Raw genomic sequence first — 57671 nt, forward strand, 5'->3', positions numbered from 1 at the left:
CAGCGGAACCCGAACCAGCGGAACCCGAACCAGCGGAACCCGAACCAGCGGAACCTGATCCTAAACCAATACTAGAACCTAAATCTGAAAATCCGGTTGAAGAACCTATTGAACCAGTTATACCATCTACTAATAATCAAAATGATGAACAAGAAAAACAAAATTCAGGTTCAGAAGAAAAAGATGTTGATGAAAAAGAAGAAGAAACAAAAGTATTTACTGATGTTCCAAAACAGATTGAAAATACTGAACCTCCTAAAGATATAGTAGATGAACCAATTATAGTTGTTAAACCTGAACCTGTTCCAGAACCAGAACCAATTCCTCGACCTGAACCTGAGCCTGATCCGGAGCCTATTCCAGAACCCGGACCTCAGCCAATGCCCAAACCAGAACCTGAACCTAAAAAATCAACAATAGAAGATATGTTGCCCCAAGCTTCAGAAGGTATTGTTAATATAAATAAATTACCTGATTTAGATTTTAGTACACTCAAACCTGTGGAAACTCCTAAAGGTCAATTAAGTGAAATAGACAAAAAAACTATTAGAACAGCAATAAATAATTTAGTAACAATTTCTCAAAATATTCCAGCAAAATTCACACCAGAACAAATTAATGAAATTAATAAATCAATTAATGATATAAGAAAATTAAATGCTTATACAAAAAATGAAGGAGATAATGATTGAAGTTCTTTATTAAATGGTTTAATTGTAAGTGATGGTAGAACTACTGAAGAAAAAGCAAATGCTATCGGCTGACCATATAAAGACAATCGGCACAATTATTCTTTATCATTTAAATTAATGTGAGAAAACTATCAAAAAGATCTTGAAAGTATGTTAGCTAAAGGTATGGTTCCTAGTTTACACTGAGGTTCATTCGGTAATGTTTGAGGTTTTGCTGATCATAGTGATAACGTAGTAAGAAATAAATTAATTGCAGATAATAAAAAAAGATATTTCCCATATGATACTGAATATAAACGTACTTCAGGTACTATTAGAAATTTAGATTATGAAGGTTTTAGTAAACGTGATGTTACTAATACTTTTAGATTTTTAGGAGCAAGTAGTAATAAAGGAATTACTGTTTTAGAATATAATCCTACTTCAGCTTTTGCTAAAAGTAATGTTAATGAAAAAAGAACTATTGCTGTTTTAGATGCAACAAATAAAGAGGGATACAATAGTTTTCTTAATTTCTTATTAGATGCTGAAAAAGCTAGAAAAAAAATTGATGGTATTGTTATAAAAAACATGGGATTATTTGATGAAAATCAAGATTTTAGTGAAATTCTTTCTAAAATGCCAAATAGTATTCAAAAATTAACGCTATTTTTCGAAGGCAAGAACACTTCATCATTAATTGGTTTGAAAGACAAAAAAATTCAAGAAATTGATTTATATAATTCAAACAATACTATAGCTGATGATTGAGCTATAAATCCTTATGCACTTAAAGGAGTAAACAATATTACTTTTGATTATAACTATGATATTGGCTTACCAGGCATTCCTGGAAATAATCGCGATATGCCTGGATCAATAGTATTTAATACTTTAAAATTTGATAAAGATATGTCATTAAGTCAAATTAACGAAGGATTAAAAATTGCTTTAAAAGATAGATCTAACGAAAGAATTTTTCAAGGTTCATTTGGTGATGGTTCATGACCAACTTACTTAGATTTTTCAAATATACCAAAAATAAGAAGTTTACAAGGAATGAATTTTTATAATCGTGTTTTTAAGAAATTAACTTTATTTAATAAGACTAATGTTTTCACTGTTGATGCAAAAACGCTTCATTTACAACAATGATCAGCTTTATTAATTAAAGGACCTGATCGTCCTAAGTTAATGTTTGCTTCTCCTAGAAAAGTTGATACACTTTATATACAAGGCAATGCTGTGGATTTAGGCGATAATTGAGGTCCAGAACTTTATGGATTAATTGAATCAGGCAAGGAAGTTTTCAATACTGTATATGTGGATAATCAAGTAATGGCAAATACATTAAATGATTCTCAAGCTTTTACTACTTTTGGTAAAACAGCAATTGTAAAACCAAGCAACTTTGATACTAATGGAGGAAATAGTGAAACCATCTCGTTTGATTAATCCAAAAGTTTTAAGATTCAATTGAGAAAAAGAAAATATTTTAAGAGTTATAGCTTTATCTACTCTCTTTATCTTTGTTGTTATTTTTGGCTTCTTATTTGAATTTGCTATGATGCATTTAAGTGTTAATTTACTTTCTTATGAAGATTTGTTTAACACTTCTTATACTTTACATAAAGGATCAAATTTCTATGTATTTTATACTGTAATTCTCTTTGGTCTTTTAATAATAATAAGTACTATGAAAAGTTATTTTTTAGTTAATAAAAATAACTTAAAATTTTCTAAATATATTACATGGTATGTTCTTTATAATCTTTATGCTTTAGCTTTATTAGTTTTATTTGCTTTTAGTTTAAATGTTAATTCTAATACACAAGCTAATACTTTATTAAAAAATTCTTTTGTAATTATTCCACTATTGATTATTGATTTAAGTTATGATTTCTTTAGTTTAAGTATGCAAAATAAATACTTTACTTTAGATTTAAGAAAGATTATTTTAGAAATAAGTTATTTATTAATTAAAATTGTTTTAATTGCAATAGGTTTTTATGTTTTACAAGTTTTTTTAGCTGATAAAAAAATTACCGCAATATTTATTAATAATTCTTTTATTAATCGTTTACAAAGGATTTTTGTTGTTACACCAATTTATAAAAATTTAATTATATTTGCTTTAATTTTTGTTTTTGCTTTAATGATTGCGCATAAATTTTTTGCTAATAAAAATAAAATCTTTAATTCAGTTATAAGAAATAAAATATTAAAACACTTAGTTAAAAACTTTTTAATGTTATTTTTAGCATCGATAATTTTTGCTTTTTATGCTTTATTCAAAACCAAAACAAAAGAATTAATTTTTCAAATTGAAAATAACAATGAATTAATTATTTTTGTTTTAGTAATTTCTTTAATTATTTTATTATCTTTAAGTTTTATCTTTTTAACTATTTTTTCACAAAAATGATTTAATAATTTCGACCAAAAAAAATATTTTATTTTAAATTTATTAATTAATTCTTTTTTACTATTAATTGCAAATTTATTATTAAATTTTCAAAATCGCTTAATAATTAATATTACTTGTTTAACTTTAGTATTTATTAATTATTTAACTCTACTTTTAAAAAATAAATATAAATTAAATTATTTTGAAAATTTACTTCTTAGTTTTTATCTTATAGCGGGTAGTGCAATTTTGATTTTTAGTAATTTATTATATTTAACTACGAATGAAAATAATTATTATTTATTAGTTTGAACACATATTTTTGATATAGCAATCGTATTTGTTTTAGCTTCTTTAGTTATAAGTTTATTAATGGTAATTTCACCAATTATTTATGCTATTTTAACTAAAATAATTAATAATATCATAAGTAAAGAAAACATTAAGAAAGGCAAAGAACATGTTCAAAAAGTCTCAAAAAAATCTAACTAAAAGTAAAAAAATAAGCAATAATCAAAAAATTATTCTTGAATTTAATAAAAAAGCTCAAGAATATAAAAACAAAATTTTACAAGAATTTAATAATGTAAAAAATACTAATAATTTTATTGACTATGATCAATTTTGAAATTCTTTTTCTTTAAAATTCAATTATTCTGAAGAAGAATTAAAAAATCATTTATTTACATTATTAAAAAATTTCTTTTTGTCAAAAAAGAATTTAGTTTTGGACCAATTTGTTTTAACTTTTAGTCGCGATCCAAGATTTAATTTGAATGCTTTTGTACCTAAAATAGATTTTAAAGCTAACTCAAATGTTGCTGACATTGATTTAACTTCAAATAATGATGCAATAAAAGCAAATTTAAATACTTTTTTAAACAATTTATTAGATAACAATTTTAAAATTGAGTTTTTAAGAGATTGTATTATCTTTAAAAGTCAATTAGGCTATAAATTATTTATTGGGGAAAAATTTATCGATGAATAAAAAATCTATTGAAACTAGATATAATTCCTTGAAAAAAATTTATAAAATTGTTGAATCTAACAAAAATATTACTCTAGTTAATTTATTAAAACTTTCTAGATCAATTAGTTTTTATTTAGATCGTATGAATTATTCTAAATACATAATTGAAGAAGTTTTAAAAAAATTTAGTGCTGATCAATCTACTTTAAATAAAAAAAATAATTTAATTTCTTTTACTAAATTAAAAACTTTATGAGTTTATATTAGTGAAGAGGAAAAATATAGTACTAATTCATATCAAAAACATGAAAAACATTTAGTTAATGTTATTGATAAAAATAATGATCAAATTATTGTAATTGGCGAAAGAGCAATTAGATTTGCACAAAAACATAATTATCACATATTATTCAGTTACAAACAAAATGAAATTACTTATTTAAGTCAAATTCTACCTAAAATTATTATTAATAGTTTTCAAACTCAAGATTTTGTTAATTTAAATGTTATAATTAATTCTTCAAAAATCAAACAAAAACATATTCAATTATTACCTATTTACGAAAATAATTTTGTCTTAGAGCATCATCAATCTTCATCTTTATTTAAATCAAATTTATCTTCTCATAAAATAGGACAGAATTTAGATGAATTTATTAATTCTGAATTAGAATCATATTTAATTTTTGCTTTATATACTTTATTAACTGAATCAGCATTAATTTACGAAAAATATAAATTGGTTGCACAAAATAGTACTTTAAATGACCTTGAAGAAAAAATTAAATTTCAAAAAAGAACTTTATTGAAAGCTAAAAGAGAAAAAGAAATTGAAGAAATTTCTATTCTATCTAAGAAAAAAGATTTATTACATGAAAAAGGCGGAAAAAAATAATGATTCAATTAAATCTTTTATCTGCTAAAAATATTCAAACAACAGTAAAAGCAACTGATTTTAAAGTTAATTTTAATTTAAATGATAAATGAAATAAAATTGAAAATAATGCTTTATTAAGTTTTCAAAATGTTTTATGTTCTTTAACTTATAATAAAAAAGAATATTTTATCTTCTTTGATTCATTATTAATTCAAAGTAATAAAGGTCAAATAAATTTATATTACAATCAAGAATATTTTGTTTATGAACAAAATGATAAAAATAAAAATGAATTAAAAAAACTTAATCAAGAATATAGTAAATTGAAAAAAGACATTCTTTTAAAAACATTTCAAATTAATGATAGTAATAACGCAAGCAATATTGCTAATTTACTAATTTTAAAACAAAAAGCTTATCGTTTAAAAGCTCAAATTTATTTCTCTCTTTTCGCATGTGAGGAACCATGAAAATAAAAAAACTTTTATCTTTTGCTCCTATTATTAGTACTATTCCAATTGTTTTTGCTTTATCAGCACAAACAGATAATAATTCTGAAAATAATACTAATAATGAAAATGCTCCTAAAGAAAAAACTGATTTTGCAGCAGCAAAAGAAAAACAAAAACAAATAATATCAGAAAGATTGCCTGAAATATTAAATAATGCTATTAAAAATATTGATTTAGAAATAGCAGAATTAGAGAGAAAAAACGAAACAGAACCCAATGTTGAAAATTTAGTAAAAATAGCTTATCAAAAGAAAGTCATTCAATATTTGAATAATAATAAAGACAAAATGGTTGCTGATCCTTTGAAAAATGGATTAAATTTTATTTTTGATGATCTTTTATTTAGCCCTTCTTATTATTTTGCTAATGTTGAATATTTAGAAAATCCCTATGATAATGTAATGATTGGTCAAAACAATCCTTTAGATTATGCTAAAACTAAGGATATAGATAAAAACAGTAAAATTGATTATGGAGAAGAAAAAAAACTTACTGAAAATAATTTAACTCAAGAAGAAATTTTATTGCAACATGGAACTTATTTAACTAATTTTGCAAATGAATGAAAAACTATTTTTGTAAATGAAAATGATTTTCCTAATTATGAAAATAATCAAAAAAGATTCGTAGTTAAAGAAGATGGGTCAATAGAACTATTACCTCCAGAAGGTTATGACAATTTTGATAGTTTTATTGCAAATAATATTAACAAAAGATCATTAGAGTTTGACTTAAAACAAAATAAAGAATTCAATGAACCAGAAGAAATGCCGCAACCTCCAATTCCCCCTATTTTACCAATAGATCCAGAACCTGTTGAAGGTATTGAAATTGATGTGGCTCAAGAAAATGTACCGCGGCTAAGTCCTATTTTAAGAGCTGATTATTTATTAGATAGTAATGAAAATCTAATTAATTTATTAAAAACTAATAGTAATATTTTTAATCAAGATGCAATTTTCTTTTTTAATCCTATTTTACAAAGTATTAGTTATCGTGTTATTGAATTAAGAGAAGATCAAAATGGTAATTTACTCGCAACAATTCAACTAACAAATAATGCCAATAACACACAAACTACTTATGAAAAAACAGTAACTAAATATAATGATAGTAAATATGTACAATCATTAGAAGTTGCTTCTAATGCAATAAATCAAATGATGCAATATTATTATAATGCTTTGAATATTAAAGCCGATTTAGATTTAAGCGTTTTAGGGAATCGTAATTTATCAATAGCAGTTTTTAATCAAATTTTTCTAGCTATACAAACAATTAATTCATCTCAATTTAAAATTTTACAAGATGCATTAATTCAAGATCAAAAAAACAATACAACTATTAAAGCTAATAATGAAACTTTTACTAATGAATTAACAAATGAAAATTTAATTAGTTTAATGGCAGATTTATTTACTAATTCTATTCATAATCAAACTATTTCTCGTTTATCATACTTTAGTTATTTAACAAGTACTTATCGAGAAATTTATAACAATTACTTAAAACAATTAAAAGATGTTCAATTAAATGAACTTATTACTAAAAATTTTGCCTTATTAAATTTAAATATTGAAAATTTAAATAAAGCAATTAATTCTTTACCACTTTTAATTCTTGATTTAGATCGCATTAATAGTGAAAATAATTTTGATCAAGAACAATTTAAAACTTTTACTACTAAATTAGCATTATTACAACAACAATTTTTAAATTTAGCAGTTTTAACACAAAATAAAACTTTAGATCAAGATAATTTAGAACAAGAAAGTACGCAATATTTAAAAGCTTATAATGATTTAATCATCAAACAAAATTTAACATCAAATGCTACAAGCACTACTACTTTAATTACTTTAGGTGTTGTTATTGCCGTTTTAATTGTTAGTGTGATTACATTAAGCATTATGAATTCAACTACTAAAAAACAAAAAAAATAAAGGAATTAAATAATGGAAAATAAATTATATATTTCAGCTGTTTATGATTATGTTGTTGAAATAAGCGGCAAAAGTTCTTTTAAACAAAATGAACTTTATCATTTAGCTAATAATAAAGATGCTATTTTAATGGTTATTTGTGCTAGTGAAAATAAAGCTTTTTGTTTAATTAAATTAAATCAAGAAAATTATAAAATTGGTTCTGAAGTTGTTAAAGCAACTAATAGTAATCAAACTATTGAAACTACTAATGATTATTTTGGCAAAATTATTGATATTTATGGCAAAATATTACACCCGCAAGAATTTATTAATTTAAATTTGGTTAATTTTCTTCCTCAAAAAAGTCATATTTTTAATGTAAATAATCATTTAATGACTTATTTACCTTTAGAAGAACAATTAAATACTGGTTATTCATTAATTGATTTACTTATACCTATTGGTAAAGGACAAAGAGAATTAATTATTGGTGATAGAAAAACAGGTAAATCATTTATAGCTTTAAATACTATTATTAATCAAAAAGATAAAAACGTAAAATGTATTTATGTAGCAATTGGTCAAAATCAAAATGAAATTGCTAATGTTTATGCTTTATTAAAAAAACATGATGCACATAAATATACCATTGTAATCAATGCTCCAAGTGAAAAACCATATGAACAATATTTAGCTCCATACATAGCAATGGCTCATGCTGAAAATTTATCTTATGAAAATGATGTTTTAATTGTCTTTGATGATTTAACTAAACATGCAAATATTTATAGAGAAATTGCTTTATTAATTAATAAACCAGTTGGTAAAGAAGCTTTTCCTGGTGATATGTTCTATGCTCATGCGAGATTATTAGAAAGAAGTGGTAAATTTAAAAATCGTAAATCAATTACTGCTTTACCAATATTACAAACAGTAGATAATGATATTACTTCTTTAATTGCTTCAAACGTTATTTCTATAACTGATGGACAAATTGTAACTAATAGTGAATTATTTGCTTTAAATAAATATCCTGCTATTGATGTGAATTTATCTGTTTCTCGTATTGGTGGAGCTGTACAAAATAAATTAATGAACAGTACTGCTAAAACTATTGGTAAGCTTTATAGAGCTTTTAAAAAACAAGCTAAATTAGTAGCAGTTAAGTATGACTTAAATGATGATATTAATGCTTTAATGTTAAGTGGTGAACAAATAGAAAAAATGTTTAATCAAAAAGGTGTTACGTCATATAACGAAAAACATATGTTCTTAGTAGCTAAATTAATTGAATGAAACATTTTAAATACTCTAAATGATCAAGATATTTGGATGGCAATTAATTTCTTAGTAGAATATGAAAAAATTAATGCAGAATGTGCTAAGGTAGTTAATGAATTAATTAATGATCAAGTCAAGGATCAAAACTTAGTAAAAGAATATTTTGCTTATTTATTAAGTAAATATGCTCTTAAATACAAACTTAATTGAAAAATTAATACTAAAAAAGTCTTTGCAATAGTTAATGAAAAAAGCTTTGATGCAATACATGCTAAATTAGTAGGAGAAAAATAATGAGTGCTAAAATTTCGAAAATTTGATCAGATGTTATTGAAGTAACATTTAAAAATCAAGAACTACCAGCTATTAACACTTTATTAAAATCTGCTAATGGTTCATATTTATTAGTTAAAAAAGTTATTGATAATAACACTTTATTAGCTGTTATAGTTGACTTAAAAGATAATTTAGCTATTAATGAAGAAATAACTGCTTTAAATCATTCATTCCTAGTGTCAGTAGGTAGTAAATCTAAAGGTTACATTTATGATATTTTAGGTAATAATTTAAGTCAACCTGAAAAACAAGATGTAACTAAAGTAGAAATGAATTCTACTATCAAAACTAATACTAACTATACTAAAAAACAACAACTTTTAGTTACTGGTATTAAAGCTATTGACTTTTTTGTACCTATTTTTGATGGTGATAAAATTGGTATTTTTGGTGGAGCTGGTGTTGGTAAAACTGTTTTAATGAAAGAAATTATTTTTAATCTTTCAAAACAAAAAGAAAATACTTCAGCTATTTTCATAGGTTCTGGTGAACGTTCAAGAGAAGCTATTGAACTATACAATGATTTAACTGAATCAAATTTAATGCATAATTCAACTATGTATATTTCAAGAATGAACGAAAATCCAGGTGCACGTATGAGCATTGTACCGGTTGGTATTACTGCAGCTGAATATTTAAGAGATAACAATAAAGAAAACGTATTATTATTTATTGACAATATTTTTCGTTTCTTACAAGCTGGTAATGAAGTTGCTGCTTCTTTAGATAAAAAACCATCAATTGGTGGTTACCAAGCTACTTTAAATACAGAAATTTCACAAGCAGAACAAAGACTTTTTAGCAATGAAAATGGTTCTATTACTTCATTTCAAACTGTTTTTTTACCAATGGATGATTTATCTGATCCTTCTGCTGTTGCTGTATTTAATCACCTTAATTCATCACTTGTGTTATCACGTGAAATTAGTGCTAAAAATATTTTTCCAGCTTTTGATCCACTTGTTTCAACTTCGAATAATGTTAACCCAGAATTTATTGGACAACGTCACTACAACGCAATTTTAGAAACTAAGTATATTTTGCAAAAATATAAAGAAATTGAAGATGTTATGCTTATTTTAGGTTTTGATGAATTAGACGATGAGTCAAAAACTATTGTTAAAAAAGCTTTACAATTACAAAACTTTTTCTCACAAAATTTCTTTATGACTGAACACTTTACTTTAAGAAGTGGTGTGTTTGTGTCACTAGAAGATACTATTTCTTCAGTAGAGAGAATTCTTAAAGGTGAATTTTTAGAACTGAACCCTGAAAAATTTTCTTACATTGCTTCAGTAGACGAAATTAAAAAATAATTGTGCAAAAAGTTCACTTTTTGAACTTTTTTGCTTATTTAGAGACTTAATATTTTATCTTTTGTTTGCTTTAAAAACTTATAATTCTTAAAAGAATTATAATTTAGATATAAGGATAAATTAAAAGTTAGATTTTAGAAAATTGTTTTCTAAAAGGAGATCAAATGAAAAGTAAATTAAAAAAACTCTTTTTGAGTAACATTATTTTACTTAGTACACTAACTCCCTTAGCTGCAGCATGTAATGGTAATACAACTAATACACCAGTTAATCCGAATAATAATAAACCATCAGAACCAAAAGAAAATAATCCTAATACACCAAGTGATCCTAATCAACCTCCGATAGCTGATCCGGGTGAGCCAGTTACACCTGAACCAAGCTTTCCAACTTTCCGCGGTACAGGAGGAGAATCAAGTAGCACTACTCATGGTAGAATTCCTGGTAAACCTGATTTAGCAGAGCAAGATATTAATGCTTATAACAGACTTTCAGCAGAAGAAAGAAATAAAGTCGATTTAGAAGGATATGTTAAAGCTTTAGAAGATTTGCGTGGAGAATTTAATGATTTACAAAAGAGATTAAACGAACGTTATGAATTACCAATTTTAAGTGAAAGTCAAATAAAAGAATATAACAAAAAAGCAGAAGCTGCTGGACAACCTGATTATAAAAGCGCTATTTTACGTAATTTTTCAGTAGTTAATAAAGATAATTATCTTTACATTAATCCAATTAGAGACTCAACAAAAGCAGCTTACTGAAATTCAGTGCCTGGTAATAGAGGTATACCTAGATATTTACCAAATGAAATTTATAAAAAAGTAGCTTTACAAACTTTTGCTATTGAATTTAGCAATGTTAATGACGAAATGACTAAAGTTAAAGGTGGTCAAAAATATAGTTCTTTAACTCATAAAGGTACTGCTTGAATTCTTGATTATGAATTAGATGATAGTGGATATCCAACAAAATGATACTTAGCAACAAATGCTCACGTTGCAGCCGCATTAATGAAAAAAGAAAACGATGGTTCAAGATTTACTAACATTGTCGATGAAGAAGCTGAAGTACAACGTTATCAAAAAGCAAAAACAGCTTTTGATGCTGGTGAAAAAAAATGAAAAGAATTAACTAAACCATATCAAGAAAAAATTGAACATTTATATAGAGAAAAAAATAAATATCTTGGTTTAAAGCAAAAAGCTGAAACAAATGGTGAAACTACTAAAGCTAAGAAATATGAAGATTTAATTAAAAAAATTGAAGATGTTGAATTACCAGCAGCTTATCAAAAACAAAATGCAAATGCTACTATTGAATGAAATAAACTAGACTTGCAATTTAGAATTAATTATGATAAAGCAGCTAAAGATTTAAAAGCGGGCTTTTTAGGTTCAACTAAAATAGTTTCTTTATCACACTTTAACGAAGACACTCCTTTAAAGCAATGATTAAGAACTAATGCTATTGCTCCTACAGTAGAAAAAGTTCATTTATCACCTGATCAAGTGAAATTAATTTATGCCGGAGTTGATTTCTTAAAAACTAGCCCTAAAGATTATGTAGATCCTTCTTCACCAATAAGTAAAATTGAAGAATCAGCGGATTTTGCTGTTTTAGAAATTAATTTCAAAAAAACAGATGATAGTGATTATAAATATGTAAAAAATACAGGTACTGGTGATTTCTTTGAAGAAAAACCAATTGAAAATGCTCAAGCATTAGCTAAATTAATGACATCTGGTTATGCAGAATGAGACAAACAAGAACAAATAAGCTTTATTAGTAAATCGCTTAAAGCAACTTATGAGGAAGATGCAAAAGCAACAATAAGTGATGTAACTTTAACTAACGATAGAAAAATTACTTTACCTAAAAGTAATTTAAATTTAATTTCAGTAGGTTTTCCTATTTCTTCAACTGATGGTTATATAACACCTACTTATAATCAAACCGAAGATTTATTAGAAAAATCAAGTCAAAGTTTATGAATTAATAAACCAATTTATATTGGCGAAGGTAGAGAAGAAACTGGTAGAGTTTCAACTAAAGAATATGGCGGAGGATTTAATAGAACTCTAGGTATTAGAACCTTTTTAAATATGCCCGGTATTACAGACTATACTATAGCAAGTCCATTAATACGTTCTGAAAGTAATGAAGGTTATGTATATAACTACATTAAAGACACTGAATCATCATATGAAGGTAATCAATATACCAATTACGGTTTAGGATATTCACTTAATTCATGACAACCTTTAGGTGGAGCATCAGGTTCTAGTGTAAGAACTATAGATAATAAAATAGTAGGTATTAACTTTGCTACAGCAGATGGAGCTGGAGTATCATTAACAGCATATACTCAAGCTTTTAGAAGCGAAGGAGAAACTTATAATGATTTCTACGGTAAATACAAATTAGAAGCTTATGACTTAATTTACGGTGGTGGCCCAAATCAAAGAACATCATATCGTCAAGCTTTAGAATCATTAAATAAAGATATTAAAACCGCTTTATTTCCTAATGGAGTAAGTGAAGATCAAATTCCACAAGAATTTAGATTTAATAAGTAATTTTACTTATTTAAAAAATAATACAATTTAAACAAAGGAGGAAGCATGATAAAAGCCAAAAGAATTAAATTGTTTATTAACTTGGGAGCAATCTCAGCGATAACAATAGCTGGAGGTGTAACAGCTAAAATAATTAGTGATAATTCAAGCGATAAAGCTATGGATCTTAATGTTATTATTGCTTCCAGAGGTGATAACTCAGTTATCAATACTAACAATGTAGAAGTAAGCGATGAAAATTCATCTAACAAAGATAATAATTTAAAAGAAATTAAAGATGAAAAAATCGAAGAGAATACTCCTGTAGATAATCAACCTAAAGAACCCGAACCTGCTCCACCAGCTGAAGAACCTAGAGAACCTGAAGAACCTAGAGAACCTGAAGAACCTAGAGAACCTAGAGAACCTGAAGAACCAGATCCAAAACCAATGCCTGATCCAGTTGAATCAGAACCAAATGATCCAGAAGAAGACCCAAACAATAAAGTATTTACTGATGTTCCAGAACATGTAGATAATCCTTTAACACCGCCTCCTGTAATTGATCAACCAATTGTAGTGGTTCCAGAACCAGATCCAGAACCCGCTCCTGCTCCAGAAATACCAAAACCTCCTTCAATAGAGAATCAACTACCTAAAGCAAATGAAGGTTATGTAAATATTGATAGTTTACCTAATTTTGATTTTAGTACTACTAAACCAAAAGAAAACCCAAAAGGTGAATTAACAGCTAAACAAAAAGAAACTCTTAAAAAATCAGTAAGTACTTTAGTTAACATTACCCAAAATCTTCCATCTAAATTTACTAAAGAAGAAATTGAACAAATTAATGATGCAATTTATGAAATTAGAAAATTAAATGCAGCAACAAAAAATGAGAAAAAACAAGATTGAACTGTTTTACTTGAAAATCTATATGCAAATGATGGACGCCCAACTAGTGAAAAAGCTAAAGCTATTGGTTGACCATATATAAATGATGCTTATAACTTCCCGTTAGATTTTAAAAATATGTGAGCTGATATTCAAAGAAATTTAGATAGCTTCTTAGAAAAAGGAATGGTACCAAGTATTCATTGAGGTTCAGGACACTCATGAGGATTTATTGATATTTCTGATAATGTAGTAAGAAATAAAATTATCCAAGATCATGAAAGCAGATATTTCCCTTATAATACTGAATGAACCAGAACCCCAGCAAGCATTAAAGACATGAACTATGAAGGTTTTAGAAAAGATGATGTCACTAGAAATTATGTTAGATATGGTGCTAATGCATCAAATGGTATTACAGTATTAGAATATACTCCTGAGGGAGAATTTGCTAAAAGTAAAATTGGCGATAAAAAAGTAATAGCAGTTTTAGATGCATCTAATATAAAAGGTTACAATAGCTTCTTACAATTTCTTAAAAACGCTGAAACTAACGACAAAAAAATTGATGGTATTGTAATTAAAAATATGGGGTTAATTGATCAACACAAAGACTTTAGTCAAATTCTTGCTCAAATGCCTAATTCAATTCAAAAATTAACTTTATTTTTTGAAGGTAAAGATACTTCATCATTAATTGGATTAAAGGATAAAACTATTCAAGAATTAGATTTATATAACTCAAATAATACAATAGCTGATGATTGAGGTATTAACCCTTATGCTTTAAGAGGTGTTAAAAAAATTACTTTTGATTATAATCATGAGTCAATTACTAGTGGTACACATGTACCAAATAATAAAGATATGCCAGGATCAATTGTTTTTAATACTCTTAAATTTGATAAAAATATGAATTTAGAACAAATTAATGAAGGTCTAAAAATTGCTCTTAAAGATAGATATGGTGAGAGAATTTTTCAAGGTCAATTCGGAGATGGTTCATGACCTACTTATTTAGACTTTTCTAATTTACCTCAAATAAGAAGTTTAGAAGGTATGAACTTTTACACTAGAGTATTTAAAAAATTAACACTTTATAATAAAACTAATGTATTTAGCGTTGATGCTTCAAAATTACACAAACAACAATGATCGGCTATGTTAATTAAAGGTCCTGAAAGACCAAAATTATACTTTGTATCACCACAACCAGTTAACACTTTATATATTAAAGGTAACGCTGTTGACTTAGGTAATAATTGAGGTGTAGAGTTATACGGCTTAATTGAATCTGGAAAAGATGTGTTTCAAACAGTTTATGTAGATAATGACACAATAGCTCGAGTATTAAATGATTCACAAGCCTTTAGACAATTTAATAAAATAGCAAAAGTAAAACCTGCAGGCTTTAATAATAGTGCTGATAATTCTATTGTTTCTTTCGATTAATATATTTAAAAAACTGCTTATACAGCAGTTTTTTTATTATTGTTTTTCTAAAATAAAACAAAAAAAGAATAAGTTTAATACTTATTCAAAATCCATATCAATGTTTATTAATTTTAAAGTATCTTTATGCACTTTAGCCATATGAGATGTTGATGCTTCAAATCGTTTTAATTCATTATTATTAAAATTAGGTTTAACACTTAAATACTCATAACCATTTTTTCCAACAATAACTGGTATTGAGGTATAAATTCCTGCGTTTTTGTAATTAGCAGGTAATTTTACACCAATATTCATTACTTGTTTTTTATTGTTTAAAATAGCATCAGTAATTTCATATAAAGATGTTCCAATACCAAATTGAGTATTGCCTTTTCTTGAAAAAATATAGAAAGCTTCATCAATAGTTTGTTTTAATATTTGATTTAATTCGCTAGATTTAAGTTTTTTGCTTTTAAGTAAATTTTCTAAAGTAGCATCTCCTATTTTTACAGTAGATCAAAGAGGAATAGCGCTTGAACCGTGTTCTCCTAAAATACTTGCCTGTACAGAATCGGCATTAATATTAAATTTTTGAGCAATAAATTTTTTAAAACGTGCAGAATCTAACAATGTTCCTGTAGAAATAACTTTTTTAAATGGTAAATTTGACGCATAAGTAAATACTGAAGCCATAACATCACAAGGATTAGCCGCAACTATAACTACACCTTTGAATTTAGCTTCTTTTAATTGATCACCAAAAGATTTCATTAATTTTGAATTAGCCTCAGCTAGTTTTAAACGATCACTAAAATCTTTATTAGCAGGAATTGATGCGGTAACAATTACTATGTCAGCGTCTTTGGCTTCTTGTAATAATGTGCCTACTTTAAAAGTAGAATTATTACGAGGCATTAGAGCAATCATATCTTGAAAATCATGCACATGAGCTTGGCAAATTTCTTCATTTTTATCAACAAAAACAAAATTTGCTTGTAAACCTCTAGCTAAAGCTATATTGACAAATGTAGTACCTACATTTCCCATACCTATAACAATAATTTTTTTCATAAAACCTCAGTTATTTAATTATTAATAAAATATCTAAATAAAAATAAAATTCAAATTTAATTATACTAAATTTATTAATTTATTTATTGTTTAAAAATAATAAAAAAACTTCGTTTGAAACGAAGTTGTACTTTGATATGGTGGCTCCGGCAGGAATCGAACCAGCGACACACGGATCTTCAGTCCGTTGCTCTACCAACTGAGCTACAGAGCCATGGCGGTCCAGACGGGAATTGAACCCGCGATCTTCTCCGTGACAGGGAGACGTATTAAACCACTTTACCACTGGACCATAATGGTGGCGGAGGTTGGACTTGAACCAACGACCTCAGGGTTATGAGCCCTGCGAGATACCAAACTTCTCCACTCCGCGATATATAAATTTGTTTTGGTGTTTTCGTTAGAAAACGAATGGCGGGTGATGAGGGATTCGAACCCCCGCGGGCCGTGAAGCCCCTGGCAGTTTTCAAGACTGCTCCCTTCAACCAGGCTTGGGTAATCACCCATGGTGGACCCAACAGGATTCGAACCTGTAACCAACCGGTTATGAGCCGGTTGCTCTAACCGTTGAGCTATAGGTCCAATTAACAGTTAGGCATATTCCATAATTGGTAGCGTCGATGAGATTCGAACTCATGACCTTCCGGGTATGAACCGGATGCTCTAACCAACTGAGCTACAACGCCATTTTGGTGGAGGATATGGGATTCGAACCCACCACCCCTTGCGTGCAAGGCAAGTGCTCTAGCCAAATGAGCTAATCCCCCACATGGTGAAGAAGACAGGATTTGAACCTGCGACCACTTGGTCCCAAACCAAGCGCTCTACCAAGCTGAGCTACTTCTCCGCTTTTAAAATAAAAGCAAATACATTATATAACAAAAAAAATCATTTTTATTTTTTTTATATATTTTTTTAAATTTAATTTTATTAGTTAATTTTTATATATACATATTTTATATATACATATATATTATAATAATATAAATTAAAATGAATTGAAACTAATATTAATTATAAGGTGGGAATAAAAATGATTAATAAAACTAAAATTTTTGAAGAACTTATTAGTGATATTAAAAAGGAATACACTCTTTTAGCTAATACATCAGCTTTTATTTACGAAAATTTTGATAATTTAAATTGAGCAGGTTTTTATCGTGCAGAAAATAAAATTTTGTATTTAGATGCTTTTCAAGGTAAAGTAGCTTGCACAGAAATTTCATTTAATAGAGGTGTATGTGGTCATGCAGCGATAAATCAAAAAACAATTATAGTTGATGATGTGCATGAATTTGCTGATCATATAGCTTGTGATTCAGCTAGTGAAAGTGAAATAGTAATACCATTATTTGTTAAAAATAAATTATGAGGTGTTTTAGATATTGATTCACCAATTAAAAAACGTTTTGATATGGAAACAAAAAACGAATTAGAAGCAATAGCTAAAATTTTAGAAAATAAATTAAATCAATTAAAAATTTAGATAAAAATTAGTAAAGCGTTTAATTGTATTCCTAATGAAGTTTTTATTTTTGATAATAATGAAAATAATAAAAAAGGAGAAAAAAATTACAAAATAAATTTTCAATTCATGGAAACATTTATAAGGACGATACAAAAACTTTTTATTAAAAATGTTCATAAATGAATTGATAAAAAATAAAATTAACCATACAAGTTATAAAACAAAATCATTGTAAAGAAATAAATTTCTAATAATTATGATAAAATGGTAAAAAACGGTGTAGTCTTCGAACTACACCTTTTATTTTTTATAACAAAATAACGATTCATTTTATAATATATATGTATAAAAAATACATATATATGGAGCAAGAGGAAACAAAATGAAATTCAATTACAATGGTCTTTGGAAGACACTAATAGATAAAAATATGAAGAAAAAAGACTTGATTGATAAAACAGGAATTTCCCCTACTACAATTTCAAAAATGGTTAAGGGCGAAACTGTATCACTTGCAATCATCGGCAAAATTTGTGAAGAATTAAAAACAGATATTGGTGATTTGATTTGTATTGAAAAAAACAACTTGGAGGAAAAATAAATGGCAAAAAATATTTTTGAAATAGTTGAAGAAACCTTAAGGACAAATTCAAAGTATATTTCTGATGATGGCAAATTGCTTAAAGCAATCGTATATAGTGATGTAATGACAATGAATAAAGAATTGTTAAATTTGCTTTTATCAAATGAAAAAATTAAAAAAAGATTTTTCCAGGATGTAAATGGAACACTAGTTTTCGATAAACAAGGTTTTGCATGGTTTGTTGAGTCTAAGGAATTTTTACCAGATTCATATACGAGATATACAAATAAAATAGGACTAACGAATAACGGAAATTTTATTTCAACAATAAATGATGTAGTCTTAGATTTTCCATATAAAGATTGTGTTCTTGAAGGTGGACAAGATAAAGATGATCAGAAAAGAAATGAAATTTTCTACAATGAAACTATAGCAAGCGATGAGATAACAAAAATGCTTGCACCAAAAGTATTTACAAAAGCAAAGAGATATACAAAAGATAGCATAGAAGAAAATATAACTTTTAATGAAAATGACAATTTAATTATAAAAGGAAATAATTTAATTGCACTTTCAAGCCTACTAAAAAGATATGAAGGCAAAGTGAAGTGCATCTATATTGATCCTCCTTACAATACTGGAAACGATAGTTTTAATTATAATGATAAATTTAATCATTCCACCTGACTTGTATTTATGAAAAATAGACTTGAGTTAGCAAAAAGACTACTTAGAGATGATGGTGTTATTTTTGTGCAATGTGACGATAATGAGCAAGCTTATTTGAAAGTTTTGATGGATGATATTTTTGGTAGAGATAATTTTTATGGGAATATTGTTCAATTAAAAGGGACGACTCAAAATGACAGTAAAAAAATTCAAAAAAATCATGAATATATATTATGTTATTCAAAAAATAATAAAGATTTGCTAGTTCAATATACTAATTATGTAAAAAAGAAAATTTATGAAGATAGTTATTATTTAGGAAGAGACTCTGGAGCATCATCTGGAGATGATAGATTAATTGACAGAAATAATTTAGGTTATACAATCTATTATTTTGAGGGAGATGCAAATCAAATAGATATTAATGAAATATTTAAAAAAAATAATAAATCATATAATTCTTTTAATTTTTTCTTTGAAAAAGATAAAAGAATTATTAAACATGCTATAGCTATTGAGGATTATGATAAAGAAAATATTAATATTAATTCTCAGGAAAAAGACATATATTTTGATGATGAATACTTGATTAATTTGGGGTATGTACCTATAAGACCACCTAAAAGAAAAAATAATATTTTAGGTCGCTGAACTTGAAGTATTAATAATTTCAAAGAGTTATGAAATAATAATAAAGTAATAATTTTGGAAAATAAAAAAGTAATTAAAAAAGAATATATAAGCAATGAAAATATAATAGAAGAAAAAGGTGCTAAATATTGTCTAATAGGTAATGAATTACCATTTAAAAGTTATATTGATATAAGTTCCACATTAGGAACAAAAGAAATAAACAAACTCTTTGGAATGCCTGCTTTTTCTTTTCCCAAATCTGAAGAATTATTAAAAATTTTAATTGATAGTTCTACAAAGAAAAATGATTTAGTTTTAGATTTTCATCTCGGTTCAGGTACAACGGCAGCAGTTGCACACAAAATGGGGCGTAGATATATAGGTGTAGAGCAAATGGACTATATGGAAGATATAACAGTTGAAAGAATGAAAAAAGTTATTAATGGAGAGCAAGGAGGAATTTCTAAGACTATAGAATGGCAAGGCGGGGGTTCATTTGTTTACTGTGAACTTCTTGAAAATGCAAATACTTTAATTGAAAAAATACAATTAACTTCAGAAGATACTATTTCTGAAATAAAGAATGAAATCTATGCTGATGAACGTATCGTTCCATATATTACAAGAGCGGAACTAGAGAAAGTTGATGAAGAATTTGCTTCATTGAAACTTGAAGATAAGAAAAAAGTTCTCATTAGTTTAGTTGATAAAAATAAACTCTATGTAAATTATTCTGATATGGAAGATGAAATTTTTAATGTTACAGAAGAAGATAGGAACTTTACAAAGTCATTTTATAAAGAGGTATAGGAATGGAAAAATTATTTTTACATGAAGAAATTTCTGCGTATAAAAATTTTACAGATCCTATAGAAGTTCCTGAAATTATCTTAAAGGGATTATCTAACAAAATAGTATTAAGAGAATATCAAGAAGAAGCATTCAGAAATTTTATTATTAATTTTGATAAATCTAAGAATAAACAGATTCATAATTTATTTCATATGGCAACTGGTAGTGGTAAAACTATCATTATGGCAGGACTTATACTATATCTTTATACTAAAGGATATAGGAAGTTTCTTTTCTTTGTTAATCAAACGAATGTCTTAGAAAAAACCATTGAAAATTTCACGAATCCTTTATCTAATAAATATTTATTTAACGAAAAAATTGAATATTTAGGAAACAAAATAAAAATAAAACGAGTTAATAATTTTAGTGGTGGCAACTTAGATGATATTCAAATAATCTTTACCACTACACAAAAACTGCATATGGATTTGTTTGAATCTAAGGAAAATTCAATAACATATGATGATTTTGAAAATAATAAAGTTGTTTTCATCTCTGATGAAAGTCATCATATTAATTCTTTTACTAAAAAACCTACAAAAGATGAGAATGAAGTGATTAAAAGTTGGGAGTATTCAGTATTGAATGCTTTATATAGAAATAAAGACAGTATTATGCTTGAATTTACTGCTACTTGCGATTTGAAAGATGCTAATGTTTTAGCTAAGTATAAAGATAAAATTATTTTTAATTATCCCCTTATTTCGTTTAGAGAAAGTGGATATACAAAAGATTTTCAGAATTTTGCATCTGATACAGATTTATGGACTCGTAGTTTAATGGCACTTGTTATGAGTGAGTATAGACGCTTTTTGTTTGCTGATTTAAAGTTAAATATAAAACCAGTTATCATGTTAAAATCTCAAAAAATAGCAGAGTCGGAAAAGTTTTATATAGAATTTTTTGAAAAAATTAAAAAACTTACAACATATGAACTAGCTAATCTTGAATTTGTTGAAATAGAGCAAATTAAAAAAGCAATTCAGTATTTTAGAGATAAAGATTCCACATTAGAGATATTAGAACATTCTATAAAGAATGCATTTACAGAAGAAAACACAATTATTATGAATGGAATTTCTGATAATAATAAGGAAAAGCAATTATTAGTTAATTCTTTGGAAGATTTAGATAATCCAATCAGACTTATCTTTGCTGTAGATATGTTAAATGAAGGATGAGATGTGCTCAATCTATTTGATATTGTCCGTCTATATGATACTAGACAAGGAAGCGGTAAAATTGGTAAGATTGGAGCTTATACTATTAAAGAAGCACAACTTATTGGAAGAGGTGCGAGATATTGCCCATTTGTTACTGATGATGAGAAATACAAATTTAAAAGAAAGTATGATGGAGATATTTCAAATAAAAATCGTATATTAGAGACAATGTATTTTCATAGCAAAAATGACTCTAGTTATATTTATGAACTTAAACAGGCTTTAGTTGAAACCGGACTACAAGCAGCTAATCCAATAATTTTAGAATATAAACTTAAAGATGATTTTAAAAATAGTGATTTTTATAAGAAGAGCTATGTGTTTGCTAATAAAAGATTGCTAAAAAAAAGAGATGATGTGCGTTCTATTGAACCTAGTATGAGGACTAAAACATATTACTATAGAGCACTTTCTGGTAAAGGGAAAATATTAAACCTTATAGGTGATGATACTAAAAGCACAAATAGTGGTAATACAAAATTGAAAAATATTAAGTTTAAAGATATAGACTATAATATTTTAAGTGGAGCTATAGAATGCTTTGAGGAATTACGTTTTGATATACTTAAAGAGAAATATCCGCATCTAAAATCAATGAGAGAGTTTTTAACTTCAAATGAATTTCTCGGAAACTCCAATTTAGAAATAACATATTCTCAAGATGAAGTTAATGGAAAAATATTATTTTCAGCTGTAAAGCATGCCTTAGTAAAAGTTGCATCTCATGTTATGACTATCAAACCGGAATATGTAGGTTCCAAAGAATTCGAACCTAAGCAACTTAAAGTGATTTTGAAAGATAAGAAAATTAGTTTAGGATCAATTGAAGGAAATGGCGGAAAAGGAAATGGCGGAAAAGGAAATTCTCAAAATACTTGCTCCAATGAGAAATACAGATTAGACTTAACAAATGAAAGTTGATATGTATTTAATGATAATTATGGAACAAGCGAGGAAAAACTTTTTATAAAATATTTTAAAACAAATATTGAGCCAAAACTGAAAGAAAAGAATTTGGAATTTTATGTTGTAAGAAATGAAAGAATTGCTGAATTAGCTATATATTCTTTTGAAGCTGGAGAAAGATTTGAACCTGATTTTTTGCTTTTTGTAAGAAAGAAAATAAGTGAAGGGGCTTTAACTTATCAAGGATATATCGAACCTAAAGGCAATCAATTTTTAGATGATGATGCTTGGAAAGAAAAGTTTTTAATGCAAATCGAAAAAGAACATTCAGTTAAAGGACTTTTTTCAGACAATTATAAAATAATTGGATTACCATTCTTTAACAAAGATAATAAAGTAGAGGAATTTGAGAAAGCGATTGATAAGTGAATGGAGAAGATATAATCTATGGAGAAACAAAAAAATAAGTTTAATGCGCTTACTCCAGAAATTTTAAGTGAAAATAAAAAAATATATACTGAAGCACTTGATTTTGCGTTTAGTAATAATGATGTAAAAAATATCGCTATTACTGGTATATACGGTTCAGGTAAAAGTACTGTATGGAATACTTATGTTTATCACAAAGAATTAAAAAATTTAATTACCGTTTCACTAGGGAAATATAAAAATCATATAAAAGATGAAACCCTAAAAAAAGAATCTTTAATTGATAAATCAAATTTAGATTTGCATTGCGATAGTGGAAAGTACTACGTTGAACAACAAAAAACAGATGAAATAGATGAGGATAATCGTGTAGAAAGACAACTTATCAATCAAATACTATCGCAAATAGATTCGAAAAAAATACCACTAAGTAAATATAGATTTAAATCAAATAAAAGTAAACTAAAGATATGTTTACAAGTATTGGCTTTTTTATCAATTATATGTTCAATACTGCTTTGAATCGTAAGAGATACATTTATATCTTTTGTTAATAAATTTAATAAAAATTTTGATCAAATATTTCTGATGTTCTTATGCGCTATATTTTTTATTGTGCCATTGTTTTATTATCTGTATGTGTTTTATAGAGGAAATAAATTTAGAATTTCTAAAATATCATTTAAAGGAACAGAAGCAAATGTATATGATAATAATAACGACGAATCGGTATTAGATAGTGACATAAAAGAGTTGGTTTATTTATTAAGGAGTTCAAAAACAAAAATTGTTGTTTTTGAAGATTTAGATAGATATAATAATATATCTATATATATAAAATTACGAGAATTAAATTTTATTTTAAATCACTATGTACGAATAAAGGGGGATGAAACACCGGTTAGATTTGTATATATGCTTAAAGATGGACTATTTTTCTCAAAAGACAGAACCAAATTTTTTGACTTTATTTTACCTATTGTTCCTATTGTAGATTCAAAGACATCTGAAAATGAACTTGTTGAACTTTTCAAAAGTATTGAAAATGCACCAGATAATAATGTATTAGCGGATATTGCATTATATGTAGACGATATGAGACTTTTAAAAAATATAGTTAATGAATATATTGTATATTCTAATTTCATACCGTTAGGAGAAATTAAATTAGAAAAAAATAAGTTGTTTGCCTTATTAACACTAAAGAATATATTTCCAAATGAATTCGATCTTTTACAAGAAGATAAAGGATTTGTAAGAACTCTATTTGATAAATTAGATTCTAATAGGCAAGATATAACAAAGAATCTAAAAGAAAAAATAAAAAAAATTAATGAGAAGATTGAATTCATAAATATCAGAATTGAAAATGATAAGTTCGATGTAATGGCATTAATTATTCCTCTTAGTGTAAGACCAGTATGGAATATAGATGAAATAACTATGTCAAAATTTCTAAAAGAGTGAAGTAAATCAAATACACATCGCTATAAATTTTTTGATAAAAATGGATATTATTATGATTATAACTATGAGGAATTTATAGAAAAATACGTTTTAACAAACGATGAAAAGAGAGCGTATGTTGATAAATTTCCAAAAGATTTTTCTCTTGAAATGAGTAAGCTTAATTCTGATAAAGAAGATTTACAAAAACAAATAAAAAATATTGATATGTATAGTTATAAAGAACTTATATCTAATATGACCATCAAGGAAAAAGATGAATTATTTTCTATATCTGGATTTGATATTTTAGAGAATCACTATTTTTCATTAATTAGATTTTTGATTGTGGAAGGATTATTGGACGAAACTTACTGATACTATAAAGGTAATTTTAATGTAGATAGATTAAATACATTAAAGCGCAATGACATAATCTACATGAAGGGCTTAAAAGAAGGAAAAAAACTTGACATTTTTTTAGATGTAGAAACACCTATAGAAATAATAAAACGTTTAAAAATATCTGATTTCAGCCGTGCTAACATTTTGAATAAAAAAGTGTTGAAGTATTGTTTAGAGCAAAATCTAACTGAAAATTTATTAGCTATAGCAGACTCGGTTGGTGCAAATGATAAATATGAAGATTTAATAAAAATTTTGAATGAATTTGATTTGAAGTTAGTAGGAAATTATTCAAATATGTTACTTGAAAATAAGTCAGACGAACTTATTCGTGTTTTGAACTACTGCGACACCGGAAGTGTTGAAATATTTAATAATATTTTAATTAAAGTTTTGACAAACAAAACAGTAACTTTAGATAACTTAGTTAAATTTAAAGAATATATAGAACAGAATGAGAATATAGTAGATTTAATACCAGATGAAAAATTTGAAGTGTTCATTGACAACATTCAGTCTGCAAATTTCAAGTTTAAAAATTTATCAAGAACAAATTGCGATAAAAAAAGATTGAAAGATATAGAGAAAATTAAAGCATATGAATTAAACGTGAAAAATTTGATTTTTATAGCTGAAGTAATGTTAGAAAAAACAATAAATTATGGAAGTTTATTGAATGAAATTTATAAATCTTCAGAATTAAAGACAAGTAAAGAGTATATAGAAGAAAATTTTTCAGATATTGTATCAAATTATATAAATGAAAATAAGAATGAAATCAACTATAATAATGATAAAAATATACTATTTCAAATTCTTGGTTCTAATATTTCTGATGCAGATAAATTGAAATATGTAGATAAAAATGATATAGTCATTTCAAATTTATCAGAATTAGAGAATGGTTCTATAACTACAGAAATACTAGGTCGTTTATTGAATAAAAACAAAATTAAATTTTGTTTAGATAATATAGTTATATATTTGAACATGGTTAAAGAATATAGTGAAGATTTTAATAAATATTTAGATAATAATTTAAATGAAAGTAATGAGAAAGATATATTAAAAAATAATGTATCTCTTTGTAATGATCTGATAAACGATTCATCAACAAGTGATAAAATTTTTGAATATTCAATAAAGTATGCAGATACAGGAATAAGTACTATTAACAACGAATTACCACGAAATAGAATCAATATTCTAATTAAACGTAAATTAATTGAAGTTACAAAAAATAATATAGAAGTTTTATTAAATAAATCATATTATAAAGAATTAACTCTATTAGCTAATGATAATCAAGAGTCGGAAGTTGTCGTTATTGATACTTTATTGGAACATGAAATTACAGATGAATTGGTATATTCTCTAGTTAATAGTAATATTTCAGTTGAAAACTCTTTAAAATTAATAGATAAAATAAAAGATAAAGTTTTAATTGAAAGAATAAACTCAACTAAAAAATCTATTATAGAGGCTATTATAAAAAAATATTTATCTGTAAAAAATTGCTAACTATATATGTAAAAACTTCAAGAATTTTGAACTAAAAAAGAGTTTATAGAGGCATTAGATAACAAAGAAGATATATTGAAAAAATTAGAACACAAAAATATTAGTAAATTTTTTATGAAGTATATATTAAATTCATCAAATATAGGAATTAATATGAAAGTATTATTGATTAAAATAATGATAAGTAATAATATTGATACAAATGATTTAAAAGAATATATATCTTCGGTTTCAGAAATTTTCAGTTTATCAACTGTTTGGAATGATAAATGTCCTTTGTTAGATAATGAATATAAAAAAATCATAGTAGAAGCATTAATAAACTCGGATTATGTATCTAAGTATGGTGAAAGAATTAATATTCATAAAGCACAGAAAAATGATACAGTTTAGATGTAATAATTGTAGAGAATAAAAAATATGAGATCACTACTTGATTTTATTTCTAAATCTACTTAAAATTTTTCATAATGTCGTATAGTTTATTAGTTTAAGATGTTCAAAAATTTTTATAAAAATGCTTTCAAGAAAATAAATTTTATAATTTCTGACAAAATATTACTAATTTAAAGAATAAATAAGAAAGTAAATTTGGTAAAAAATGTTTCAATTTTTGTTGCTTTAAAAGATAGTATTAATATATGCTTTGATATAACTTAAGAAAGTTTAAAATATACAAAATTGCATATAGATAGATTGGATTTAGATGAGCAAAAAATTGTTAAACATTATTTAAATTTAAAAAATATTATAGACTTTGAAGTTAGGAATAAAGTAAGATTGATTAAAAAAACTAAGTGATTTAATAATGAATTAAGTTTATGTTAATTTTATATTAGTACTAATACTGCAACTAACCTATTATTTAAAAATAAATTGAAAAGAATATCTAAAAAATATAAATTAAAAAATGAGTTAATTTGATACATATAAGGAGAATAAAAAATAAATGAAAATAAATATAAATAATTCAATATTTTCTTTTGATAATTTGAATATTGATAAGAAGATCAGCTTTATATTCGGCAATAATGGCACTGGAAAAAATTCATTAACAAGAGAAATTTTTAAAAATTATAGAGAGAATACTGAGTATAAAGTTATGATATATAATGGATTTGAAAACATTGTAGGTCAAAATGATGTGTTAAATGCAGTTGTTTTAGGAGAAAAAAACAAAGAAATTGATGATAAAGTATTAATATTAGAAAACAAAAAAAATGAAATAAAAAAATCAATTAAAGATCTAGAGGATCAACTTAATGCAAATACACCAAATTCATTAGAAGCTAAGAAAAAAAATACAAATGAAATAAAAAAACTAAAGAAAAAGAAATTGAAAATTTTAAACAAACATCTGCATCTACAATTAAGAAAATGTCAAGCCCGCAAATAGCTATACCTTCATATAACAAAAGCAACTTTTCGGATGAAATAAAATATGCGACAATACTAACAGAAGAAGAAGTTAAACAAAAAAAAGAAGAAATTCTACAAAAAAAGGAAAAAACTGCCGAAAATATAAATTATACAAATATTAATTTTAATCAAATATTAAACAAAACCAATGAATTATTGGGAAAGAAATTTATAAACAATCAATATCCTAGATTTAATAACAAAGAAAAAATAGAATTTGCACAAAAAGGAATTAAATTGCATGAAAAGGGTGATATTTGTTTATTTTGTGGAAATGTTATATCTGATATAGAATACGATAAACTATCTTCATTTTTTATCGAACATGAAGTTGAAAAATTTCAAAAAGATATAAGAGAGCATGTCGAAGTTCTTAAAAGTTACAAAGAAAAAATAAATTCAATAAATATAAATAAAGATAATTTTTATGATTCTCATTTAAACGAGATCACATTTCTTAGAGAAGAAGTTGAAAAAGTTAAAGAAAATCAAATAAATTTTTTGGAATCGTTGATCAAAAAACTTAATGAAAGGAACGAAAATATTTTTGGAGATCGTTGTATTATTGATTATACAATAGATGACAAGTTAGGTAATTTAATAAATAATTATAACAATATTGTTATAGATAACAATAAGATAGAAATAGAAAAAAAACAAGAAGAAACAAAAAATAAGTTAAGATATCATAAATTAAAAAAATGATAGACAGTTTTGAACTGGAGCAAAAACAGGAAGATTTAAAAAAGATAGTTAATGAATACGATAAAATAGTAGAAGAAATCAAATCTAAAAATGAAGAAATAAATGAGTTGAAAGAAAATATAAAAAAAATAGACGAAGATATATCAAAGCTTAAAACTGAATCTAAAAATGAGGAAAAACTTGCCCTTGAAATTAATAAAATATTAGATGTATATGTTAATTTTTCTTTAAATCATGTAAAAGAGGAAGATCAAAAAGGATATTATAATATTAAAGATAAATATACTGGAGAAATTAGAAATGTAAGTAAATTATCCACTGGTGAAAAGAACATAATTGGTTTTTTATATTTTTTATTTAAACTAAAAGATATTGAGTATAACAATTTTAGTAAAATTGTTATATTTGATGATCCTATGAATTCTAATGATATGACAATGCAATATATAATAATTGAACAACTTAAGGGGTTAATAGATAATATAAATAAGGATGATAGTGTGTCTAATTTAATCATTTTAACACATAATCATCTATTCTATTTAAACTTAACTACTGGATTATCTTATAAAAAATACAATTTTTTTAGATTAATATCAGATGGCAAATATACTAAATTAAAAATTATTGAAAAAAAAGAAAATGATTTTAGTACCCTTTATGAAGGCTTATGAATGGACTTAATATTACTTTATAAAACAGAACAAGTTCATCCAGAGATTATGTGTAATATTTGCAGAAGAATAATTGAAACATATATAAAATTTAATCGTATTACAAAAAGTGATTTTTATAAAAATGTAACCGACGCTAAAAAACTTTTTGATGTAAATTCTCATGATATTGAAGATATTTATGCTAGTTCAACTGGAATAACTAAAGAAAATGTCATTGATCTTCTTCGAAAATGCTTTAATGTTAATGGTGATATAGATCATTTTAATAAGTATTGGTTGAATTAGAATTCCAGAATAATAAGTAATTAAGTAATATTTTAATTAACTAAAAAATAGGGGTATAAGACAATAGTAATATTATTATTTCTTGAGTTAGCAATAATAGCATAGAAATTCTATAAAACAATAGTAATAAATACATTATCAATCTTAACTTTTCTACCAGATATTTTTATTATATTTTTCTATGCATGCTATTATACAAACGAATGAATATCAAAACTATATATAACAGAAAAATGGGTGTATATAGTAAATGTGCTATAAGCAATAATAGTATGTATGATATATATCTCTGCTTAGTTATCATACTATTAAAAACAAACTTCCAGAATATTTATAGTAATAAATTATATTATCGTGCACTTGGAGTATCTGTAGGCATACACATGTTTTTAGAAATGGTATTAACCCCGACAATGAAATTATTTAGATATGATTGGTGAAAAATAGATATTATGCCATTTTTTAAAACGATATTAATAAATATATTGTTTCATATAATGTTATGTGTCATAATTTCACTATCAATAAGTAAGATTCGTCTAACTTCTTTAATAAAAATAATAAATAAAAAAGAGATGCAAGAGTTAACGCCCCACATCTTTTTTCATGTTGTATTTCATAATTTTTCTTTTTTGTGAGATATTTATAGTTATATTTTTACTGTAGTTTTGATAAAGCTTTTTGTTACCTTCAAACTGAGACTTATATTCATTTTTAAATAGCTTATTACCTGGATTTTTAATCATATAGCCGTGATATTTTTAAAAGTTAATATTTCATGAACAAGTCCCGTTATATCAGATTTAACTTTTATCTCACCTGCGTTTTTCACTTAGTAAACTAAAAAAAATATGATTTTATGTAAACGGTATTTGTCTTTTATAATTTTTAAATATTTAACATTTTTTAATGATTTCATAATTAGATCAATGTTCATCTATACTTGCGTTTTTTTATTTTAATACTTTTAACTAAAGTTTCTTCTGAATAATGTTCTAAAACTTTAACATTCTGAACTATTTTAACAATTTTATTTATTGTAAATTTATTTTTACCTTCTAAACCTGTTGAATAATTTATTTGGCAAACTAAAATTTCAAAAGTACTAAAACTAAAAAACATAAACAAATATAACCTTCAATATGTTTTCAAGTTTGTAAATAAATCAGTCTTAATTCAAGTATAACTTTTAATGTTCTGAAGTTTTCTGATATTTGTCATTGTCTTGCATAAAGATTAATAACATCTTTATCACTTAAATCTAATCTATTAGTTTCATAAACGTAATAACCGTCAAATTGTTGATCTTTTTCGATTTTTTCATGGTCTAATAAGTAGTAACCATTTTTATTGCTTACTTTATAAAATCTACATTTTTTGACCAGCTAAATCTGTGTAATTAACTACACCATTTGAACCTTTTTTATAGAAATTATCAATGAGAATTTTACGATCCTCAAAATCTTTTTTGGTTCTTTTGCCACTATAAGTGATAACTTGTTTTCTAGCGTGCTCGTTAAATCTAGCTTTTTTAAAGAGTGAATCAACTTCAAGCGTTTTATAACGTGATTCTTCACTTCTGTGTTTCTCACTTAGTAGACTAAAAAAACAAATATCGTTTATATAAACGGTATTTGTTTTTAATAATTATATATAATTATATTCTTTTAATTATTAACCTTGGAACTTTTAATATTAAGTTAAAAGCGATTTTTTTATTATAAGATGTTTATTATCCTTTAATAATTTTAATTTGTTTAATATAATTAAACAAACACACTAAATTTGTGAGGTTATTATGAAAAAAAAGATAAAAACATTCTTAGCTTCAATATTAATAAATTCATCTTGACTTGCTTTTATTACTAGTTGTTTAAATACAAGTAATAATAGTGATGATTTAGCAATTTTTGATAATCTTGAAGTAGAATTTGATTATTTGAATAAAGAAAATGTTGAATTAAAAGATCTAGATAAGAATCAAATCAAATTAAATTCTAAAGATAAAAGTATTTCTTTAACTAATTTAAAAATTATTAGTTTAGACACAACTTTAGGTAAAGTAATTTTTAATTATCAGCTGATTAAAAAAGACAATGCTAAAGAACTTTATAGTAAAGAATATACTTATACATTAACAGGTTTTAAAATTAATAATGATGATAAATTAAATATTGAATTACCCGAAATTGTATTTGATTATTCAAATAAAGAAAATACTTTTATTGAAAATGTCACTATAGATAATATTATCTATAATATTGCAAAAAAAGATAATTATCTTTATAAAATTGATAATTTAAGAATCAAAAATAAAGATTCTTTTAAAAATGCTATAGAAATAGAATATTTAATTCAAATATATAATCAAGAAAATAACCTTATTTACACAAGTGACATTTTAACTTATACTATTAAAGATTTTTTAACAATAAATAATTTTGACAAACAGATTAGTGAAAGAAAAAATTATTTAAATAATTTAGTAATTGAATTTGATTATCCAAATAAAAATAACGTTAAATTAAATCAAATTAATAAAGATCAAATAACTAATAATTTAATAGAAGACAATATTCAAATTACTAATTTAGAAATAATAAATAAAAATGAAAATGAAGCTCAAATTACAATAGAATATTATTTAAAAACAAGATTAAATAATCAAGAAATAATATCATCTAAAAAAATTGCTCAAATAAAAGATTTTTGAAATGAAAATAAAGCAAAAAGTAATTTAGAAAAGCAAATAAATGATCTTAGCAATTTAGTGCAAATTTCTTCAAAAAATGATCGATTATTACCATCACAAATTAAAAAAAATAATTTATTTTGAAGTAATTACCAAGATAATTATTCAGCAGAATTAATAATTGAAGAAATTAAAGCATTTAATGATTTAACAGGTGAATTAACACTTACATATAAATTAAAATCTCAATTAGATCCAAAACAAATAATTTTTTCTGATTTAAAAACCAAAACATTTAATAACTTTAATTCACTAACAAATTTAAAAAATCGAAAAGAGCAATTTTTAAATCAACTTATAGATGATTCAAAAAATAATAAATATTTTGTTACAAATAAAAATTTACTTAATACTAAAGCTTCACAAATTAGCAAAAATGATTTGTTTTTTACAATGGATTATCAAGATGATAATATAAAAACACAAATAAAAAAATTGACATTTGATGATAATTTGGGTCAATTAAATATTACTTATGAACTTGTATATCAAGATCCATTATTTAGTATTAATTCTAAAGAAACAACTTTCATTTTAAATAATTTTCTTACAAATGATCAATCAAATAAGCAAGCCATTCAAAAAGAACAAGAACGATTAAATAATCTTAATTTAGTTTTTAATTATAATAATCAAAATAATGTTTATGCTCTAGATACTCAAGTTTCAGAATTGATTTATAACAATTTAACAAGTGCTAAAGTAATAAACTTAGAAATAATTACTAAAAATAATGAATTAGGTCAAATTATTATTAAATATAGATTGCAAAGTAATAAAAAAGAATTTAGTAACTTAATAAGTAACGAAAAAACTTTTATTTTAAACAATTTTAAAAAAGGTTTATCCTTAGAACAATTAATTAAAAACAAAATTGAAGAATTAAATCAAATAAGTGTTACTTTTGATTATCCTAATAAAAATAATACAAGTGTAGAAAATGTTCAATTAGAACAAATTACTTATCAAATTAATGATAATTTTAAAATACAAAATTTACATAATTTACAAATTGATAAAGAAAATGATACTATTAGTTTTAATTATGAAATAGTAATTGATAATTTTTACAATCAAGCTATTAAAAGCCAAATTAAAGTTGGACAAATTAGTAATTTTCACAATGAAATTAAAACTCAAGTAATCAATGAATTAACTACTTACTTAGCTAATTATGATTTAAAGTTAAATCAAACTTTAATTGATAATTATAATTTAAAATTATATTCAACAACCATTAATGAAAATAATGCTTTTTTATATTTGAATTTAAAAAATGATAATGATATTGATTTAAAAATAGCTAATTTAGATATTGATCTTAATAAATTAAATACTTTAAAGTTAAATTTAGTTGCTACTAAAAATAATGTTAGCTTAAAAAAAGAATTTACTTTGGATTTTACTAATGATTTAAATGAACGTTTAAATCAAATTCAAATAAATAATGTTAATGATTTATATAATGTTGATGTGACAATGTTGAATTATTTACATGGTAAAAATTTAGCAAATAATCTTGAAATAGTTAAAAAAGCTTTTAGTAAGAAAAATAATAAAATTAATGATGTTTTTGATTTTGAAATTGATTGAAATAACGTTAAAACTAAAATAGAAAATGAGCAAGTCAAATGATATTTTAATATTAATATTTATCAAAATAATCATTTGCTGAAAAAAATTGAAAATTTAACTTTAGAAACAAGTAACAATATTTTATGAACTTATTTTGCAAAAGAGAATGATTTTACTTATAATTATCAAAGTGATTTTCAAAATTATCTTTTAAATCAAAATAAATCAACAGTAGAAAACTATTTAATTAACGCTTTTAAAACAATGCAAAATAATGATTCACAATTTGCTAATTTTACTTGAGAACATTTACAAGAAAACAATAATATTAATCAAAAGGTTTGAAAAAAGCTTTTGCATAATACTTTTAATTTTGCAACAGATTGAACGCTTGAAAATTTAATTAATTTCGATAATAATTTAATCTTTAAAAAACTTGATAATAATAATTTTTTCTTTTTAGCTAATATAAAAAATAATAAAACTAATCAAGAAAAAATTTATCCGCTTGCAATTAATGATATTTTCATTCAAAATGATAATTTGGTTTTAAGTCAATTGTTAAGTTGAATTAAGAATGATGATTATGCAAATATTTGAATTAATAGTTATTTAAAAACTGATAAATTAGGTCATGAATATTATTATGCAAAAGATATTTATGATCAATTAAATAATTTATATCAATTACCTAAAGCAAAAGAATATAGTTTAAAAATATTAGATTCACAACATACAGATAAATTGCATAATAATTCTAATTTATATAATGAAAATGATGGTACAGCGATTATTCAAATTGGCTTATTTAAAAATGATATTTACACAAATATAAAAACTAAAAAACATTTTACCTTAAGGTTTTTTAAAACTTATGATTATGAATATCATTTACCTAAAGAACGTTGATTTAATGATAGTGATTTTGAAAATAGTAATTATGTTGAACCGCATGCATATATAAAAGGTTTGGTAGATAAATTAAATAGCCGTAATTTTAATTATAATTTTGTCCAAGGTATTTATAGCCCTAAAGATGCTAGTTTACAATGAACAAGAAGAACTGTTGATGCACAATTAATAATCCAACAACAAGCTTTTAAACAATTACATGATTTATTAGTATTAACTGAAGACAATAGTAAAAAAATTAATAAAGAAGCTATTTACAATAATACTGATAGTTTAAATAATGTTAAAGTTGATGAATTAACCAAGGCTTATTTTATTTATTATTATGATGTAGAAAGCACAGAAAAAGATAGTTTGAGTTTTAAAATTGGTTTAATTAAAAAAGATGATCCTAAAGTAAGATATCATACTAAAAATAAAATTAAATTAGTTAATTTAAAAAATGATTATCAACTTGATGCTTATCCCAGTGCTTTATTAAATAGTTTAACTTTAGATGATTTAGAAATTAATCAAGAACAAGTAGCTAAAATTACTTTTGGACAATTTTTACGAATGGTAAGAGAAAATAAAGTGGATAAATCTTTATTTAAAATCAAAAGTAAAGATTATCATAATTTTACTTTTGATAATTGAGATAATGTTCAAATTGATAAAGTACAATTTGTTTTAATTAATCGTCAATATCGTTTGTTTTTTAATTTAAAATATAAAAATTTTGATCAAGCTTTAAGAACAAGCGACATTATCGGTGAAACTTGATATGAAATTGATGGTTTTAAAAATTTTTCCACTTGAGAATATAATGATGCTAATTTTAAATTAATGTTTGATAAATTAAATGTTAGCGAAGATATGAAAAAGGTCTTTTTAGCTAATGGCAAAATTTTAAGACAAAGAAAGATCAATGCTAATACCAAAGATTTAATTTTTGAAATTGATAATAATCAAGAAAAAGTTAATTGAATTTTTAAAAAAATTTATTATGAACCTTTATTAATTAATCAAAAAGTTGAAAATGCCAAATTATTATTTCATTTTTATACTAATTTACTTTATTTAGATAATAATCGCACAACCAGAATTGTATCTTTTGCTAAAGGATTAAATGTGGAATTAGATTGAAATGAATTACAAACTAATGGTTTTATTAAACAAATTCACAAAACAGATTTAGTTAATAATGAACAAGCAGAATTTGAAATTACTTTTACTTTAAAAGACGATGGTATTCATTTTGAATATCGATTAATCAACAATGAAAATAAACAATATAAAATAGTTGGTGATAATTTTGCGCAAAGAACTTTTGCTTTTGAAGCTAATAAAATAACTAATAAATTTGATAAAAATCAGGCTGTATATTTTAACACTAATTTAGGAGCTTCAATAACCATACAATACCAAAGCGATATTGCAAATGAAACTTTTAGTCAATATCAAAGTAATCTTTTTGATTATCAAAATATGAGTACAACTCTTACTAACACTCCTTTTTATTTATATAATCCAGCATATAATCATGGTGAATTATTTAAATATAATCCAAATGAAACTTTAAGTTATAAATGACATGAAGGATACAAATTAGCTTTAGATTATATGCATTTATCTTATAATGATGAACGCATTAAAAAACATAATCAAAGAGCAATAGGTTTTAGAAATGGTAGTGCGCTTTTAGTTTCTAAATTAAGTGATGATATTAATGATGCACGTTTTGTCTTTTTAACAAATAATCACGTTACACACAATAATAATACTAATGAAGACCCTACAGTTGCTAGTTACAGTGAAAATTTTAAATTTACAACAGCTAATAATTATAAAGAAATTAAATCGGGCGATTATGGAGGTGGTATTCATGTTTTCAATTCTGTTTCTAATGCCAAAGGATTAGTATTTTGAACAGGAGTAAAACAATATGATAATCAAGGAATTTTAAAAGAAACTCTTGGTGTTGATTTAACTGCTTTTACTATTGATTTAAATGATGCTATTAAAAAAGCTAAAAGTATTGGTCGTTTAAGCGCTGCGAGTGAATTTGAGCAAATGAAAAAATTAAAAGATCTCAATTTTGCTTCTAATAATAAAGATAATATTTTCTATTTTTTAAATATAATGCAAGAAGTAAATAAAAACTTCAAAGAAGATAATGCTACTAGATGAATAAATAAACCTATTATTTCTACTAATCGTTTTGCTACTGGTTTTCCACGTTTATTACAAACAGGTTATATAGTTAATCGTAATACTATTAGCGATAATAAAGAAATTTTTGGTCGTAATAGTACTTATTATGCTTATACTCCAGTTTTATTTAGAGGCGGCACTAGTGGTACGGGTATAGTTGATGAAAAAAATAATTACATTTTAAATCTTAATTCAGCTGAATTTTATAATATAGCTGTAGGATTTGTTAATTATTCAAAATTATTCAATAATCAAACAAAAGAATGACAAGAATTTAATTTCTTTGGTTTTGCCAATAGCATAGAAGAATTGAGTACTTTAAAAAATAAAAATTCTTTAGCAGCTAATTTAATTAAATTAAATACTTATGATCCTTCAATTGCTTTACCAAAATGAATGTTTAAAGAACATAAATTAAACCAGTAAAACAAAATCGAAAACTTTAAATGTTTTCGATTTTTTTATTTATTTTTTATTGTTAAATATCAAACTAAATAAGTTAAACCAAAAGTTAAAATGATACTTGTTCATAAAAGAATAAGGATCAATCAATCAATATATTTATTGCGTTCTTTATTTAAAGCATTTTTATGATTTAATAATTGATTTAAAATCTTTTGAATTTGATTAATATCTTTGTCATTTTGAATTTGTTGCTTAAATTGATTTTTTTCTTCTAAAGAATAATTTTTTAAATCATTTACTTTTTTATTTATTTCTTCTTTAAATAAAACTAAATTAACTTGTCCATCTAAATTAGTTATAGCATCTAAAATATTTTGATTAGTTTTTTTAATAAGATTTATATTTTTAACAACTTTATATTTTGTTTATTAGTTAAAGTTTGATATTCTTGATTAATTTTATTTTTTATCAATTCTTTTGTTGTATGGTCATTTAAGTTATTGATAGCATTTCTTAAATTATTAATTGCTTGATTAATTTAAATTTAAATTATTTCCTTTTATTTTATCTATTGTTTATTTTTTATCATTTAACGTTTTATATTAAACTTGTTTAAAATCTAAATCTGCTTGTAAATAATTAATATTATTAATATCAATTATTTAAATATCGTTATAGTTTTGCATTACTCTATCTAATAAAGTAATTTTATTTTTAAAAATTTATTTTTCATCATCATTAAATTTAAAGTTTTATCAATTTTGTTTTTAAAGCATTTCTTTTAGCGTCTAAATTATTTTGTGTATTTTGCAAAGCATTTAAAGTATTAGTTGTTCGTTTAATTTGATTTAAAATAATTGATGTATTTAATTAATATAAATTATATATATTATCAAGAAAAATAAGCAAATTGAACTAAAATAAAAAATTAAACTTTTAAACATTTTATAATATTGACAAAAAGTCATTTAAATAAATTATTATTGTATTATATATATATATATATATAATTTAAGTAATTAAATAAATTTGAAAATAAAAATTATTTTGCTATTATAATATATATTTTTATATTTTTTATTTTCATTAACTTAAAATTAAAATTAATTATTAAAAATTTTATTAACAAAATACAATTTTTAAACATAAAAGGAGTTTTATGAATAAAAATAAGTTTCTTAAGTTAGCTTCTATAGCTTCAAGTGCAGTATTAGCTTCTACTGCTTTATTACCATTATCATTAACATTTACAAATGAATTAGATAATGAAACTAGTGCTTTTGGTTTGCAAGAAAGCATTTATTATATGTCAGATGATAAATTTACTGATCCAGAATTAGGAAATAACGCTAATAATAAATTTTGAACCACACAATATGTAGCAGAACAAGAATTACAAGAATTTCAAACTAGATATGTTCATAATACTGTAAGTAGTACTGACAAAACAGTTTATGATAAAGTTAGATTTGTTGATCCAACTCTAGCTAGCTTTACTACCGAAAGAAATCGTAAAACGTTCGAAACTAATAATGGATGACAAAATCCTTTATATTTAAACAATGGTACTACTTGATTATCGACAAATCCTGGTCAACCTCAAAAAATGAGATTTGTATTTAATTTTGACGGCAAACATAGAGGTCAATTTTACGGTAATGGTTGACATACTGCAGCTGCTGTGTTTTTATCTAAAGATTTACAATTTACTAATCCTATTGATATAAATGTAGTAAAAATTCCTAAAGGTGGAGTAGGTCAGTCAAGATTTTTTAATGTTGCAGATAGTATTAGATGAACATTTAAATCTAAAACAAATCCAGGAGGTAACGATCCTGCAAATAATTTATTTTATCATGCTAATAGTTCTAAAAATAACGAGAGAATTTTTATTAACAATGCAGAAATTATTAATGCGTATTCTGATAATATAGAAAGTAATGCTAAAGGTAGTTCTTCTTCAATTGATTTATATAAAGCTGGAGTAGCAAATATTTTAATTCACAATTCTTATAAACCTAAAAAATGATTTGACAGTCAAGCTAGCGATCCAGTAGGAGTTTTAAATAAATACTTAGATACAAAAAGTGTTTTTTATGGACAAAGTAATGGAAGATATATTAGATCTAGAGAAACTCCTGGGTTTGCTTCTAAAAATGATGCTTATGCTGATATAAAAGCAAGTATTGGGGCTGTAGCAACTTTTAATATTCACGTTTCACATCAATTTAATAATGCTAATGACGATAATATGTATTTTGTTGTTGTTGATTTTGAGGTAAAACAAAACTTTGATAATTTAAAATCAAATAATAATGATTATTCTTCTGCTGGCCAATCATTTATAGGTGGAGCATTTTTACAACATAAAAATGGAGAAGATAATGATAATAGATGATTAGTTGCATCTAATATTTTTCACTCTCACAGAAAAGCAAGTAAAAATTTAAATCTTGTAATAACAGAAAAACTTAGCGATGCAATTAAAAGTGCCAATAGAAATGAAAAATTACCTAATTTAAAAATTGTGGCTAAAAATAATACTAATCAAACAGTATTTGAAATTCAAAAAAATAATTCTAGTTATCAAACTTGAGCCAGAACTTCTAATACTAATAGTGAATATAAAACTAAAGCTTCTATTATCACAACAGCTTCAGGTGATACCAATGTTAATAATTTAACATTTTCTATTCCAAGTAATATTAATACAGATAAAAAATTTATTATTAAAAAAACAGCCTTGCAAGGTACTACTAATATAAACAATACTAATCATAATAATCTTTATTTAGAATGAGATTATACCGATTATTACAAAATAAAATTAGAATTAGATAAAAAAGAATGATTAACTAAAGGCCAAAAAGATACATTTTTAAATGAATTCATGACTAGTGATATGGATCAAAATACCTTTATGGCTTTACAAGGTGCAAGTCTAAATGACTATATAAGAAGAATTAATTTATTAAATCAAGAACAACAAAAATTAGAACAAGCATATACTAACGTATATAGATTTTTAGAAACTAATAATAACAATCAAAGCATTAATAGTAGTTTTCCTTGAATAACATGAAAACACCATTTATTATTTTCTACAAGTAATAATAGTAGTAGAAATAATATTATTGAATTATTAACAGATAATTACGCTCTTGCATATAATCAAAGTTCATTAAATAATAATATTAATACAAATGCCATCAAAATTCGAAGAGAATCAAATATACTTAATAATATTACCAATCACACAACTTTATCAGCTAAAAGAACTCAATTAGAAACATTGTATAGTAATTTAACTAATAGAAGAGCTGGTTTAGATGGAGCTAATAATATTGCTAATTTATTAAATGAATTATTTAAATTAAATATATATAATAAAGCACAAAATTCTTATAACAATAATCAAATTCAACAAATTTTAAAAACTTATCTTGATGAATTTGTTAATAAAGTTGGTCATCCTAATTATCGTCCTTTTATTACAAGAAATGATAATACTACAACAATTAGTAATAAATTAAATGAAGCTCAAACGATTTTAACTAATTTTAAAACTAAAGCTCAAGAAAAATCAAGAAATTATGAAAGTTTTGTTAATCATTTAGAACCAACCTATAGAAATATTAAAAATAGTATTTACATAACTGGTGCAAATGATTTATCAAATGATTTATGATTAACTGCTAATAGAATCAACGATTTTAATGTTTTTGAAAAAGTTATTAGTGATTATATTAAGGCTCTTAAAGGTCAATTTACAGGTAGCGAACTTAATAGAAATGTTATTTATGATAAAAATAATTTTGAAAGATCATTACCAAATATTGATTTTTCTAATGCTCAAAGAATAAATAGTAATCGTAGTATTACAAATCTAAATGAATTAGTTGAATTAATGGTTTTTGTTGCTAATAATATTTTAGGTCAAGGTGCAGCAAATGCTAAAGAAGTACAAAATATTGATTCTAAAATTCTTTCAGAAGAAGATAAAAAAAGATATATTAGTGGATCTGCTGTATATTTACCAATCAAATGATCTATCGGTTATTTAAATGGTGTTTATATTAATGGTACAAATGTATCTACTAAAACAGAGTATAATAACTATACCTATAATAATAATAATAATAATAATATAACTGATAATACAACCAAAGTAAATACCTATTTATTCACAAGAATTTTTAAACCATTTTATAAAGAAATGGTTATAGATGTTGCTCAAAGCTATATAAATAATTCTAAAGATATTAATGATACAAATATTAAAACTAGTTATTCAAATAAATTAAATGCTTTATGAAATAAAATCGATAGATTAGATGCTTCAAAATCTGAATCATTAACTGATGGAACTGTATTTGTTACTGAATTTAATAATTTAATGAAAGAATTCTATAATTACGAAAGAATTACAAAATTAGCTAATGATACTGTAAAAACTTTTGTTGATAAATTTGATTATCAAAATAAAAATAGTGTAGCTGTTGCTAATGTTAATAATAATGGTATAACTATTAGAACAGCCACCAAAAAAGATGATGGATATCATATTGTTGTGGGTAACGATGCAAATGCTGTGGATTTCTTATTTATAATCAAAGAAATTCAAAAAACAAATGCTGCTGCAAATAATAATGGATCAATAAATATTAAATATCAATTAAGAACAGCAGGAAGTATTTTAGAACATTTTGTATATTCTACTGAAGCTACTTCAAATACTATAACTGGTTTTGCTCCTAATAGTGAAGCAGAAAGAAGAAGAATTGAGGAATTAGCTAAGAAAATTTGAGTAGGTTATAGAGATGGATTACAAGGTAATATTACTCCAGACTCAGCAAATCCTACCGATGTAACTTTTATGTATTATCCTGATTCTAATAATTTAGACAGAAGAGAAGAACTATCAGCTCACAATGTAAGAATAGAAAATATTGAAAAAGCTACAATTCAAAATGAAGATTATAGAAATGGTTGAGCACCAGTTAGTTATACAATTACTTCTACTACTGTTCCAAATATAAGTATTCGTGTTGATGCTGATGAATTAAGAAAAACAGCAACAGGAAATCAAATTTATAAATTTAGGGTGTTTAATTTTAAAACAGAAGAAACAAGATTAAATGAAGTAATTGATGCTGTACAATTAACTATTAATAATAATAAAAATACTTTAGCTTCAAGTGAAACACAAGAAGAAATTAAACAAAATATTAATAATCTAGTTGCTTCTCATAATGCAGCAGTAAATACTATTAATTTAAATGCAAATGATGATACTGGTCAATTAACAATTAATTTTACTTTAAATTCAACTAAAACTAATGCTACTAATATTGTTTCTAAAACAAGATCAATTGTTTTAAGTGGTTATTTAACAAATATTGAACAATATCAAAATAATGTTAATAATCAAATTAATGATTTAACTAATTTAAGTTCTTTTGAAAAACAAACATTTACAAATCGTGTTAATAGTGCAAGAACAAATGATCAAATTAATCAAATTTTATTAGAAGCTCAAAAACAACATTATTTAAAAGAAGTTCAACTCACTTTAAATAATTTAAATCCAAAACAAAGAAATGATATTAATGCAAAAATTAATAGTGCAAATAATTTAAATAATATTCAAAATGAATTAGAAAATTATAAATCTATTAATGCTAAAATGGCAACTCTTAAAACAAAAGTTCACAGCGCAACTAATAATACTAAAGTAATTGAATATAATACTTCAAGTCAAAACAAAAAAACTGTATATGATGATATTATTAATAAAGCTAAAGATTTATTAAATTCTAATTCAAATGATGGTTTAACCAATAATTTATTAGATAATTTAATTTCAAATGTTGCTAATAAAAATTCTGTTGATTATGCCAGCGCACAATTAGATGGATTTAAATTAAGATATGAAGGTATCATAAAAAACTTAGCTTATTTAAGTGAAAATGAAAAAAATAGTTTAATTAAAGAAATTCAAGATATTAATTTAGAAGTTGAATCAAGAGAAAGAACATCAGCTATAGCTCAAATTGGTAGAGTTAATAGTAAAGCAACAACTTTAAATAGAGAAAAAGAAAATATTTACAATTCATTCAATAATAATTATCTTAATTTAAATAGTGCTCAAACAAATGATCTTAAAGAAAAAATTAAAACTTTAGATAAAGATAATTTAGAAGCTAATGTAATTAGCGTTGCTAGCGAATTAAATAATTCAATGAAATCATTAAAAAATGAATTATTGAATGAATTAAAAAAATTAACAGAAAATTCATCATTAAATGATATTAATTCTAATCAAAATAAAACTGCTAATAAATATACTTTAGCTGACTCTAATTTAAAATCAAGTTATGATTCGCAATTACGTGCTGCTTTAGATATTATTAATAATCAAAATGCTAATAATGATACTGTTACTTCAGCTTTAACTTCTTTACAACAAGCCTTTAATAATTTAAATGGTGATGCTAATAATAGCAAATTTGATCAAGCAATTAATAATTTAACTAACTTAAGCGAATCACAAAGAAATAATATTAAACAACAAATTGCAAATATTAATGATCAAAATCAAGCTCAAGCTATAGTTGATTCTGCTAAATTATTAAATGATAAAATAAAAACTTTAGAAGATCAAAATAACACAATGAATGCTTTATTAGAAAGTGATAATTACAAGAGTGAAACAGCACAAAAACAACAAACATTTAAAAATGTTTTAGATAATAATAAACAATTATTAACAACTCTTAAAGCAAAAACTTATAATGATAGCAATTTAAAAACTATTATTGATAATGATAATAATTCAATTGATACTGCTTTAAATAATGCAAACAGTGAAATTGATACTCTTGCTGGTTTAAAAAGAGTTGCTTTAGAAACTCTTGATAAATTCTCTAATTTAAATAATTCAGAAAAAGAAAACTTTAAATCTCAAGTAAATCAATTAGCTAATAATGCAACTAAAAATCAATATGATCAAATTATTAATAATGCTTTCACATTATCAAAAACTAAAGCTAAAGACACAATAGATGCTACAACATATTTATCAACTAGTGAAAAAGATGCTTTAAAACAAAGAGTGGAAAGCGCTACTTTAGATTTTAATCAACGTAGAGTAGATCAAGCTGTTGTAAATGCTGCAGGTACAGCAATAAGAAATGATAATACTAAAAAACAAGCCATAACAGCTATTCAAGCCTTAAACGATTTAACTCAAATGCAAAAAAATGCTTTAATTGAAGAAATTAAAACAAGTAATACTTCTGAAAGCACTAAGATTAAAACTAAAGCTGAAAATCTTGAAAAAGCTATGAAAGCATTAAAAGATGAAATTCTTAAAGAATTAAGTAATTTAACACAAAAACAAATAACTAATGTTAATGATCAAAGTGCTAAAACTAATCCTAATTATGCATTAGCTCAAGATACTAAAAAATCAGCTTATGATACTCAATTAACAAATGCAATTAATACTTTAAGCACACAAAGCTCAACAAATGATAGTCATATTAATCAAATAACTACGAATTTAAAATCTAGTTTTGGTGCACTTGATGGTAATAATAAACAAAATGAAGTAAATCAAAGTATTGATACTTTAAATAATTTAACTCAAGAGCAAAGAAAAGCATTAAAAGATGCCGTTGCTAAAGAAACTAGTCAAACTAAAGCTAATAAAATTGTAGAAAAAGCTAAATTATTAAATCAAGCTATTGCAAATGCAAAAACTCAAAAAGAATCAGCAACAAATATTAAGAATCAAAAAGTTTATACTAGTGATTTAATTAATAGACAAAATGAATTAAATAATGCTTTAAATGACTTAGAAACTTCATTAACTAATGCACAAAATAATTTAAATGCTAACAATGAACAATTATTAACTCAATTAGATAATTGAACTAATGATTTAAATAATAAAACTCAAACTACTAAAGAAAAAATGGACAATCTTGATGGTATTAGAAATGACGCTATCAACCAAATTAATAATTTCATTAATTTAGAAACTAATGAAAAAGAACAATTTGTTCAAAAATTGAATGATTTAGAAAAACCTATTACAGAAGAAAAAGTTAAAGTAATTTTAGATAAAACTTTTGTTAAAGCTAAAGAAAATGCTAAAAAACATATTGATCAAATTACTTCTTTAACTCCTGAACAAATGCAAGAATTTAAAGAACAAATTGATCAAACTGAATATCATAACGGTGATGGTGCGCCTGATAGTAATGTTCAAAGTGTTTTAAATAGTGTTGCTAATGCTGATAGTTCAAAACAAGAAGCAAATAAATTTATTGATAATTTAAACAATTTAAACAATAATCAAAAATCAGCTTTAAAAAATCAGGTTTTAAGATCAGATAATAGTGCTTTAGAAACTATTAAAACAACTGCAAAAGAACTTGATAATGCTATGCAAAACTTAAAAAATAAAGCTGATCAAATTGCAAAAGATTTAATTAATAATAATGCAACAATTGATTCAACTGAAGCTATTAGCAATAAAAAATATACTTTAGCAGATAGAGATCAAGTTAATGCATTTGATAATGCTTACAATGAAACTAAAGCTATCTTAAATATTAATACTGGTGATAATGATACTAAAGAACAAGTTGAACAATTATTACAAACTTTAGAGCAAACTTATAATGCTCTTAATGGGAAAAATAACCAAAACCAAGCTAAAGAAGAATTAAACAATCTAGATAATTTATCAAGTGAACAAAACGAACAAATTACAAAAGAAATTGAAAAAATCACTTCTAAAGATGCTTTAGATAATTACTTAAATGAAGTTAAAGCTTTAAATGCTAACATTAAGAATTTAAATGACAGTATTAATAAAGCTAAACAACAAAAAGAAACCGACATTTATAAAAATGATACAACTGAAAATAATACTAAGTTTGATCAAGCTCTTAGTTCTGCGGAAAATAAATTAAATGAATTTAAGACCAAAGATTTAACTAGTGTTGATTTAAGCGAATTAAATAAAGAAATCACTAATGAAAAATCAAAAATTGATTTAGCTACTGCTCAATTAGATGGTTTAAGAGAAAAATTAAGAAAATTAATTAAAGAGGCTGATCATTTAAGTGAAAATGATAAATCTAATTTAAATACAAAAATAGAAAATCTAAATAATAATGCTACTCAAGAAGAAATTCAAGTATTATTAAATGAAGCTTTAGAATTAGCTAAAACTAACGCTAAAAATAAAGTAGATCAACAAACTTTATTATCACCAAATGAAAAAGCTAACTTTAAAGATCAAATTGAAAAAGCAACTTTAGCTGATTTAAATAACTTTAAACTTGATAAAAATATTAATGAAATTATCATTAATGTTGAAGCTGAAGAAAGACTTAAAGAAGCTGTATTAACTCAAATCAAAAATAAACAAAATCTTAATGACAATCAAAAAGCAACTTTAGAATTTAGACTTAAAAATACTGATAAAAAAGATTTAAGCGCATTATCTAAAGAAATTAGAGATTTAGATAATGCTATGAAAGCTTTAAAAGAAAAAGTTGTTGAAGAATTAAAAGTTTTAACTAATGATCCAAATGCTACTTTCGATTCACAACAAGAAAAAGAAGCAGATAAATTTAAATATGCTACTAGAGAACAACAAAATACTTATTTAACTCAATTAACTGCAGCACAAGCTTTATTAGCTAAAGAAGGTGAAGATTTTGATCTTGATGCTGTTAATGATTTATTAACTCAATTGACTAATGCTTTTGATAACTTGAAAGGTGAAGAAAATAAAACTGCTTATGATCAATCAATAAGTCAATTAGATCAATTTAGCGAAACACAAAAAGAGGCAATCAAAGAGGCAATTGAAAATAGCAATAATGATGAAGAAGCAAATAACATCGTTACTAAAGCACAATCTATAAACAATTTAATTAATGATTTAAAAACTAAAGTAAATCAAGAAGATACTATCAAAGCTTCTAATCTTTACTCTGGTGAATCACAAACCAATAAAAATAATTATGATAATGGTTTAACTAATGCTAAAGATTTAATTAAAGAATTTGAAACATTAACTTTTAGTACTCCAGTATTAACTAATTTAACTACTGAAAAACAAAAATTAACTAATGCTAATAATCAATTAAACAATGCTCAAAATAATTTAGACGGAGCAAGAAAATTATTATTAGATGCTGTTGATCAATTAAGCAATTTAACTACCGAAGAAAAAATAGCATTTAAAGAAAAAATTAATCAATTTGATAAAAATCTTTCAAGCGAACAAGAAAATCAATTTAAAAATGAAGTTCTTGAAGAAACTAAAGCTAATACTAAAGCTGCTATAGATCAATTAATTAACTTATCGCAGGATGAAAAAGACAAATATAAATCTCAAATAGATTCAGCTCAATTAAATGAAAATCCTTGAGATAAAGCAGTAAATGATTTATTAAATCAAGCCAAAGCAGATAATGTAGCTAAAGTGGATTTAAAAACATTAGTAGAAAACACACAAAATCTTAATGAAGCTCAAAAAGCTGCTTTAAGAAATGAAATTACTTTAACAACTGCTGAAAATTCACAAGTTTTAAAAGAAAAAATTGCTCTATTAGATGAAGCAATGAAAGAATATAAAGATATTCAAGCGATAAATCAAAATGATATTAGATATAGTCAAGCTGATGAAAATCCAAAAACTCATTATGATAATTTATTAACTCAAAAAACTCTTGATGTAGATAAAACTAACGGTGCTAATTTAGATTTACAACAAGTTAAAGATAAAATTAATGCTCTTAATGAAGCTCTTGAAGCTTTAAACGGTCAAGAAAGAGTAAATGCTGCTAAACAAAATGCATTAGATAGAATTCAAAATGAATATACAAGTTTAACTGACGCGCAAAAAGCACAGGCAATTCAAAATATTAATAATGCTAATACTTTAGAAAATATTAACAATGCTGATAATTTAAATAAAGTAATTAATGGTGAAACAAACACTCTTAAAAATTACTTAAATAATAATGATACTTTTAAAGCTCAAAATGATTATAGTGCTGCTAATAATGATGCTAAAGTTGCTTATGATGCACAAATTACTAGAGCTCAAGAATTATTAACTCAATTAGAACAAGCTAACAATGCAGATTTATTAAATAAAGATTTAATTAATCAACAAAATCAAGCAATTAACAACGCAATTAATAATTTAGACGGTCAAAATAATCTAAATGCAGCTAAAGAAGAAGCAATTGAAGCAATTAAAAACGCACAAAATCTTAATTATGCTCAAAAAGAAAATTTAATTAATCAAGTTAATAATGCTTCTAATATGTCTGAAGTTGAAAAAATTAAAACTTTAACTTCAGAACTTGATCAAGCAATGAATGATTTAAAAACTACAGTTGATCAAAATGGTAATTTAGATCAAAATAAAGATTATTTAAATGCTTCAAGTGAGGTAAAACAAGCTTTTGAAGATACTAATAATGTAACTAATAATTTATTAGATAAAACTCAAGGAGCTAATATTATTGATATTGATGCTATTAAAAAATTAAATCAAGATTTAAAAGATAAAACTGATAAACTTGATGGTAATGAAAACTTAAAAGTTAAACAAGATCAAGCTAAAGAAATAATTAATCAATTAACTAATTTAAATAATGCACAAAAAGAAGCTTTAAAAACAAAAATTGATAATGCTTTATTAATTGCTGATGTAGATAAAACTACAAATGAAACTAACACTTTAGATCAAGCAATGAAAAAACTTGCTGATACAAAAGAAGCTATTGAAAAAGAATTAGCTAAAGAAACTAATGATTCTTATAAAGCAGCTAGCGAAAAAACTAAAAATCAATATAATCAAATTAAAGATCAAATTGATAAAGTTTTAGATAAAACAAATGGTTTGGCAACTAATTTAGAAGATATTACTAAATTAGAAAAAGATATTATTGATGCAAAAGAACAATTAGATGGAGATCAAAATTATCAATATAAATTTGATAAAACTGAAAATCAAATTAATAATAGTAATAATTTAACTCAAACACACAAAAATGAATTATTAAAAGAATTAGAAAAAATTACAATTCCTACTGATTTAAATAATCAAGAACAAATTGATGAATTTAAAAATACTATTAATAATTTAAATGACAAAAAAGATTTAATTGAAAACTTGAATCAAAATAATGAATTAACTGCAAAACAAAAAGAAGATTTAATTAAAGATCTACTTGATTTAAATAACAACGATAAAGATAATAATGCTAATAATTTAAATAATTTTGCTGATACGATTAAAAATGTTAATGCTAAAAAAGATCTTTATGATGCAGTTAATAAACTTGAAGATTCTGCTCTTAAAAATAAATTAGATGACATTATTAATCAATTAGATCCAAAAGATAAAAACTTCAATGATTTAAAATCTAAAGTAGATAAAGAATTAACTTTAATTAATGATATTGTTAATAACAATAATTTAACTAAAGAAGAAAAAGATAATTTAATTAAACAAATAACTGATCTAAAATTAAATGACGATAATTTTGATCAAACAATTAGTAATATTAAAGAAACTCTTGATAAAATTAATGAATTAAATCAAAACAATAATTTAAGTGATAAAGCTAAAGAAATACTTAAAGATAAACTTATAAATAGTGATAAAAATAGTTCTAATTTCGATCAATTATTAAATAATTATGAACAACTTAAAGAATTAAGTCAAGCAATTAACCAGGATAATAATTTAACAGATGAACAAAAAGATAAATTATTAACAAATGTTTCTAAAGTTAAATTAGATGATGCAAACTTTAATAAACTAAAAGAAAATATTAAAAAGAAAAAAGAAGCATTAGATCTTAAAGATACAACAGACAAAAAAGCTAATGAAGCTTTAAAATCAAAAGTTCAAGATTTAGATATTAATAACGCAACATTTGATGAGCAATTAAATGATTTAACTCAACGTTTTGATAAAGTTAAAGAAATTAAAGAAAATAGTGAACTTAACAATTCAACTAAGGAAAAATTAATTGATCAAATAGTTCAATCAAATAAAGCTTTAAATGAAATTGATAAACAAATTGATGCTATTAGAAATATTCAAAATAATAGTGCTTTAAGTGAAAAAACTAAAGAGCAATTAATAGAAGAAATTTTAGCTCAACAAAATTATGATACTGTTAAAGCTAAAATTGAGAAAATTAAAGAATTACAAAATTCATTAACTGATTTAAATAATGCTTATGAAGAAGCTAAAGAAAAAGTTAATAATAAAACTCATCAAGAATATCAAAATAATAAAGATAAAACTCAAAATATTCTAGATCAAGCCAAAGATAAGACTTTAGAAGAAATTGAACAACAAATTAAAAATAATAATCAATTAAGAGATGATATTGAAAGCGGCAAAGCCTCAAATAATATTACTCAATTAATAGTTGCTTCAACTTTAGTAGCTCTTACATTAGGTATTGTCTTAATTTTCCCTGCTATAAGAAAGAAAATTGCTCATAAATAAAAACGAAAATCAAAAGTTTTAAACTTTTGATTTTTTATTATTAATTTTTGTGTTATTGTTTATGTATGCAAATAAAAAAATACCAAAGAAAAATTAATTCTTCATATTTTGAAGAATTTGATAATAAAATATATTTAAAACCTTCTGCTTTAGAAAAAAAGAATAATCATTATCTAAATTTTGATTTATCTTGAGAAAAAAATCCTCTAGCTAAATCTTATGCTTTAATTTTATTAGATTATGAAGCTTCTAGAGTAATAGGACAACCATTTATTCATTGAATTGTAGCTAATATAAAAAATAATTTTTTAATTCAAGGTGCAAATTTAAATGATACTACAATTGTTCAAGGTGTTAATTCTACATGTGAAGGTTTAAATGAAAATAAACAAGGAGTATTAATAGAATGTATTCCTTCTGCTTTTAAGCAAACTTTTAAACAAGCAAGTAATTATTTTCCGCCAATGCCTCCTGACGATACACATTTGTATACAATTAAAATTGTTGCTTTGTCTAAAGAGCATTTAGATTTGACAAATGGTTTTCATTTGAGTGATTTATATGAACAAATGCATGATTATATTATTGATGAAATTGAAGATCATTTTTGATATAAAAATAAATAGGAGAAGAAAATGTTAAAATTAGGTAATAATAATTTTGTGCAATCGTCAATGATAAATGAAAATGGTTATATAGCTGATCATGCCGGAGCATTAAATAATGTTAATCAAACCTTATTTGCTTCTTACTCTCCTGATTTTACTTGATCAAAAGTAAATAATGCTAAATCTTATGCTATTTTAATTGAAGATTTTGCAGCTTCTAAAGTTATTGGCATGCCTTTTATTCACTGAGTAGCTTTAAATATTAAAGATAATTTTATTCAAGCCAATCAATCATACTTAGACTATAGTAAATGAAAAAAATCTAATAGTTATTTTTATAGTGATGATATTTTATGACAAGGACATAATTCTTCAGTTAATCAAACTTTAGTAAAAAACAATAAAATTAATAGCGATTTAGGTGGCATTTTACCAGAAGCTTTTACGGCTAAAAATATTGATGATTCTTTATTATATTTTGGTTGTTATCCACCAGATCAAGATCATATTTATACAGTTAATATTTATGCTTTAGATGTTGAAGCAAAAGATTTAAAATATTACAAAGATGATCATAAAAAAGAATATTCATTCAATGAACCTTTTTACGTGGGAGATTTTATACAAGCAATTAGTAAACACACTATAAGTAAGCAAATTTTAACTTTTAAATATAAACAAGTTAAATAGGAAAAAAGATAAACAATAAAGTCTTTTTTCTTTTTTATTCTTTTTTAATTTAAAATGAATACTTTGCTCATTAATATATATATATATATATAGATTTAATATAATTTAAACGTATTTAATTTTAAAATTTGTAAAATGAAAGAAATATTAAAAATATGAATAAGAAAAAATCAAAAATTTTTTAGTAATTGTACCTAGTATTATAGCTGCAACTTCTTTTGCTATTTCATCTACTGATGAAGTAAGTATAAGTAATAATCAAAATAATACTAAAATTGATAATTTAGTAAATAAAATTAAAGAATTTACTACTTATAAAAATAAGCAAGCTTATTCTAGATTGAATAATATTATTTCAAAAATAAATGAATTAAAAAATAAATATGTAAAAAACGTAAATCAAAAACTTTAATTATATGAATTAATGGCTCAAACTGTTAATTTAATAGGCCAAAATAAATATAAAACTTTTAATAATGGAATTGTTAATGGTTATATAAACGGTACTGCTGATGATAATAGAGTTAATAATCAAAAAGGTAAAATAACTAGTTATATTGTCACTTTAAATGTTGATAATAAAGATGATTTTTTACAAAAATTAGCTAATGAATATTAACGTGCTCAAATTGTTAGCAAAATTAATTTTTCATGACCAAAAAATAGACAAAATTCATTAAATGAATCTGGCGAATATCCTGATTATAATCCCTATGTTTTAACATTAGGATTGGATGTATTTTTGATTAAAAAATTAATAAAAAAGAGTTAATTTTAAATAACTCTTTTTTATTTTTATTTATTGAATTTTTTTACCAATAATCAAACAAAATAACTTAATCCTCCAGTTAGAATAATGCTTACTCATAGTAGAATAAGAATTAATCAGTTTAAATATTTATTATTTGTATCAAAATAATTATGATTATTTTCTAACTCATTTAATATTTTCTGTACTTCATAAATGTTTTTAGCATTATCAAGGCGTTTATTAATTTTTTCTTTTTCTTTTAGTGAATATTGATTTAAATTATTAATTTTTATATTTGCTTGCTCTTTAGCTAAAATTAAATTACTTCTACCATTTAAATTATTTAAAGAATTTAAAAATTGTTCATTATTAGTTTTCAAAAGTGTTTCATTTAATAAATCGTTATTGTTATTTTTATGCAAGTCCTCAAACAGATTTTTACTTTTATTAATAATTTGATCATAATTATTTCTATTTTCTTTTGTTGCATCGTAATAATTATTATTGATTATTACTGAAGAATTATTTTTTAATTGATTTCTTAAATTTTGCATTAAATTGTTAATATTTTGATAATTATCATTTAATTGATTTAAAATTTTTAAATCATTAGTTTGATTTATAGCTTCAAGTGCCTTATCTTTTTGTGCATTAGTTAAAGCTTGATATTCTTGGTTAATTTTATTTTTTATCAATTCTTTTTGTTTATTGACTTTAGTATAACCGTTTAAATTATTAATAGCATTTCTTAACTCATTGATAGCTTGATTAACTTGATTTAAATCTAAAACATTTCCTTTTATTTTATCTATTGTTTGTTTTTTATCATTTAAAGTTTTATCATAAGCTTGTTTTAAATCTAAATCAGCTTGTGAATAATTAATATTATTAGCATCAATTGTTTGAATATTATTATAAGTTTGCATTGCTTGATCTAATAAAATAATTTTATTTTTTAAAAGATTTTGATTTTGTCAATTAAGATTTGCAATTTCTTTTTCTAAAGCTTCTTTTTGTGCATTATTAAGATATTTAGTTTGTTTTAAAAATTCATTTAATTCTTTTTGAGCATTTTGATCTTTTTGTTTATTAATTAGCTCGTTAAATCTATTATTAAATTCATTAACTTTATTAGCAAAATCTTTACTTGTAGGATCTAAATTATCAATTAGATTATTTAACGTTTTTTTATCTTCTTGATTTAAAATTTGTTCATTTTTAACTTTTTGATAAAGATTTTCTTTAGTTGTTAAATTAATTTTACTTTCTTTGAAATTATTTAAATTATTAGCTTGATTTTCTTGATCATTAACAGCTATATTTAATAAATCATCTATTAAATCATTTTTTTGTTCGTTGGTTAAATTAGTTTTATTGTTAATTTCTTGAATTAAATCTTTTTTATCCAGTAAATGATCAACTTGCTCATTAAATCATTTGATTTGTTTAGCATTATTTACATCGCTTGGTACTTTAATGTTATCAACTTGTTGAATTAATTTATCTTTTTCTTTTTGACTTAAATGAGAATTATTTTGAATACTTTGTTTAATTTTTTCTTTTTTAAATTCATAATTTAAATCACCATCAAGCGCTTCTTTGGCTTCAATTAAATCTTTTTCTAATTGATTAACAGCTTGAGAATCGAGATTTTGCATTGAGTTAGTTTCTAATAAATTTAATGCTTGATTTTTTAATTTATCATAATTATTTTTAGTTCTTGAACTAGCTGCTTTATAAGAATCATTATTTTCTTGATTTAATTCATTTTCTAAATCTTGCAACGTATTAGCAAGTTGTTGCATTAAATTATCTAAAGTTAAAGTTTTATTAACTATATCATCTACATCAGCAATTAATAAAACATTATCAATTTCATTTTTTAAAGCTTCTTTTTGAGCATTATTTAAATTAGTAAGCTGATCAATGTTTTCTTTAGCTTGATTTTGTTTATTTTTAAGTAATTGTTCACCATCTAAATCATTATATTTAGCTTCTAAATCTTTTGCTAATTGGTCAATTGTTTTTTGATCAATAACATTAGCACCTTTTACTTTATCAACAAGATTTGCTGCTTGATTTTTAATATCTTCAAAAGTAAGTTTTTTCTCACTTGTAGCATTTAAGTATTTTTTATCAGTAGCTAAGTTGTAATATTTAGCTAATTGATTTTTAAGATTTTGCATTGTTTGATTAATATTATTTGCTAAATCTTTTATTGCTAAAATTTTCTCATTTTCAACTTCTTTATTAACTTGAGCAATTAAATTTTCTTTTTGTTTATCATTAAGATTATTTAATTGATTAATATAATCAATTACTTGCTTACGAACTTCAGTAATATTATTACCATTTAAATTATCAATAGCATTATGAAGATTTTGATTTTGTTGATTTACTAAATTTTCATTTAATAAATCGTTATTATTATTTTCTTCTAATTGTTTTAATAGATTTTGAGTTTTGATAATTTCTTGGTCATAAACTTGTTTTTTATCTGGCGAAGCATTAAGATAATTATTGTCTGCTTTTAAATTCTTTTCGTTAGCAAGATAATCTCTTAAAGTTTGCATTTGACCATTTAATACTTTATTTTCATTATCAGCTTGATTAACTTGTTCAAGATTATTGGTTTGATTAATTTTTTTAATAGCCTTAGCTTTTTGCGCCTCAGTTAATGAACTATATTCATTATTAATTCTACTAATAGCATTTTCTCGAGATTTTTTAACTTTTTCTTGACCATTAAGATTATTTTCTGCTTGTTTTAAATCATTGATTTTAGCTTCAATTTGCTCTTTATTTAAGTTTAAGCCATTTGTTTTATCAATGATACTTTCACGCTCTTCTAAAGCATTATCATAAGTTTTTTGTGGATTTTCATCAGCTTGTGAATATTTAATATCATTTTTATCTACAACTTCAATTTCTTTATATTCTTTCATTAGATTATCTAAAGCTTGAATTTTAGTTTTTAATTGATCTATTTGATTAGAGTGAGCTAAAGTAATTTCATTTCTTAAAGTTGTTTTTTGAGCATCGTTAAGATATTGTGTATTTTCTAAGAAATCTTTTAAGTTAGTTTTTTTCTTATTTGCTTCATTGGCTTTATCTAAAATATCCTGAAGTTTTTGATCAATAACATTATCATCAATTAAAGCTTTGTCAATTTCATCATTTAATTGATCTTTTTCTTCTTGTGCTAAATCTAATAATTGATTAATTTTAGTTTTTACGTTAGCTTTAGCTTCATTAAATGCCTTAGTTTTCAATTGATTTATTTGATGGTTTGTTAAATCTTTTTCTAAAGTATTGATTTCATCATTTAATTGATTTTTTTCTTCTTGTACAAGATGAATCATTTTGTTAATTTTATCTTTAAGATTTTTTCTTTTACCATCCAAATTATTTAATGTTTGCTCTGTTTTTGTTGTTTTTGCAATTAATTCATTAATATTATTATCTAAATTATCATCTGTTAATTCTGTTTGTAATAAATTATTAATATTTGTTTCTAAATCATTTAAAGCATGATCATAATTAGTTTTATTTTCTTGATTTTCATCAAGATATAATGATGATACTTTAATATTATCTTTTTGATTTAAATGATTTTTTGCATTATTTATTAAAGTATTTAATTGTTCAGCTTGATTGGTTAAATTTTCTATTTTTTCTGTAGTATCTTTGGTTTTAATTAATTCGATTAATTGTTCTTTATGCTTAATATCTAAATCTTTGAATGTATTAATTTTATTTATAGCTTTTTCTTTAGCTTTTGCTATTATTTCGCCATTTAAATTATCAATTTTATCTTGCAAAGTATTATTTTGAATTTCAATATTTGTAAAATTCAATAAATTAGAATTATTAAAATCATTTAATTCATTTAATAATTCTCTACTTACATTAAATGTTTTATCATATTCATTTTTATATATTTGTGTAGCTTGATTATATTTTTGACTTTCTTTTAAATTATTATCGTTATTAATATAATCTTTTAAAATCTGCATTTGATTATTTAATTGTTGAGCGTTATTTTGAATATCATCTATTGTTTGATAATTATTAGCTTGTTTTATTAAGTTTTCTAAAGTTGTTAATTGCGCATTAGTTAAATGCATAAAATTATTCTTGATTAAATTAATTGTTTCTTCTTGTTTTTTAAGTAAATTAGCTTGACCATTTAAATTATTAATAGCTTCATTTAAGTTTTTAATTTGAGTTTTAATTTCTTCTAATGTTGCATTTTGTTTACTTTCAGAATTAATAATTTGATCTCTTAATTGATCATATTGATTATATTGATCTTTTAAATTCTCATCTGCTAATTGATAATTAATTGTATTTTTATCAACTTTTTCAATATTTCTATATTCAAGCATTGCTTGTTCTAAATTATCGATATATGTTTTTAAAGTATTTTTACTATCATTATCAGCATTATCAATTTCATTTTTTAAAGCTGTTTTTTGAGCATCATTAAGATTTTGTGTTTTATTTAATTGATCAATTAACTCTTGTCTTAATTGATGTAAATTTTGTGCTTCTTGATAAATTAAATCAATATTTTTATCAATTAAATTATCGTCTAAATCAGCAAGATTAACATTATTTTTAAATGATTGTTTTTCTTGTATGTTTAAATTATTCATTTTCTCAATAAAATTATTAACATTTTCTTTAGCTTGAGCAAAAGCTTGATTAATAATTTGTTCTGCACTATTATCATCTCA

General features: G+C 23.7%; 27 protein-coding genes and 8 tRNA genes (1 of these 35 running past the window's edge). 24 read left to right on the forward strand and 11 right to left on the reverse strand.

Features of this window, described 5'->3' with window-relative positions; all coding sequences use genetic code 4:
* The 10 genes from VBM87_RS01970 to VBM87_RS02015 form a co-directional block, all read left to right on the forward strand.
* A partial coding sequence (locus VBM87_RS01970; protein WP_323177154.1) for a putative immunoglobulin-blocking virulence protein occupies positions 1-2126 on the forward strand: 2126 nt, incomplete at its 5' end.
* Positions 2092-3570 carry an MSC_0624 family F1-like ATPase-associated membrane protein gene (locus tag VBM87_RS01975; RefSeq protein WP_323177155.1) on the forward strand — a complete coding sequence of 493 codons (1479 nt, stop codon included), beginning with the start codon at positions 2092-2094 and terminating at the stop codon, positions 3568-3570. The genes VBM87_RS01970 and VBM87_RS01975, both read left to right, overlap by 35 nt.
* The gene (locus VBM87_RS01980; RefSeq protein ID WP_323177156.1) at positions 3539-4069 is read left to right on the forward strand and encodes an MSC_0623 family F1-like ATPase-associated protein; all 531 of its coding nucleotides are present in this window, start codon (positions 3539-3541) and stop codon (positions 4067-4069) included. Before VBM87_RS01975 ends, VBM87_RS01980 begins: the two co-directional genes overlap by 32 nt.
* Complete coding sequence (locus VBM87_RS01985) at positions 4062-4946, forward strand: MSC_0622 family F1-like ATPase gamma subunit (RefSeq protein WP_323177157.1); 885 nt, start codon at positions 4062-4064, stop codon at positions 4944-4946. Before VBM87_RS01980 ends, VBM87_RS01985 begins: the two co-directional genes overlap by 8 nt.
* A complete protein-coding gene (locus VBM87_RS01990) occupies positions 4946-5404 on the forward strand; it encodes an MSC_0621 family F1-like ATPase epsilon subunit (RefSeq protein WP_323177158.1) in 459 nt (152 codons plus the stop codon). Before VBM87_RS01985 ends, VBM87_RS01990 begins: the two co-directional genes overlap by 1 nt.
* Positions 5395-7383 (forward strand): MSC_0620 family F1-like ATPase-associated subunit, encoded by a 1989-nt coding sequence (locus VBM87_RS01995; protein ID WP_323177159.1) that lies wholly within the window; start codon positions 5395-5397, stop codon positions 7381-7383. Before VBM87_RS01990 ends, VBM87_RS01995 begins: the two co-directional genes overlap by 10 nt.
* A gap of 12 nt (positions 7384-7395) precedes the next feature.
* Complete coding sequence (locus VBM87_RS02000; RefSeq protein WP_323177160.1) at positions 7396-8940, forward strand: MSC_0619 family F1-like ATPase alpha subunit; 1545 nt, start codon at positions 7396-7398, stop codon at positions 8938-8940.
* On the forward strand, positions 8940-10298 hold the full coding sequence (locus VBM87_RS02005) for an MSC_0618 family F1-like ATPase beta subunit (RefSeq protein WP_323177161.1): 1359 nt from the start codon (positions 8940-8942) through the stop codon (positions 10296-10298). Before VBM87_RS02000 ends, VBM87_RS02005 begins: the two co-directional genes overlap by 1 nt.
* Positions 10299-10462: 164 nt before the next feature.
* Positions 10463-12877, forward strand: coding sequence for an Ig-specific serine endopeptidase MIP (gene mip / locus VBM87_RS02010; RefSeq protein ID WP_323177162.1), 2415 nt, complete (start codon positions 10463-10465; stop codon positions 12875-12877).
* 45 nt (positions 12878-12922) lie between these two features.
* A complete protein-coding gene (locus VBM87_RS02015) occupies positions 12923-15202 on the forward strand; it encodes a putative immunoglobulin-blocking virulence protein (protein ID WP_323177163.1) in 2280 nt (759 codons plus the stop codon).
* A gap of 81 nt (positions 15203-15283) precedes the next feature.
* On the opposite strand, the gene VBM87_RS02020 is transcribed toward VBM87_RS02015, so the two are convergent.
* From VBM87_RS02020 to VBM87_RS02060, 9 genes are all read right to left on the reverse strand, one after another.
* Positions 15284-16255 carry a lactate/malate family dehydrogenase gene (locus VBM87_RS02020; RefSeq protein ID WP_323177164.1) on the reverse strand — a complete coding sequence of 324 codons (972 nt, stop codon included), beginning with the start codon at positions 16253-16255 and terminating at the stop codon, positions 15284-15286.
* Positions 16256-16393: 138 nt separating this feature from the next.
* Positions 16394-16469, reverse strand: a tRNA-Phe gene (locus VBM87_RS02025).
* Position 16470: 1 nt separating this feature from the next.
* Positions 16471-16547: transfer RNA gene (locus VBM87_RS02030), tRNA-Asp, on the reverse strand.
* Between the two features lie 4 nt (positions 16548-16551).
* Positions 16552-16628, reverse strand: a tRNA-Met gene (locus VBM87_RS02035).
* 39 nt (positions 16629-16667) lie between these two features.
* Positions 16668-16760 (reverse strand) — tRNA-Ser (locus tag VBM87_RS02040).
* A gap of 1 nt (position 16761) precedes the next feature.
* Positions 16762-16837 (reverse strand) — tRNA-Ile (locus VBM87_RS02045).
* 27 nt (positions 16838-16864) lie between these two features.
* Positions 16865-16941, reverse strand: a tRNA-Met gene (locus VBM87_RS02050).
* 4 nt (positions 16942-16945) lie between these two features.
* A tRNA-Ala gene (locus tag VBM87_RS02055) sits at positions 16946-17022 on the reverse strand.
* Between the two features lie 3 nt (positions 17023-17025).
* Positions 17026-17102 (reverse strand) — tRNA-Pro (locus VBM87_RS02060).
* A gap of 186 nt (positions 17103-17288) precedes the next feature.
* On the opposite strand from VBM87_RS02060, the gene VBM87_RS02065 reads away from it, so the two are divergent.
* The 9 genes from VBM87_RS02065 to VBM87_RS02105 all read left to right on the forward strand — a co-directional run bounded on the left by VBM87_RS02065 (position 17289) and on the right by VBM87_RS02105 (position 29479).
* The gene (locus VBM87_RS02065) at positions 17289-17741 is read left to right on the forward strand and encodes a GAF domain-containing protein (protein ID WP_323177165.1); all 453 of its coding nucleotides are present in this window, start codon (positions 17289-17291) and stop codon (positions 17739-17741) included.
* A 364-nt stretch (positions 17742-18105) separates the two neighbouring features.
* Positions 18106-18324, forward strand: coding sequence for a helix-turn-helix transcriptional regulator (locus VBM87_RS02070; protein ID WP_323177166.1), 219 nt, complete (start codon positions 18106-18108; stop codon positions 18322-18324).
* Positions 18325-20418: a site-specific DNA-methyltransferase gene (locus VBM87_RS02075; RefSeq protein WP_323177167.1), complete on the forward strand. Its 2094-nt coding sequence runs from the start codon at positions 18325-18327 to the stop codon at positions 20416-20418.
* A 2-nt stretch (positions 20419-20420) separates the two neighbouring features.
* A complete protein-coding gene (locus tag VBM87_RS02080) occupies positions 20421-23036 on the forward strand; it encodes a DEAD/DEAH box helicase family protein (protein ID WP_323177168.1) in 2616 nt (871 codons plus the stop codon).
* A 3-nt stretch (positions 23037-23039) separates the two neighbouring features.
* Positions 23040-26393: a hypothetical protein gene (locus tag VBM87_RS02085; protein ID WP_323177169.1), complete on the forward strand. Its 3354-nt coding sequence runs from the start codon at positions 23040-23042 to the stop codon at positions 26391-26393.
* 153 nt (positions 26394-26546) lie between these two features.
* Positions 26547-26786: a hypothetical protein gene (locus VBM87_RS02090; RefSeq protein WP_323177170.1), complete on the forward strand. Its 240-nt coding sequence runs from the start codon at positions 26547-26549 to the stop codon at positions 26784-26786.
* Between the two features lie 556 nt (positions 26787-27342).
* Complete coding sequence (locus VBM87_RS02095; RefSeq protein WP_323177171.1) at positions 27343-27789, forward strand: hypothetical protein; 447 nt, start codon at positions 27343-27345, stop codon at positions 27787-27789.
* Positions 27771-28520 carry a hypothetical protein gene (locus VBM87_RS02100; RefSeq protein ID WP_323177172.1) on the forward strand — a complete coding sequence of 250 codons (750 nt, stop codon included), beginning with the start codon at positions 27771-27773 and terminating at the stop codon, positions 28518-28520. The genes VBM87_RS02095 and VBM87_RS02100 overlap by 19 nt, the downstream gene beginning before the upstream one ends.
* A complete protein-coding gene (locus VBM87_RS02105) occupies positions 28514-29479 on the forward strand; it encodes an AAA family ATPase (RefSeq protein ID WP_323177173.1) in 966 nt (321 codons plus the stop codon). The genes VBM87_RS02100 and VBM87_RS02105 overlap by 7 nt, the downstream gene beginning before the upstream one ends.
* A 921-nt stretch (positions 29480-30400) precedes the next feature.
* On the opposite strand, the gene VBM87_RS02110 is transcribed toward VBM87_RS02105, so the two are convergent.
* The gene (locus VBM87_RS02110; protein WP_323177174.1) at positions 30401-30601 is read right to left on the reverse strand and encodes a hypothetical protein; all 201 of its coding nucleotides are present in this window, start codon (positions 30599-30601) and stop codon (positions 30401-30403) included.
* Between the two features lie 676 nt (positions 30602-31277).
* On the opposite strand from VBM87_RS02110, the gene VBM87_RS02115 reads away from it, so the two are divergent.
* The 5 genes from VBM87_RS02115 (at position 31278) to VBM87_RS02135 (ending at position 52800) form a co-directional block, all read left to right on the forward strand.
* The gene (locus tag VBM87_RS02115; RefSeq protein ID WP_323177175.1) at positions 31278-37337 is read left to right on the forward strand and encodes an MGA_1079 family surface serine endopeptidase; all 6060 of its coding nucleotides are present in this window, start codon (positions 31278-31280) and stop codon (positions 37335-37337) included.
* 1138 nt (positions 37338-38475) lie between these two features.
* Positions 38476-50883 (forward strand): hypothetical protein, encoded by a 12408-nt coding sequence (locus VBM87_RS02120; RefSeq protein WP_323177176.1) that lies wholly within the window; start codon positions 38476-38478, stop codon positions 50881-50883.
* 65 nt (positions 50884-50948) lie between these two features.
* Entirely contained in the window at positions 50949-51509 is a 561-nt protein-coding gene (locus VBM87_RS02125) for a YbhB/YbcL family Raf kinase inhibitor-like protein (protein ID WP_323177177.1), read from the forward strand.
* A gap of 9 nt (positions 51510-51518) precedes the next feature.
* The gene (locus tag VBM87_RS02130; RefSeq protein WP_323177178.1) at positions 51519-52181 is read left to right on the forward strand and encodes a YbhB/YbcL family Raf kinase inhibitor-like protein; all 663 of its coding nucleotides are present in this window, start codon (positions 51519-51521) and stop codon (positions 52179-52181) included.
* A gap of 424 nt (positions 52182-52605) precedes the next feature.
* Positions 52606-52800 carry a hypothetical protein gene (locus tag VBM87_RS02135; protein WP_323177179.1) on the forward strand — a complete coding sequence of 65 codons (195 nt, stop codon included), beginning with the start codon at positions 52606-52608 and terminating at the stop codon, positions 52798-52800.
* A 176-nt stretch (positions 52801-52976) separates the two neighbouring features.
* Here VBM87_RS02135 and VBM87_RS02140 read toward each other — a convergent pair whose 3' ends face one another.
* Positions 52977-57671, reverse strand: the 3' portion of a protein-coding gene (locus VBM87_RS02140; protein ID WP_323177180.1) for a hypothetical protein. 3504 nt of this gene lie beyond the right edge of the window; 4695 of the gene's 8199 nt are visible here — the last part of the coding sequence; its start codon lies off the right edge, out of view; it ends in the stop codon at positions 52977-52979.

The sequence above is a fragment of the Mycoplasma sp. 744 genome, from assembly GCF_034863305.1.
Lineage (GTDB): Bacteria > Bacillota_I > Bacilli_A > Mycoplasmatales > Metamycoplasmataceae > Mycoplasmopsis.